Below are 57,267 nucleotides of genomic sequence, written 5' to 3'. Positions count from 1 at the left end.
GCCGTGCCCCTGCGACAGTTGCCCCGCGGCCGCGACCAGCACTGCTGCCAAGGACGCGGGCAGGGCGATGTCCTCCCCGCTGGACAACCGGAGGCTCGCCTGCGAGAGGTTCGAACCCGCGCGGCTGATCTCGGCCGCGCGTTCACGATCCTCGGAGTTCGGCTCGATCCGGGTGGCCTCTCCCAGCACGCTCGAACGCGCCATCTCAGCTCCCTCGCGCCGACGATATCCGAAACAACTGTAACCTGCGGCGGCACTGACGCCCAGTCCCGGCCCGCGTGCCCGCGCCGAGGCGAAGCGGCTGCTCCGCGCGGGGCGAGGGCGGCTCAGGCCGATAGGCGATGATCATGATCGCGTCCGGCGTCATTGCTGTATCGGCAGATCGGCCGCTGTGGTTACCGCTCCCACGGCGAGGGGTCCGAGGTGCCGCGCCGGTGGGGGCGGGATCGAGGGTCAGTGGGCGGGGGCGGGGGCCTCCTTCTTCTCGGGCCGTGGCTGGTCGGGGGCCGGAGGGCGGGCCGGGAGGAGGAAGGACAGGCCGATCGCGGCCACGCAGATGGCGGTGGCCACCCAGAAGGCGGCCCGGAACGCGCCGTCCGGGTTCGAGCCGTTGCGGGCGCCGGACAGGACGACCGCCATGATCGCGGTGCCGAAGGAGCCGCCGAGTTGCTGGGCGATGCGGGTGATCATGCTGGCCTGGGGGATGCGGTCGTGGTCGAGGCCGAGGTAGGCGACGGTCATCACCGGGATCAGCACGGCGCCCAGGCCGAGGCCGCGGACGAACAGGACCGTGGCCAGCCAGAGGGTGCCGGTGCCGGCGTCGGCGAAGGCGAACGGGAGGGTGCCGAGGGCGACGACCGTGAAGCCGCCCGCCGCCACCCAGCGGGCGCCGATCGCGTCGGTCAGCTTGCCGGCCAGGGTGCGCAGCACCAGGGAGCCGACGCCCTGGGGGATGAGGAAGAGCGCGGCGTCGAGCACGCTCAGGCCGCGGTCCTCCTGGAGGAAGAGGGGCAGCAGCAGCATCGCGCCGTAGAGCACCGCGCCGCTGAAGGCCAGCATCGTCGTCGCGGAGCGCAGGGAGCCGGCGGCGAGCAGCCGGACGTCGACGATCGCCCGGTCGCCGCGGCGCAGCGCGTAGCCGGTGAACCCGGCGAGGAGGAGTATGCCGGCGACGGCCGGGACGAGCACGTCGGCGCGGCCGGCGCCGCCGCCCTTGGCCACGTTCGAGAGGCCGAGCAGGACCGCGGCCAGGCCCGGCGCGAGCAGGAGCAGGCCGGTCACGTCCAGCCTCGCCCGCCCCCGGGGCCCCGGGGCGCCCGGGCGGGGGTCGACGGGCAGCATGCGGGCGGCGACGGCGAGGCCGGCGAGGCAGAGCGGGACGTTGACGAGGAAGAGCCACGGCCAGGTGAGGTTGTGCAGGATCACGCCGCCGAGCACCGGGCCCAGGATCGGCCCGAGGGCGACCGGGAGGCTGACCAGCGCGACCACCCGGCCCAGGGATCGCCCGCCGGCCGCCTGCACCACCAGGGACTGCATCAGCGGCAGCATCAGGCCGCCGCCGAGGCCCTGGACCACCCGGAACGCGATCAGGCTGGGCGCGTCCCAGGCGCAGGCACACAGCACCGAGCCGGCCAGGAAGACGGTCAGCGCGAGCAGCCAGAGCCGCTTGCCGCCGAGCCGGGCCTGCGCCCAGCCGGCCAGGGGGACCGCGACGGCCAGGGCCAGCAGGTAGGCGGTGGTCACCCACTGGATCTCGTCGACCGGGGCGTGCAGGTCGGTGGTCAGGTCGCGCAGGGCGATGGCCACGATCGTGCTGTCGAAGATCGGTGCCAGGCCGCCGATGATCAGGGCCCATGCCGTACGGGAGACGGTTCTGTCGTCCATCCCGCACCTCCTTTAGATACGCCAATGTTTCTTATGACGACGGTATAAGATACAGGCGTGAGTCTTCAAGAGGGGCGGGCCACCCGTCGGCGCGGCGCCGAGCTGGAGGAGGCGATCCTGGACGCGGCGTGGGAGCAGCTGTGCGAGGGCGGCTATCCGCGCTTCACCGTCGAGGCGGTCGCCGAGCGGGCCGGGACCAGCCGCCCGGTGCTCTACCGGCGCTGGCCGGGCCGGGGCGAGCTGCTGATGGCGGCGATCCAGCACGTCGGCGAGCGCAACACGCCGGCGGTGCCCGACACGGGGAGCCTGCGCGGCGACATGTACGCGCTGCTCACCGCGGTCAACGAGGCGCGGGCCGGGCTGATCGCGCTGGTCAGCGCGCACCTCGGCGCCTATTTCGAGGAGACCGGCACCAGCCTGGCCGACGTACGGGAGAGGTACCTGGAGGGTCGGCCGACCGCCACGGACCGGATCCTCCAGCGCGCGGCCGAGCGCGGCGAGGCCCCGGCCGACCTGCCGAAACGCGTCCGCGACACGGCGTTCGACCTGTTCCGCGGCGAGGCGCTGCTCACCCTCCGGCCGCTGTCCGAGGAGAGCATCAGGCAGATCGTCGACGAGGTGTTCCTGCCCCTCGTCCGGGCGTACCGGTAGGGGCCCGGCCGTGGCGGCGACCGGGCCCGGAACCGGCGGGCATCCTCAGGCGCCGCCCTCCGACAGGGTGACCGTGCTCGGCTTGAAGCCGGCGCCCGTGACGTCGACGCCCGCGGCCTTGGCCTGATCCAGCGCCTTCCGGACGTAGTCGTTGGTGTAGGCGACGCCCTCGGGCTGCTTGGTGAGGACGGTGTCGCCGGTCTGGTTCTTCGTGGTCATGGAGAGGTCGACGGTCTGCTTCCAGTCGGCCTCGTCGATCAGCCCGATGCCGGCCTTCGACGGCCAGATGAGCTTGTTGACCTCGTTCATCTGCCAGAGCTGGTGGCTCTTGCCGAGCTTGGAACCCTTCGCCACCACCATGTCGCGGCACTGCTCCGGGTTGTCGCGGCAGTACGCCCAGCCCTTGATCGTGCCGGCCAGGAACTTCACCGTCTGCTGCTGGTACGCCGGGTCGCCGAGCTTCTCCGTGTTCGCCCACACCGCGTCCTGGAGCATCGCGGACCCGTTCGTCTTCCAGTCGATGACCGTGAAGTCGTCGGCGGTGTAGAGCTTGCCGGTGGCCGGGTTCTTCGCCTCGAGCAGCTGGGCGTACTCGTTGTAGCTCATCGCCTGGGCCGCGTCGATCTCCTTCTTCAGCAGCGCCTGCATGTCGAACTGCTGCTGCACCAGGGTGACGTCCCTGCCGGGGTCGAGGCCGGCCTTGGTCATGCCGGCGAACAGCTCGAACTCGTTGCCGAAGCCCCAGTTGCCGACCTTCTTGCCCTTGAAGTCGGCCGGCCCGGCGATGCCACTGTTCTTCCAGGCCACCTGGTACGTGCCGGAGCGCGCGAAGATCTGGCCGACGTCGGTGATCTTCGCGCCCTGTTCGCGGGAGGCGAGCGCCTTGGGCACCCAGGCGACGGCGTAGTCGGCCTTGCCCTGGGCGAGCACGGTCTGCGGGACGATGTCGACGCCGCCCTCCAGCAGCTGGACGTCGAGGCCCTGCTCGGAGTAGAAGCCCCGGTCCACCGCGGCGATGTAGCCGGCGAACTGGGCCTGGTAGAACCATTGCAGCTGGAGCTTGATCGGGGTGACGCCGCCGGAGGCGGCCGGGGTGGCGGGGGTGTCGGCCGTGCCGCACGCCGCGAGGGTCAGCACGGCGGCGGCGAGGGTGGCCAGCAAGGGACGACGCACACGAACTCCTACGAGAGAAGGCGGGCTTTCCAGGGCATCGCGAGACGCTCCAGCAGGAGCGTGGTGAGGTAGAAGATCAGTCCGAGCAGGCAGGCGCCGACCACGAAGGCCCAGGCACGGGGGTACGCGGTGAACGCGGCCGCGGAGGTGATCCGCGACCCGAGCCCGTTCTGCAGGCCGCCGAAGTACTCGGCGACCACCGCGGCGATCACGGCCAGCGAGGACGCCTGTCGCAGGCCGGTGAAGACGAAGGGCAGCGCGCCGGGCAGCCGGACGAGCCGGGTGAACGTCCAGCCCTTCGCCGCGTAGCTGGTCATCAGCTCGCGGTGGGTGGGGTCCACCTCGCGCAGCCCGCGCAGCGTGTTGACGAAGACCGGGAAGAACACGATGATGCCCGCGACCAGGCGGCGCGGCAGGTTCGAGGTGGACTCGAACATGTTGTTGAGGATCGGGGCCAGCGCGATGATCGGCAGCGCGTTGAGCACCGCCGCCACCGGCAGGGACACGTCGGCCAGCAGCCGGAACCGGCTCGCCGCCATGGCGGCCAGGATGCCGGCCGCCGCGCCCCACAGCAGGCCGATCAGGGCGTTGAGGCCGCTGGCCGCCGCGGCGGAGAGGATGTTGTCGCGCTGGGCGACCAGCTCGTGCCCGATCGCCGACGGCGCGGGCAGGATGAACGGCGCGATCCGGCCGAGCGAGACGGTCAGCTCCCACGCGACGAGGGCGAGCACGCCGACGATCACCGGCGGCAGGACGCGTCTCACGGCGTACCGCGCAGGGTCTTGCGGACGAGGGTCACGTGGGAGAAGAAGTCGGGGGACTGGCGGACGGCCTCGTCGCGCGCCGGCAGGTCGATGCCGACGGTGCCGGTGATCCGGCCGGGGCGCGGCGACATCACCACGACCCGGTCGGAGAGGAACACCGCCTCGGGGATGGAGTGGGTGACGAAGACGGTGCTGGTGCCGGTCTGCGCGCAGATCGCGAGCAGTTCGGTCTGCAGGCGTTCGCGGGTCATCTCGTCGAGGGCGCCGAACGGCTCGTCCATGAGCAGCAGCGGCGGATGCACGGCCAGCGCGCGGGCGATCGCCACCCGCTGCTGCATGCCGCCGGACAGCTGCGCGGGATAGTGCCCGGCGAAGTCGGCGAGCCCGACCAGCTCCAGCATCTCGGCGGCCCGCTCGCGGCGTTCGGCCTTCGACTGCCCGCGCAGCTCCAGCGGCAGTTCGACGTTGCGCTGCACCGTACGCCACTCGAAGAGCCCGGCCTGCTGGAAGGCGATCCCGTAGGCCTGCTCCAGCCGGGCCTGACGGGCCGGCTTGCCGGACACCTCGACCGTGCCGGTGGTGGGTGCGAGCAGGTCGGCGATCAGCCGCAGCAGGGTGCTCTTGCCGCAGCCGGACGGGCCGATGAGCGAGACGAACTCGCCGGCCGCGACCGTCAGGTCCACGTCGGACAGGGCGGTCACCTCGTCGGGGCGGCCCCGGTTGAAGACCTGGGTGACACCGGAGACGGATACAGCAGTCACATCGTCACCACCGGGACTCGGCGCCGGTGCCGCATCAGCGGCAGCTCGAGCAGGCTGACCAGGGCCGCCACGACGAGACCCAGCAGGGCCGCGCCGAGCATGGCGGTGTAGACCTTCGCGGGGTCGCTGGTGGCCTCCCGCGAGTACTCGATGACCAGGCGGCCGATGCCTCCGCGCGTACCCGTGGAGATCTCACCGACCACCGCGCCCACGACGGCGGCCGCGCCGGCCAGCCGCAGCGCCGGGAACAGGTAGGGCAGCGCCGCCGGCAGGCGGAGCTTGATCAGCGTGCGCCACCAGCCGGCGGCGTAGCTGCGCATCAGCTCCACCCCGCTCGCCTGCGGCGACTGGAGGCCGCGCAGCATGCCGACGGCCACCGGGAAGAAGCTCAGGTACGCGGCGATCACCGCGACCGTCATCCAGTCCTGCCACGGGTACGGCCCGAACGACAGGTTCCCGCTCCACCCGGCGATCAGCGGCGCGAGCGCCACCAGCGGCACGGTCTGCGACAGGATCACGTACGGCAGCAGTCCCCGCTCGACGAGCCGGAACCGCTGCATCGCGACCGCCAGCAGCAGCCCGACGACCGCGCCGGCGGCGAACCCGGCCACGGTGATGCCCAGCGTGAACAGGCACGCGCCGAGCACCACCTGCCAGACCGGCCGGCCGCCGGTGAGTTCCGGACGGCCGAGCCGGCGCAGCATGTCCCAGACGTGCGGCATGGACAGGTCGTCGGCGCGCGGCAGGACCCGGGTGCCGAACAGCACGGTCCCGTCCGGGTCGCCGACCGCCTTGTAGCCCTCCCACAGGGCCACGAACACCACCACCGCGGCGAGGACGCTGAGGACGCGTCTCATGAGACCGCCGGAATCACGCTTTTTCCGTACGCCTCGAGCGTCGCTTCCTTGTCGTCGTGTTGCAGGTAGAGCGCGAACTGGTCGACGCCCAGCTCGCGCAGCCGGCCGAGCCGGGCCAGGTGGTTCTCGACCGGCCCGAGGATGCAGAAGCGGTCCACCACCTCGTCCGGCACGAACGTGGTGTGCTCGTTGCCGGCCCGCCCGTGCTGGGCGTAGTCGTACCCCTGCCGGCCCTGGATGTAGTCGGTGAGCACCTGCGGCACCGCGCCGCCGGTGCCGTAGCGGGCCACGATGTCGGCGACGTGGTTGCCGACCATCCCGCCGAACCAGCGGGTCTGGTCCCGCTGGTGGGCGAGGTCGTCGCCGACGTACGCCGGTGCCGCCACGCAGAACCGGATCGCCGCCGGGTCGCGGCCCGCCCGCTCGGCGGCCTCCCGGACCGCCCCGATCATCCAGGCCGCGATGTCCGGGTCGGCGAGCTGCAGGATGTAGCCGTCACCGACCTCGCCGGTCAGGGCCAGGGCCCGGGGACCGTACGCGGCCACCCACACGTCGAGCCGGCTGTGCGGCGCCCAGGCGAACTCGAGCTCGCGGCCGCGTACGGTCACCTTCTCGCCGTTGGCGAGCCCCCGGATGATCCCGACGCTCTCGCGCAGCTCGCCGAGGGTGTTCGGGGCCAGCCCGAGCACCCGCAGCGCGGAGTCGCCGCGGCCGATGCCGCAGATGGTGCGGTTGCCGTACATCTCGTTGAGGGTGGCGAACTGCGACGCGATGACCGTCCAGTCGCGGGTGCCCGGGTTGGTCACCATCGGGCCGACGACCACCCGCCGGGTCTCGCTGAGGATCTTGCTGTAGATGACGAACGGCTCCTGCCACAGCACGTGCGAGTCGAACGTCCACACGTGGCTGTAGCCCAGTTCCTCCGCGCGCTTCGCCAGCTCGACGACCTCCGCGGAGGGCGGGTCGCACTGCAGGACGACGCCGATGTCCATCCGGCTCACCGCACCTTCGGGAAGCCCAGGTCGACCTCCGAGGTGGCCGGGTCGGGCCAGCGCGAGGTGACGACCTTGCTGCGGGTGTAGAACTGGAGTCCCTCGGGGCCGTACATGTGCAGGTCGCCGAAGAGCGAGGACTTCCAGCCGCCGAAGCTGTAGTAGGCGACCGGCACCGGCACCGGCACGTTGACGCCGACCATCCCGCACACCACGTCGTACTGGAACTGCCGGGCGGCGCCGCCGTCGCGGGTGAAGATGGCCGTACCGTTGCCGTATTCGTTGCTGTTGACCAGCTCCAGGGCCTGCTCGTAGGTGTCGACCCGGACCACCGACAGCACTGGCCCGAAGATCTCGTCGGTGTAGAGCGGCGAGTCGGCCGTCACCCTGTCGACCAGCGACGCGCCGAGGAAGAAGCCGGGCCCGTCGCTGATCGGCGCCGCCCGGCCGTCGACCACGATCTCGGCCGGTCCGGGGTCGGCGAGGTAGCCGGCCACCCGGTCGCGGTGCTCGCGGCTGATCAGCGGGCCCATCTCGGCGGACGGGTCGCTCGCCGGGCCGACCGCGATCCGGCCGATCCGCTCCCGGATCGCCTCGACCAGCGGGTCCGCGCTCGCCCCGACGGCCACCACGACCGACACGGCCATGCAGCGCTCGCCCGCGGAGCCGTACCCGGCGCTGACCGCCGCGTCCGCCGCCGAGCCGATGTCCGCGTCCGGCAGCACGACCATGTGGTTCTTGGCACCGCCGAGCGCCTGCACCCGCTTGCCGTGCTCGGTGGCGGTCCGGTAGATGCTCTTCGCCACCGGCGTCGACCCGACGAAGGACACGGCCTGCACATCGGGATGTACCAACAATACGTCGACGGCCTCGCGGTCGCCCTGGACGACGTTGAACGCGCCGTCCGGCAGCCCGGCCTGGCGCAGCAGGTCGGCCAGCATCAGCGACACCGACGGGTCCTTCTCGCTCGGCTTGAGCACGAAGGTGTTGCCGCTGACCAGGGCGTTGCAGAACATCCACATCGGCACCATGGCCGGGAAGTTGAACGGCGTGATGCCGGCGACCACCCCGAGCGGCTGGCGGATCGAGTAGACGTCCACGCCGGTCGAGGCCTGTTCGCTGTAGCCGCCCTTGAGCAGGTGCGGCGCGCCCGCGGCGAACTCGACGTTCTCCAGCCCGCGGGCCAGCTCGCCGGCCGCGTCCGCCACGGTCTTGCCGTGCTCGGCGCTGACCAGCGACGCGATCTCCTTGCGGTTGGCGTCGACCAGCTCGCGGAAGCGGAACATCACCTCGGCGCGGCGGGACAGCGACGCCGCCCGCCAGCCCGGGAACGCCCGCTTCGCCGACGCCACGGCACGCTCGGTCTCGGCGGCGGTCGCGGCCACCACGTACGCCTGCTGCTCGCCGGTCGCCGGGTCCCAGACCGGGAGCCGCCGGCCGCTGGTGCCGTCCACGGCCGTACCGTCGAGCCAGTGCTTGATCTCTCGCATGTGTGCCCCTAAACCAGGTAGTCGGAGAGGCCGCGGGGCACGTAGCGGCCGTGGCCGGCGCGTCCCTCGTACTCGCCGCCCCGCACGATGACCGTGCCGCGGGAGATGACGGTGTCGACCCGGCCGGCGATCTCCCAGCCCTCCCAGGCGGAGTAGTCCATGTTCATGTGGTGCGTGTCCACGCCGATCCGGGTCCGCCCGGCCGGGTCGTACAGCACGATGTCGGCGTCGGAACCGGGCGCGATCACGCCCTTGCGCGGGTACATCCCGAACATCCGGGCCGGGGTGGTGGCGATCGTCTCGACCCAGCGGCCGAGCGAGAGCTTGCCGTCGACGACGCCCTGATAGAGCAGGTCGACGCGGTGCTCGACGCCGCCGATGCCGTTCGGGATCTTCGAGAAGTCGCCGACGCCCATCTCCTTCTGGTCCTTCATGCAGAAGGGGCAGTGGTCGGTGGAGACCATGGCGAGGTCGTTGGTGCGCAGGCCGCGCCACAGGTCCGCGCGGTGGCTCTCGTGCTTGCTGCGCAGCGGCGTGGAGCAGACCCACTTGGCGCCCTCGAAGCCGGGCGCGCCGAGCTGGTCCTCCAGCGTCAGGTAGAGGTACTGCGGGCAGGTCTCGGCGAACACGTTGCGGCCCAGGTCGCGGGCGGCGGCCACCTGCTCCAGCGCCTTGGAGGCGGACAGGTGCACGATGTAGAGCGGGCAGTCCGCGGCCACGCTCGCCAGCCAGATCGCCCGGCTCGTCGCCTCGGCCTCCAGCTCCTGGGGCCGGGTCACGCCGTGGTGGTACGGGTCCGTCTCGCCGCGCTCGAGGGCCTGCTTGACCAGGACGTCGATGGCCGGGCCGTTCTCCGCGTGCATCATGATCATGGCGCCGTTGTCCCGCGCCCGCTGCATGGCCCGCAGGATCTGCCCGTCGTCGCTGTAGAACACCCCCGGGTACGCCATGAACAGCTTGAAGCTGGTGATGCCCTCGTCGGCGACGAGCTGGTCCATGGCCTTGAGCGACTCGTCGTCCACGCCGCCGAGGATCATGTGGAAGCCGTAGTCGATGTGGCAGGTGCCGGCCGTCTTGGCGTGCCAGGCGGCCAGCCCGTCCTGCACCACCTCGCCGTACCGCTGGATCGCGAAGTCGATGATCGTGGTGGTGCCGCCGAACGCGGCGGCGCGCGTACCCGTGTCGAAGGTGTCGCTCGCCTCGGTGCCGCCGAACGGCATCTGCATGTGGGTGTGCGCGTCGATGGCGCCGGGGATGACGTATTTACCGGTGGCGTCGATCGTCTCGATCTCCTGCGGCCCGGTGCCGGGGGCGAACAGCGCGACGATCCGCTCGCCGTCGACCAGGACGTCCGCCGGGTTCGGGCCGGTGGTGGAGACGACCGTGCCCCCCTTGATCAGATAGCTCACGGCTGCACCAGCCCGTCGTAGCTCTCCGGCCGGCGGTCGCGGTAGAACTGCCATCGGTTGCGGACCGTCTCGATGAGGCTCAGGTCCAGGTCGCGGACGATCAGCTCCGGCTCGTGGGTGTCGCCGACGTCGCCGACGAACTTGCCCTCCGGGTCCACGAAGTACGACTGGCCGTAGAAGTCGTCGTCGCCCAGCGGCTCGATGCCGACCCGGTTGATCGCCCCGATGAAGTACTCGTTGGCCACCGCGCTGGCCGGCTGCTCCAGCTGCCACAGGTACGACGACAGCCCGCGGCTCGTGGCCGACGGATTGAACACGATCTGCGCGCCGTTCAGGCCCAGCGTGCGCCACCCCTCGGGGAAGTGCCGGTCGTAGCAGATGTAGACGCCGACCTTGCCGACCGCGGTGTCGAAGACCGGGTAGCCGAGGTTGCCGGGGCGGAAGTAGAACTTCTCCCAGAAGCCGTTGACCTGCGGGATGTGGTGCTTGCGGTACTTGCCCAGGTACGAGCCGTCGGCGTCGACCACCGCGGCGGTGTTGTAGAGGACGCCGGGCTGCTCCTGCTCGTACATCGGCAGGACCATGACCAGGTTCAGCTCGGCGGCCAGCGCCTGGAAGCGCTCGGTGGTGGGGCCGGGGACGGACTCGGCGTACTCGTAGTAGGCGGCGTCCTGGACCTGGCAGAAGTACGGCCCGTAGAACAGCTCCTGGAAGCAGATCACCTGGGCGCCCCGGGCGGCGGCGTCGCGGGCGTAGTCCTCGTGGGCCTTGATCATCGATTCCTTGTCGCCCGTCCAGGTGGTCTGGACGAGCGCGGCGCGAACGACTCTGCTCATGCTCGCTGCCCCTCTCTGGTGGCCGTATCGGCGGTGGTGGCGTACGTCACGGTTTAGATTGTGATCGCTCTGGCACCGCCTGTCATCGACCCTGCGCTTTGCTTGACATCCCGGGTCGATGTCGTAGGACACTAATGACACAGCTCAGGGCGGACAATTGCCCTGCTGTTACCAAATGTTTCGGAGAAGTAATTTGCTTCCAGTCATCGCCGGCGCTGTCGAGGACCGCAGTGCGCGGGGGATCGCCGCGGCCGTGAGCCGGCTCGTCACCGCCGGTGAGCTGCCCACGGGCGCGCGGCTGCCGACCGTGCGCGACGTCGCGCGCGAGCTCGGGGTCAGCCCGACGACCGTCAGCGAGGCGTGGCGCAGCCTGGCCCGGGCCGGCGCGATCCAGACCCGCGGGCGCTCCGGCTCGTACGTCGCCGCCCCCGTGCTGCCCCGCCGCCGCCTGCGGTACGCCCAGCTCGGCGCCGGCCTCGGCCCGGTCGCCCACGACTACTCCACCGGCGTCCCCGACTACGACCTGCTGCCCAGCATGACCGGGGCGCTGCGGCGGATCGGCGACGCGCGGCTCACCACCAGCTACCTCGAGGCCGCCGTGCTGCCGCCGCTGGAGACGGTGCTGCGGCAGCGGTGGCCGTACCCGCCGGAGCAGCTGACCGTGGTCGACGGCGCCCTCGACGCCCTGGACCGCATCACCGCGACGCTCGTCCGGCTCGGCGACCACGTGCTCGTCGAGAACCCCGCCTTCCCGCCGGTCCTCGACCTGCTCGACGCGGTCGGCGCCACGGTCGTCGGCGTGCCGATGGACGAGCACGGCCTCCGGCCCGGCGAGCTGGGTGCGGCGCTCAAGGCGTACGACCCGGTCGCGGTGTTCCTGCAGCCGCGGGCGCACAACCCGACCGGCGCCGGCCTCAGCGCCCGGCGGGTGTCCGAACTGGCCGACGTGCTGGCCGGATATCCGCAGGTCACCATCGTCGAGGACGACCACGCGGGCGACATCGCCACCGCGCCGCCGGTGAGCCTCGGCACCCGCCTGCCGGACCGGACCGTGCACGTCGCCGGGTTCTCCAAGAGCCACGGACCGGACCTGCGGCTGGCCGCCCTCGGCGGGCCGGCCGGGGTGATCACCGCCGTGGCCGACCGGCGCCTGCTCGGGCCCGGCTGGTCCAGCCGCCTGCTCCAGGCGGTCCTGCTCGACCTGCTCACCTCGCCGGAGGCCGAGGCGCAGGTCGCCGCCGCGCGCGACGAGTACGCCCGCCGCCGCGCCGTCATGCTGGCCGAGCTCGCCGCCCGGGACGTGCCCGCCACCGCCGCGGACGGCATCAACCTGTGGATGACCGTCGAGGACCAGCAGATGGCGATGCTGGCCCTCGCCGCGCACGGCATCGCCGTCGCACCCGGCGCGCCCTTCGCCGTGACCCCGCTCGGCGCCGACCACGTACGGATCACCGCCGGCCTGATCCGCGACGGCCACGCCGACCTCGCCGACATCCTCGCCGCCGCGGCCCGGGCCGGTGCCCGCGGCAGCGGATCCCGTAGCCGCCCGCACCCGCGGGGCTGGCGCTGACGCACGGAGGCCCCACATGACCGACGACCTGCTCGCGCGGCACCAGGCGGTGCTGCCCTCCTGGGTGACCACCTACTACGGCGACGAGGCGATCGAGCTGGTCGCCGGCTCCGGCCGCCGGGTCACCGACAGCACCGGGAAGACCTACCTGGACTTCTTCGGCGGCGTGCTCACCACGATGCTCGGCTACGACGTGGCCGAGGTCCGCGAGGCGGTCGAGCGGCAGCTCGCCACCGGCATCGTGCACAGCTCCACCCTGTACCTGATCCGGCAGCAGGTGGAGCTGGCCGAGAAGATCGCCCGGGTCTCCGGCATCCCGGACGCCCGGGTCTTCTTCGCCAACTCCGGCACCGAGGCCAACGAGGCGGCGCTGCTGTTCGCCACCAACCACCGCCGGTCCAACCAGATCCTGGCGGTCCGCAACAGCTACCACGGCCGGTCCTTCGCAGCGATGGCGATCACCGGGCACCGCAGCTGGTCGGCGAGCGGCCTGAGCCCGCTGCAGGTCAGCTGGCTGCACTCCGGCGAGCGGCTGCGCGGCCGGATGGCGGGCCTGTCCGATGCCGAACACGTCGAGGCCGCGGTCGAGGACCTGCGCGAGGTGCTCGCCACCACCACGGCCGGCGACGTGGCCGCGCTCATCGCCGAGCCGATCCAGGGCGTCGGCGGCTTCGTGCACGCCCCGGACGGGCTGCTCGGCGCGCTCAAGAAGGAGCTCGACAACCACGGCATCCTGCTCATCGCCGACGAGGTGCAGACCGGCTGGGGGCGTACGGGCGACCACTTCTGGGGCTATCAGGCGCACGACGTGCAGCCGGACCTGATCACCTTTGCCAAGGGCATCGGCAACGGCTTCGCCCTGGCCGGCGTGGTCGGCCGGGCCGAGCTGGTCAACGCGGTCCCGGCGACGAGCTTCTCCACGTTCGGCGGCAACCCGATCTCGACGGCGGCCGGCAACGCGGTCCTCGACTACGTCCTCGACCACGACCTCCAGCACCACGCGAAGCGGGTCGGCACGATCCTGCTCGACGGGCTGCGCGCCGAGGCCGGCGGGGCGGGCATCGTCGGCGAGATCCGCGGGCGTGGCCTGATGCTGGCGGTCGAGTTCGTCCGCCCCGGCTCGACCCAGCCGGACGCCGCCGCGACCCTGCGGGTGTTCGACGAGTGCCGCCGGGGCGGGCTGCTGGTCGGCAAGGGCGGCCTGTACGGCAACGTGATCCGGATGGGGCCGCCGCTCACCCTGACCGAGGACGAGGCCCGCGAGGGGCTGGCGATCCTCGCCGCCGCCGTCCGCAAGGTCGACGCCGAGGCCTTCTGAGCACGTCCGGGGCTCAGCCGGTCGCCCGGCCGAGCTCCGGGCCGGCGGTGAGGTCCGCGGCCGGCGACGCGGCGAACGGGTGTGGCCGGCCGATCGCGTACCCCTGCGCGAAGTCCACGCCGAGGTCGCGCAGCAGCTCGACGGTGGCCGGGTCCTCGGCCGCCTCGGCGGCCGTGCGGACGCCCAGGGCCCGCGACATGCCGGCGAGGGAGCTGACGATCGCCCGGTCGGCGGGCGACCCGGACAGGCCGGCGACGAAGCCGCCGTCGATCTTCAGCAGGCCGATCGGCAGCGCCCGCAGCACGCCCAGCGACGAGTAGCCGGTGCCGAAGTCGTCCAGCGCCAGCTCGCAGCCCACCGCGGTGACGGCCGCCGCGAACTCGGCCGCGGCGGTCCCGTTGGTGATCACCAGCGACTCGGTGATCTCGAACGTGATCCGCCGCGGATCGACGTCGTGCCGGCGCAGGGCGTCCAGCACGTACGCCGCCGTGCCCGGGTGCGACAGCGTACGGCCGGAGATGTTGATCTGGAACTGCGAGGTCTGCGGTCCCTGGCCGATCAGGGCGAGGCTCCGGTCGATCACCCAGCGGTCCACCGTCACGATGCCGTCGCCCCGCTCGGCCGCGGCGAGGAAGGCGGCCGGCAGCTCCGGGGCGGTACGCCCGGGACGGCGCACGCGCAGCAGGATCTCGTGCCGGGTGACCTCGTGCAGCGCCAGGTCGAGGATCGGCTGGGCGTACAGGCAGAGCTGCCCGCCCCGGACGGCGGCGTCGATCCGGTCGCGGACCGCCCGCTCGCGCCGCGCGGCCGGCCGGGGACCCGGCAGGCTGTGCAGCGGCACGCGCCGCCGGTGCGCCTCCGCGGCGGCCCACTCGCCGTCGAGCAGCACGTCGTGGCCGCTGGGCCGGTCCGGGCCGGCGAGCGGCACGAGCCCGGCCGAGGCGCGCAGCCGGGCGCCGCCCACGGTGACGGTGCCGAGCCGGCGCTGGAGCTCCGCCGCGGCCGGGGCGGCGGCCGCGGGATCGCGGAAGAGCACCGCGAACTCGAACATGCCGAGCGACCCGCGGGCGTCCCCGGCGCCGCCGAGGACGGGAGTCACGGCCCGTTCCAGGGCCCCGGCCTCAGGTTCGGCGCCGCCGACCGGCTCGAGCGACATGACCAGCACCGCGCCGGTGCCGGCGTGGGCGGCCAGGTCCACCGCGTCGGCGAAACCGGCGCGCGTCATCAGCGCCGGCGGGGCGTCCGCGGCGGGCGGGCGGTGCGGTGCCATGCGCTCGCGGCGGCGGCGCCGGTCGTGCTCCTGGCGGTCCAGCTCGCGGCGGGTGATGTCGTGCACCGTCGCGACGATGCCGGTCGGCGTCAGGCCGTCGTCGCTGAGCAGCTCGACGAGGCAGTGGGCGTACCGCAGGGCGCCGTCGGGGCGCACCACCCGGACCGTCAGCTCCACCGGCACCCGGTCGCGCCAGCCGCGCCGCACGGCCGCCTCCGCCTCCGCGAAGTCCTCCGGGTGCACCCCCGCGGCCAGCACGTCCACGGTGATGACCGGCGTGACGGCCGGATAGCCGAACGTCTGGGACATCGCGTCGGACCAGGTCAGCCGCCCGGTCGCGCGGTCCCAGCGGAGCCAGCCGGCCCGCGCCGACTGCGCCGCCCGGGTGATCCGGCCGGCCTCGTCGGCCTGCGGCCCCAGCACGTCGCCGGCGTCCAGGTCACCGAGCGGGTCGCGGCCGTCCGCCGCCGTTCGCGCGTACGCGTCCAGCACCTGCCGCGCGGCCCGGCGGGTGCGGGCCCGGTCCAGATGCGACGGGGTACGGGCGGACGCGAGCGCGATGACGTCGTCGAGGTTCATCGCCGCCGCCTGCCCGCGGGCGTGGTGAAGCCGTCCGCCTCGGCCAGGTGCTTGAGCTTGCGCCGCGCCTCCACCTTGTACTCCCGGACGGTGTTGTGCGAGATGCCGAGCGTCAGGGCGATCGCCCGGTCGGCCATGCCGTCGAGCGACAGGCTGAAGACCTCGCCCATCCGCGGCGGCAGCAGCTGGATCCAGCTCGCCAGCAGGTCCTCGGCCTCGGCCGGATCGGCGGGCGCGGGCACCTCGGGCATGCCGATGTCGTCGAAGAAGAGCGCCGGCGTGCGGCCGCGGCGCTTCTGCTCGTCGCGCAGCATGTTGCGGGCCACCGCCATGGCCCACGCCCGCGGATCCGTGTAGTGCTGGACGTCCGCCCACTTCGCCCGGACCGCGAGGAACGCCTCCTGGGTGACGTCCTCGACCATGCCCCGGTCCGCCTCGAGCCGGTGCAGGTAGCGCTCCACCGCCGCGTGGTGCCGGGTGAAGAAGCCGCTGAAGGTGGCGTCGAGCGCGGCCTCCCGCAGCGTTTCCGCGGTCTCGTCGCCGTCGGCCGCGGCGGAGCCCACCACCCTCACGCCGCTTCCCCGGCGGCCGCGCGCCCGGGGCCGTGCAGCTCGACGACCCGGTGGCCGTCCTCGTCGCGCTCGTCGATGCGTACGCTGCCCGGCCGCCCGGCGAGCTGGGTCAGTCCGGCCGCGCGGGCCGCCGCCCGCGCCGATCTCTCGCGGGCGAGCTGCAATCTCGTGCGGTGCAGGATCCAGGCCCGGGTGAGGCCGCTGACACCGAGACCCCCGACCACCGTCACCACTGCGCTGAGCAGCTCTGCGCTGATGTGCTCCACCGGTTCTCCGCTCGTGCAGAAGGGCCCGTCCCTCGGGGCCTCCGCTCACTACTCTCTGTGCGGGCCGCGGATGTGGGGGAGCGGTATCGTGCCAGGTTCGGACGGAGATCGCCGTTACGTCGCTGACCAGGCGGAGGGTGGCCGATCATCCATGACAGACGGACCGTTCGGCGGACCCCGGTGATCAGCGCCCTTCGTTACACAGGGTGTTTGGAAAGTAGCCTTCTGCTGGCGGCGTGTGGCGCCGATCACAGCGGCGGGGTTAGAGTCGCGGGACCCGGGAGGGCGGTGCGCACGATGGCGGCAGTCAAGACCGTACGAACCGGCGCGAGCGTGGGCGACTTCCTCGCCGCCGTGCCCGATCCGGTACGCCGGGCCGACGCCCGGACGCTGTGCGCGCTGATGGCCGAGGCCACCGGGGTGCCACCGGAGATGTGGGGCGACAGCATCGTCGGCTTCGGCCGCTACCACTACCGGTACGCCTCCGGCCAGGAGGGCGACTGGCCGCCGGTGGGCCTGTCACCCCGCCGGACCGCGCTGACCGTCTACCTGTCCGCGGGCTACGACGAGGACCTGCTGACCCGGCTGGGCCCGCACCGCACCGGACGCTCCTGCCTGCACCTGCGCCGCCTCGCCGACATCGACCGGGACGTGCTCCGGACGCTGATCGGCGACGGCTTCCACAAGCTCCACGGGAAGACGCTCACCGCCGACTAGGGTTCGTCTGTGGCAGCAGTCGAAACCTCCATTCTGGTCAGAGCCCTGTCCCTCGGTGCCAAGCCCGTGACCGAGCGCCTCAAGCGCAAGGAGGCCGTCGTCGGCATCCTGCACCAGCTCCGGCTCGCGCCCGAGCGCCCGCCGGCGGACTTCGACGGCGTCTACACGTACGCGATCGTGCAGTTCTGTTACGGCAAGCCGGAACCGGTCGTCAGGCTCTTCCAGAACGAGTACGTCCGCGCCGCCTTCCGCCGCACCTTCGAGTCCGGCGACGAGAGCCACCTCCGGCGCGAGGTCGACGAGATCTTGCAGTGGAACGAGGAGACCGGCGGGCTCGGCCGCATCGACTACAACCTCGCCCTGGAGGTGACCGGCTTCCGGGCGGTCTTCGACGAGCTTGTCGACAAGACCCGCACCGCGGCCGGGGCACGGCTCGAACGCGGCGTCACCGACATCCAGCAGACGCTCCACGACCTCGTCGAGCGCCTCGACCGGATGGAGAGCCCCGAGGAGATCGTCCGTTACCTGGTGCGCGACGATTCCCCCGCCGCCGTCCTCGCCGCCGAGCTGCGCGAGTGGTTCGCCGCCGTCGAGTACGAGATCGCCGAGGAGGTGGAGAGCGGCCCCGGCGAGTTCGTCTGGCGGGTGCGCGTGCCGGCCCGGCGCGGCTACGACTGGGTCGTGGTGCTGGGCATCGGCGGCGAGCTGAGCGCGCCCGACGTCGCCCGGGCGGCCGAGCTGGTCCGCACCCACCGGGCCGGCGAGGGCTGGGTCGTCGCGCCGCAGCGGATCAGCCGGGCGGCCCGCGCCGCCGACGAGGAACTGCCCGAGATCTACTGCTACACGCTGGACGAGCTGATCGACGAGCGGGCCGACTTCGAGCCGTACCTGCGCTGGCTCGAGGAGGAGGTCCGGTCGCACCGCATCGAGGAGCGGTACATCCCGCTGTCCTGCGCCAAGGAGGACATCGACCGGCGGTCCGGGAAGGTCGGCGGCACCAGCGTCTACGGGTGGGCGGACGGCGGGCTCGACGCGTACGTCAGCCGCTGGATGGAGGACGACTCCAAGGAGCACCTGTCCGTGCTGGGCGAGTTCGGCATGGGCAAGAGCTGGTTCTGCCTGCACTACGCGTGGACCCTCGCGCAGGAGTGGCGCGCCGCCAAGGCGGCCGGGCGCAAGCGGCCACGCCTGCCGCTGGTCGTCCCGCTGCGCGACTACGCCAAGGCCGTGACGGTCGAGTCGCTGTTCTCCGAGTTCTTCTTCCGCAAGCACGAGATCCTGCCCAACGGCTACCGCGTGTTCGAGACGCTCAACCGGCTCGGGCGGCTGCTGCTGATCTTCGACGGCTTCGACGAGATGGCGGCCCGCGTCGACCGGCAGGCGATGGTCAACAACTTCTGGGAGCTGGCGCGGGCCGTCGTGCCGGGCTCCAAGGTGCTGCTGACCTGCCGCTCCGAGCACTTCCCGGAGGCGCAGCAGGGCCGCGACGTGCTGGGCGCCCGCCTCGCCGCCTCCACCTCCGCGCTCAGCGGCGAGCCGCCCCAGTTCGAGGTCGTCGAGCTCCAGCCGTTCGACGACGAGCAGATCGACCTGCTGTTGTCCCGGCTCACCGACGAGCCGACGCGCGCCGGCGTCCTCGGCAACGGCGAGCTCATGGACCTCATGCGCCGGCCGGTGATGTCCGAACTGGTCCTCGACGCCCTCCCGGCCATCGAGCAGGGCGCGAAGGTGGACATCTCCCGCGTCTACCTCTACGCCGTGCACCGCAAGATCGAGGCCGACATCAAGGCGGAGCGCACCTTCACCTCCCTGGCGGACAAGGTGTTCTTCCTCTGCGAGCTGTCGTCGCACATGCTCACCGAGTCGGTGATGACGATCAACTACCGGGAGATCCCGGACCGGATCCGCGCCTGCTTCAAGGACGTCGTCCGCGAGCAGAAGGACCTGGACCACTGGCACTACGACATGATGGGCCAGACCATGCTGGTCCGCGACGCCGACGGCAACTACACGCCGGCGCACCGGTCGCTGCTGGAGTTCTTCGTGGCGTACAAGATCGCCGCCGAGCTCGGGGTGATGGACGGCGACTTCCTCGCCCTGATCGGCTCCACCGACCCGGCCGGGCCCGCGTCCTTCCCCTGGTCCGGCCTGACCGCGGCCACGCCGGCGGAGCGGGCCGCCGCCGGCGGGTGGGTGGCGGAGCCGCTGGAGGCCGTCGCGGCGACGCTGCGGGACGCGGCGATCGACGGGGCCGTCATCGATCTCTGGCTGCCCATGATGGTGCCGGGCACCCTCGGCGACATCGTCGCCGTGCTCCAGGAGACCCGCCGGCTCGAGCCGGACGTCCTCGGCCACACCGGCGCCAGCCTGCTGGCGATCATCGGGGCCGCCGACCGCCGTGCCCTGCGCGGCAGGAACCTCGACGGCGTGTTCCTCGACGGGGCGGTCCTCGACCACAGCGGCACCGGGATGGACCTTACCGGCGCCTCGCTGCGGGGCGCCCGCCTGCGCAACGCCGACCTGGAGGACGTCGTGCTGGCCGGCGCGGACCTCACCGGAGCCGACCTGACCGGCGCGACCTACCTGGGCTTCGAACGGTGCGCCGTCCAGCACGTCCGGACCACCCCGGCGGGGGACGTCCTGCTCGTCGACCGCGAGGACCGGCTCTACCGCTGGACCGTGGGCGAGCCGCCCGCCCTGCTCGTGGAGCGTCAGGCCATCGACGACGAGGAGATCTCGACCCTGCCCGACGGGCGGCTCGTGGTCAGCACCAACCAGTTCGACGACGGCCTGGGGGTCCGGTGCCTGCTCGTCGACCCGCGCACCGGCGGGCACCGGGTGTTCCACCTGCCCGGCGGCGGCTGGGCGACCGGAGTCCTGCTCGGTGACCGGCCGGTGATCCTCGCCCGCAGCTTCTCCGACGAGGACACGGTCGTCGAGGCCCTGGACCCCGAGGCGCTCACCCCGATCGCCGAGGTGCGCCTGCCCGGCATCCGCTACGCCTCGTTCTCCGCCGACGGGTCCGGCCGGGTGATGGGCCTGCTGACGACGGCCTCGCAGACCACCGCGGACTCGCTCGTGGAGCTGACGACGGCCGCCGACGGCACGCTGACCCTCGTGCCCGTCCCGATCGACGGGCTCGAGGCGGACGAGAACGGCTGGGAGCTCTTCTGGTTCCGGCCGGGCGGCCTGGCCCTGGTCCGGTACGGCACCGACGAGATGATCCTGTCGACGCTGGACCTCGCGGCGGGGACGCAGCGCGACATCCGCTTTCCGCCGGAGCGGGTGTCCGGGCGCATCCCCGACTACCCGTTCAGCCGGCGGCGGAGCTGCTCCATCGACGAGGCGGCCAGCGTGGCGGCCGTCGTCGTGGACGACCGGGTGCACGTCCTCGAACTCGCCGCCGATCCGATGCGGACCCGGTTCGTGGTCGACGACCTGCCGATGGTGAGCGGGTTCGCGATCGTGCCGGGGACGGACCTGCTGGTGGTCGCGTCGGCGTACGGGCGGGTGGGCGCGTACGACATGCGGACCGGCGAGCGGGTCGACGGGTTCTCGCTCAGCCGCCGGGTGCGCGGCGCCGTCCTCGCCGACGTGGTCGGAGTGCCGCCGGAGGTCCTCGCCGAGCTGGAGCGCAACGGCGCGATTCTTAAGAGTTCCTTAGGCGGCGCCGCCGCGTGATCCGACGTGGGAGCGGTTCCGTACTGATCGCCGAGGTCCTCTGACAGGAAGGCTCAGGCGAAGATGCAATTCTCCCGTAGTTCCGCCCGTCGCTGGCAGATCGCCGGCGTCGCCGCGGTCGCCGTGGCCCTGACCGGTGTCGGGCTCGGCGTGGCCTCGGCCGGTGAGAGCGCCACACCCACGGTCAGCTGTCCCGGCGTGGCCGGCTCGCTGGGCGCCGTCCCCGCCCGCGCCCAGGCCGAGATCGAGCGCAACCTGGCGCTGCTGAACACGCAGATCGCGGAGGCGAACAGGCGCCTGGTGACGAGCGCGGGTGAGGGCGGCGCGAACTTCGCACAGAACGCGATCCTCACGCCGCTGAAGGACAAGCGGGTCGCCACCATCAACCGGATGGCGACCGCGATCGGCCGCAGCGCGCCGAAGCCGAACCTCAACGTCCAGTCGCTCGCGGCCTGCTCGCTGAACCGCAAGGGCGGCGGCACCGCGGCCCCCGAACCGACCAAGGTGAATCCCGCCCCGGCACCCGGCACGCCCGGCGGCGGCGCGCTGCGCACCGTGTCCTGCCCGGCCGTCGCCGGCTCGCTGGGCGGCGTGCCGGCCCAGGCGCGGGCCGAGATCGAGCGCAACCTGGCCCTGCTGAACACGCAGATCGCGGAGGCGAACAGGCGCCTGGCGACCAGCGTGGGCGAGGGCGGCGCCAACTTCGTGCAGAACGCGATCCTGCGCCCGCTGAAGGACAAGCGGGTCGCCACCATCAACCGGATGGCCACGGCGATCGGCCGCAACGCGGCGAAGCCGGTCCTCGCCGTCGACTCCCTCGCCACCTGCACCCTCAACGAGAACGGCGGCGGCGTCGCGGCCCCCGAGCCGACCGCCGCACCGGGCGGCAACGCGGGCAACGGCAACGGCAACGCGGGCAACGGCAACGGCAATGCCGGTAACGGCAACGGCAATGCCGGTGACGGCGCCGCGCCGACCGTCGACTGCCCGGGCGTCTCCGGCCTCCCGTCGATCCCGGCGCAGGCCCGCGACGAGGTCGTCCGCAACCTCGAGCTGCTCGACACCCAGATCGCCGAGGCCAACACCCGCCTGGCGAACAGCGTGGGCGAGGGCGGTCCGAACTTCATCCAGAACGCGGTCCTCGGCCCGCTGGAGGACAAGCGCGTCGCGGTGCTCAACCGCATCGAGACCGCCATCGGCCGGAACGCGGCCAAGCCGGAGGGCCTGGAGCGCTTCGCGCCCTGCGGCCTGAACGACTGACGAACGCCCCCGAACGGGAGCGCTGCCGGATCCCGGCAGCGCTCCCGTCGTCCTTCACCGGTGCGCAAAATGCGGTCGCCGCCGTCGGTGGCGACACCTACCATCGGCCACCATGGACCCGAGCTGGACCGGCGGCGTGACCCGGATGGCGGTGCTGACGGGGGCCGGCATCTCGACCGACTCCGGCATCCCCGACTACCGCGGCCCGGAAGGCCTGTGGACGCGGAACCCCACGCTGGTCAAGGCCTTCACGTACGGGTCCTTCATGGCGGATGCCGAGGTGCGCGCCGCGCTGTGGCGCTCGTACGCGGACCACCCGGCCTGGACCGCCGAGCCGAACACCGCCCACCGCGCCCTCGCCACCCTCGAGCGCGGCGGTCCGGCGGTGCGGATCCTCACCCAGAACGTCGACGGGCTGCACCAGCGGGCCGGGTCCAGCCCCCGCAAGGTGCTCGAACTGCACGGCTCGATCCGCGAGACCGTATGCACCGGATGCGGCGCCCGCACACCCACCCGCACCGGCGGCGCCCGCACGCCCACCCGCACCGGGGGCGCCTGCACGCCGGCCCGTACCGGCGGCGACCCCGGCGACCGCCGCTGCCCGGACTGTGGCGGCGTGCTCAAACCGGCCGTGGTGATGTTCGGCGAGCACCTCGACGCCGCCACCGTGGGCCTCGCCGAGCGGATCGCCTCGCACAGCGACCTGATGCTGGTGATCGGCAGCTCCCTCCAGGTCGAACCGGTCGCGTCGCTGTGCGCCACGGCCGTCAACGGCGGGGCCCGCCTGGTGATCGTCAACCGCGACCCGACCCCGTACGACGACCTGGCGACCGCGGTGCTCCGCGAGCCGATCGCCACGGCGGTGCCCCGCATCTGCACCGCCCTGACGACCGTCCCCGCCTGACGTCCCTATGATGCGCGCATGGAAGACACGGGGCAGCTGACCTTTCAGACCCGGACGAACCCGAAGCTGGTGAAGGCGTCGCTACGGCGTGGCCTTCTTCCGATCGTCACGGTGATCGTCGCCGCCGTGCTGGTCGCCTCCGCCCTGCTGTACCGGGCCGGCGATCCGGGTGGCCGGTCGCTGTCCCTTCTCGGCGGCGGCGTTTTCGCCGCGCTGTACCTGCTGATCGCCGGACCGCAGCTGGCGGTGGCGCGGGCTGCCCACAAGATCGGCGGGCCGGTCGCCTTCCGGATCGATGCCGTGGGGGTGCACACCGCCCACGCCTTCTCGACGAGCACGCTGCCCTGGTCGGCGATCGGTGCGGTGCGCCGGGTGCGTGGCCAGATTTTGCTCTCGCACGGCGGGTTGTCCGGCGGCAGACTCCGGAGGTTGAGCATCCCGACGACCGATCTGACCGCGGCCGAGCAGACTCGACTGCTGGCGGTCCTGCGTTCGCGCGGCGCGGCGCTGATGGATGCGGCCGCCGCCTGAGATGGTGGCCGGCCGCCCGGGGCGGGTCCGGGCGGCCGGTGGTCAGCGGAGTTGGAGGGGTACGACGTCCGGGGCGCCCAGGCGGGTCGCGTCGGCTGTTTCGTCGTCGGGTTGTTCCTGGGAGGCGCGTTCGGCTTCGACGCGGAGGCGGTAGTGCTCCACCTCGCGTTCGCGTTGGTCGTCGGTCCAGCCGAGGACGTCGCCCATCAGGGCGGCCGCGGTGGGGGCCGCGCCCACGCCCCGGTCGAAGGTCTCGATCGAGATGCGGGTGCGGCGGGTCAGGACGTCCTCGAGGTGGCGGGCTCCCTCGTGGCCGGCCGCGTACGTGATCTCCGCGCGCAGGTGGTCCTCGGCGCCCTCCAGGGGGCGGCCGAGGTCCGGGTCGGCGCGGATCAGGTCCAGGAGTTCGTGGACCAGGCTGCCGTAGCGGTGGAGCAGGTGCTCGACCCGGGCCACGTGCAGGCCCGACTCGCCGGCCAGGACCCGGCGGCGGTTCCACAGGGCCTGGTAGCCCTCCGCGCCGAGCAGCGGCACCCGGTCGGTGCACGAGCGGGCCACCGAGCGGCCCAGGCCGTGGACCGCCGCGTCGACCGCGTCCTTCGCCATGACGCGGTAGGTGGTGTATTTGCCGCCCGCCACCACCACGAGGCCCGGGACCGGGCTCGCCACGGTGTGCTCGCGGGACAGCTGCGAGGTCGACTCCGACTCGCCGGAGAGCAGCGGGCGCAGGCCGGCGTACACGCCCTGCACGTCGGTGCGGTCCAGGGGCGTGGCCAGCACCCGGTTGACCTGGTCGAGCAGGTAGTCGATGTCGGTGCTGGACGCCGCCGGGTGCGCCTTGTCCAGGGTCCAGTCGGTGTCGGTGGTGCCGATGATCCAGTGCCGGCCCCACGGGATGACGAAGAGCACGCTGGTCGGCGTACGCGTGATCAGGCCCGTGGTGGACCGGATCCGGTCCCGCGGCACCACCAGGTGGATCCCCTTGCTGGCGCGGACGTGGAACTGGCCCCGCTCGCCGACCAGCGCCTGGGTGTCGTCGGTCCATACGCCGGTCGCGTTGACCACCTGCTGGGCGCGGACCTCGAAGGTGCGGTCGTGCTCCAGGTCGTGCACCCGTACGCCGGTGACCCGCTCACCCTCGCGCAGGAAGCCGACGACCTCCGCGCGGGACGCGACGTGGGCGCCGTACGCGGCTGCCGTCCGGGCCAGGAACATGGTGTGCCGGGCGTCGTCGAGCTGCGCGTCGTAGTACAGCAGCGCGCCGACCAGGGAATCCTTCTTCAGCCCCGGGAAGGCCCGGAGCGCGCCGCGCCGGGACAGGTTGCGGTGCCGGGGCAGGCCGCCGTGGGTGGTCGCCATCAGGTCGTACAGCTGGACGCCGGTGCCCGCGTACAGCCGCTCCCAGACGCGGTGCTGCAACGGGTAGAGGAACGGCACCGGGCGGGTCAGATGCGGCGCGAGGCGTTGCAGGATCAGGCCGCGTTCCCGCAGCGCCTCGCGGACCAGGGCGAAGTCCAGCATCTCCAGGTAGCGCAGCCCGCCGTGGATCAGCTTGCTGGAGCGGCTGGAGGTGCCGGACGCGAAGTCGCGGGCCTCGACGAGCCCGACGGACAGGCCGCGGGTGACGGCGTCGAGGGCGCAACCCGCGCCCACCACGCCACCACCCACGACCAGCACGTCCAGCTCACCGTCGGCCATCGCCTCGAGGGCGGCCACCCGGCCGGCGGGGGAGAGGGCGGTGTGGTCAGTCAACGTCTACCCAATCGAGAGTGCGCTCGACGGCCTTCTTCCAGCGGCCGTACCCTTCCTCGCGTTGCCCGGCGGACCACTCCGGCTGCCAGCGCTGCGATTCGTTCCAGTTGTCGCGCAGCTCGTCGGTCGACTTCCAGAAGCCGACGGCGAGGCCCGCGGCGTACGCGGCGCCCAGCGCGGTCGTCTCGGCCACCACCGGCCGGCTCACCGCGACGCCCAGCACGTCCGCCTGGATCTGCATGCACAGGTTGTTGACGGTGATCCCGCCGTCGACCTTGAGCACGTCCAGGGTCACGCCGGAGTCCTGCGCCATCGCCTCGACCACGTCGCGGGTCTGATAGCAGATCGACTCGAGGGTGGCCCGGGCCAGGTGCGCGGAGGTGTTGAAGCGGGACAGCCCGACGATCGCGCCGCGGGCGTCGGAACGCCAGTACGGCGCGAACAGGCCCGAGAACGCCGGGACGAAGTAGACGCCGCCGCTGTCGGGGACCTGCGCGGCCAGCGTCTCGCTCTGGGCCGCGTCGTTGATCACGTGGAGCTGGTCGCGCAGCCACTGCACGGCCGAACCGGTGACCGCGATCGAACCCTCGAGGGCGTAGACCGGTGCCTGGTCGCCGAACTTGTAGCAGACCGTGGTCAGCAGGCCGTGCTCCGACCGTACGAGCTCGGTGCCGGTGTTGAGCAGCATGAAGTTGCCCGTACCGTAGGTGTTCTTGGCCTCGCCGACGTTGAAGCAGACCTGGCCCACCGTGGCGGCCTGCTGGTCGCCGAGGTCGCCGGTGAGCGGGACCTCGCCGCCGAGCGTGCCGGGCCAGCGGGCCACGCCGTAGGTGTTCGGGTCGGACGACGGGCGGATCTCCGGCAGCATCCGCCGCGGGATGCCGAAGAAGCCGAGCAGCTCGTCGTCCCAGTCCAGGGTCTCGAGGTTCATCAGCATCGTGCGGCTGGCGTTGGTGACGTCGGTGACGTGGTTGCCGCCCTCGACGCCGCCGGTCATGTTCCACAGCAGCCAGCTGTCGGTGTTGCCGAAGATGGCGTCGCCGCGCTCGGCGGCCTCGCGCACCCCGTCGACGTTGTCCAGGATCCACTGGATCTTGCCGCCGGAGAAGTACGTGGCCGGCGGCAGCCCGGCCTTGCGCCGGATCACGTCGCCGCGCCCGTCGCGGTCCAGCGCCGAGGCGATCCGGTCGGTACGCGTGTCCTGCCAGACGATCGCGTTGTAGTACGGCCGCCCGCTGCGCCGGTCCCACACCACCGCCGTCTCGCGCTGGTTGGTGACGCCCAGCGCGGCCAGGTCGGAGGCCTGGAGCTTGGCCTTCTGCATGGCCGTACGCACGACCGAGACCGTCCGCTCCCAGATCTCCACCGGGTTGTGTTCCACCCAGCCGGCCTGCGGCAGGATCTGTTCGTGCTCCAGCTGATGGCGGGCCACCTCGTTGCCGCCATGATCGAAGATCATGAAGCGGGTGCTGGTGGTGCCCTGATCCACTGCGCCGACGAAGTCAGCCACGTCGTGCCTCCACGGTCTCGGGGGTGTCCTGGGCCGGGATGCGGCCCGGCTCCGGTGCGTCTTCCTTCGGCAGGAAGCGCCCGACCAGCGCCTGGTACAGCCCGGCACCGAGCAGGCCGCCGAGCACCGGCGCCACGATCGGTATCCAGAAATACAGGTAACCGGTCTGATCGCGGAACGCCCCGCCGTAACCGGTGAAGAAGCTCGCCAGGCGGGGGCCGAAGTCGCGGGCCGGGTTGATGGCGTATCCGGCGTTGGTGCCCCACGCCATGCCGATGGCCACCACGATCAGGCCGATGACGAACGGCGCGAGGTTGGCCGCCGGGGGAGTGCCGGCCGCGTCGGTGATGGCCAGGATGAGGAAGAGCAGGATGGCCGTACCGATGATCTGGTCGCGGAAGGCGCCCCACTCATCGACCGGGAGTGTCCCGTTTCCCGGCAGGGTGGAAAAGACGCCCTGGGTCTTGATGGTCAGGTTCGGGTCCGCCTGGTGCAGGACCTCGGTGTAGTTCCATCGCACGAGCAGGGCGGCGACGAACGCACCGAGGAACTGGGCGAGGCAGTAGGGCGCCACCTTGCGCCACTCGAAGCCCTTGAAGGCCGCGAGCGCGATGGTGACCGCGGGATTGAGGTGGGCGCCGCTGATGCGTCCGGCGACGTAGACGCCGAGCATCACGCCCAGCCCCCAGGCCCAGGCGATGCTGTCGTGGTCGCCGATGCCGCCGCCCGCCACCTGGGCGACGACACCCACGCCGAAGAGGATGAGGATCATCGTCCCGGCGAACTCCGCGGCAAGCTCGCCCGCCAGCGCCGGGACTTTCCGTTGTGCTGCCATGACGCGACGCTATGGACGGCGCCGGGGCCGGACAATGAACGGCGTTCGGCATTGTCGAACGCTCTCAGGTCGCCGGGGGTCACGAGCTGGCATAGAGTCCGTAACGTGCCTGGAACAGTCCAGTCCATCGAGCGGGCGGCCGCGATCCTGCGGATGCTCGCCGGTGGCCCGGGGCGGCTCGGGCTCGCGGAGATCGCCCGGTCCCTCGACCTCGCGAAGGGGACCGTGCACGGGATCCTGCGCACGCTGCAGCACGTCGGCTTCGTGGAGCAGGACCGGGGGTCGGGCCACTACCAGCTCGGCGCGGCCCTGCTGCACCTCGGCACCAGCTATCTGGACATCAACGAGCTGCGGTCCCGCTCGATCAACTGGGCGGACCCGCTGGCGGCGCGCTCCGGCGAGGCCGTCCGGATCGGCACCGTCCTCGAGGGACGGGTGCTGGTCGTGCACCACGTCTTCCGGCCTGACGACACCTTCCAGACCCTCGACATCGGCACGCTGCTGCCGCTGCACGCCACCGCGCTCGGCAAGGTGCTGCTCGCGTACCGGGCGGAGCGGCCGGCCGCGGACCTCGACCGCTACACCCACCGCACCGTCGTCGCCGCCAAGGAGCTCGCCGCCGAGCTGGAGAGGGTCCGCGAGGCGGGCTGGGGTGCGGACGTGGAGGAGTACACCGTCGGCGAGGCCGCCGTCGCCGCACCGATCCGCGGGTACGGCGGGCTCGTGGTCGGCGCGATCGGCGTCTCCGGCCTCGTCGAACGCATCTGCGACAGCAGGTACCGGCCGCAGCCGAAACTGGTCGGCTACGTCCGGGACGCCGCCCGGGCGGTCTCCCGGGACCTCGGAGCCGCCCGGCGCTGAACCTCAAGGGGGAGGGACCTCATGACCGAGCGCTACGTCGTCGCGATCGACCAGGGCACCACGTCGACGCGGTGCATCGTGTTCGACCGCCGCGGCCAGCTCGTGTCCCTCGCCCAGCAGGAGCACAAGCAGTTCTACCCGAAGCCGGGCTGGGTCGAGCACGACGCCGCCGAGATCTGGCGCAACGTGGAACGGCTCGCCCCGCAGGCCCTGCGCCGGGCCGGCATCACCCTCGACCAGGTCGCCGCGGTCGGCATCGCCAACCAGCGGGAGACCACGGTGCTCTGGGACCGGCGTACGGGCGCCCCGATCGGCCGCGCCCTGGTCTGGCAGGACACCCGCACCGACTCGCTGGTGAACCGGCTGCTCACCCGGCCCGGCGCGGACGTGGTCCAGCAACGCGCGGCGCTGCCGCTGTCCACGTACTTCGCCGGGCCGCGGCTGCGCTGGATGCTCGACCACACGCCGGGCCTGCAGGAACGCGCGGAACGCGGCGAGGTCCTCTTCGGCACGATGGAAACCTGGCTGATCTGGAACCTGACCGGCGGCCTGCACGTCACCGACGTCACCAACGCCAGCCGCACCAACCTGCTCGACGTGCACACCCTCGACTGGTCGCCGGAGTCGCTGCGCTTCTTCGGCATCCCCCGGGCCATGCTGCCCGAGGTCAGACCGTCGGTGGCGGTCTTCGGGACGGCGGCGGCGGCCTTTCCGGGGGTACGGATCGGAGCGGCGCTCGGCGATCAGCAGGCGGCGCTCTTCGGCCAGACCTGCTTCATCCCGGGCGAGGCCAAGTGCACGTACGGCACCGGGAGCTTCCTGCTGCTCAACACCGGCACGGAGCTCGTACGCTCGGACAACGGCCTGCTCAGCACGGTCGCGTACCAGGTCGGCGGCGCGCCGGCCCACTTCGCGCTGGAGGGCTCGATCGCCATCACCGGCTCGCTCGTCCAGTGGTTCCGCGACCAGCTGGAGCTGATCGCGTCGGCGCCGGAGATCGAGACCCTGGCGCGTACGGTCGCGGACAACGGCGGCTGCTACATCGTCCCGGCCTTCTCCGGCCTGTACGCCCCGCACTGGCGCTCCGAGGCCCGCGGCGTGATCGTGGGCCTGACCTCGTACATCACGAAGGGGCACCTGGCCCGCGCGGTGCTGGAGGCGACCGCCTGGCAGACCCGCGAGGTGGTCGACGCGATGAACGCCGACTCCGGCCTGACCCTGCGCACGCTGAAGGTCGACGGCGGCATGACGGCCGACAACCTCCTGATGCAGTCCGTCGCCGACGTGCTCGACGTGCCGGTGGTCCGCCCCCTGGCGGCCGAGACGGTGTCACTGGGCGCGGCGTACGCGGCCGGCCTCGCGGTCGGCTACTGGCCGGACCTGGAGGACCTGCGCCGCAACTGGCACCGGGCCGGCCAGTGGCTCCCGGCGATGGACCCGGCCCGCCGCGAGACCGAGTACGGCAACTGGCGGCGCGCGGTGGAACGCACCTTCGATTGGATCCAGCCCGCGTAGCCGCCCGCCGCCCGGCCGCCCGGCGGCCTCCTGCTCACTAGACTTCGTGCCCATGCTCACCATGCAGGACGCGCTCGCCCGGCTCACGGCGTACTGGAGCGGTCAGGGGTGTCTGGTCGTGCAGCCGATGAACACCGAGGTCGGCGCCGGCACCCTCAACCCCGCGACCTTCCTGCGGGTGCTCGGGCCGGAGCCGTGGCGGGTGGTGTATCCGGAGCCGTCCGTACGGCCGGACGACTCGCGCTACGGCGAGAACCCGAACCGGCTGCAGACCCATACCCAGCTTCAGGTGATCCTCAAGCCCGACCCCGGCAACCCGCAGGAGCTGTACCTGGGCAGCCTGTCCGCGCTCGGCATCGACGTGGCCGCGCACGACGTGCGGTTCGTCGAGGACAACTGGGCGTCGCCCGCCCTCGGCGCGTGGGGGCTGGGCTGGGAGGTCTGGCTCGACGGGCTGGAGATCACCCAGTTCACCTACTTCCAGCAGGCCGGCGGGCTCGAGCTCGAGCCGGTGTCGGTGGAGATCACGTACGGCATCGAGCGCATCATCATGGCGTTGCAGGGCGTCACCCACTTCAAGGACATCGAGTACGCCCCCGGCGTCAGCTACGGCGAGGTCCACGGCCAGGCCGAGTACGAGATGTCCCGCTACTACCTCGACGACGCGGACGTCGCCACCAACCGCCGCCTGCTCGAGCTGTACGCCGCCGAGGCGCAGCGGCTGATCGGCGAGGGCCTGCCGGTGCCCGCCCACACGTACGTGCTCAAATGCTCGCAGGCGTTCAACGTGCTCGACGCCCGCGGCGCGGTCTCCACCGCCGACCGGGCCGCCGAGTTCGCCCGGATGCGCCGCCTCGCCGGCGACGTGGCCCGGCTCTGGGTCGCCCGCCGCGAGGAACTCGGCCACCCGCTGGGCGTCGCCGAACCGCTGCCCGAGCTCGCCGCGCCGGTCGCCGCCGCGCCGGTCGCCGCCGCGCCGGTCGCCGCCGCGCCGGTCGCCGCCGCCGGGCCGGTCTCCGCCGGACCGGTTTCCGCTGCCGGGCCCGGCGGGTCGCCCCGGACGCTGGTTCTCGAGATCGGCACCGAGGAGATGCCGCCGTCCGAGGCGCGGGCCGCCCGCGAGCAGGTGCGGCGCGCGCTCACCGAACTGCTCGGCCAGACCCGGCTCGGCCACGGCGACGTCCGGGTGTACGCCACGCCGCGCCGCCTGATCGCGGTCGTCGGACAGGTCGCGGCGCGCGAGGACGACCACACGCACACCGTGAAGGGTCCGCGGACCACGGCGCCGGAGCAGGCCCGGGCGGGGTTCGCGCGGGCTCAGGGCGTACCCGTGGACGATCTTGAAGTGGTGGACGGGATCTTCGTCGTGCGCCGGCACGTGGCGGGCGGCGCGGCACCCGCCGTGCTGGCCGGCGTGCTCGCGAAGGTCGTCGCCGGGCTGCGCTCGGCCCGGAACATGCGCTGGAACGACCCCCGGCTCGCCTTCACCCGCCCGGTCCGCTGGCTGGTCGCGCTCCTGGGCGACGACGTGGTGCCGGTCGCGGTGGGCGCCCTCCGCGCGGGCCGCGAGACCCGGCTCCTGCGGACGGCCGCGACGCCGGTGCTGCCCGTCGCCTCCGCCGAGACGTTCATGGAGACCGTCGCGATCAACGGCATCCTCGCCGACCCCGACGACCGGCGCGAGCTGATCGTCTCCGGCGCGCAGGATCTCGTGTACGGCGAGGGCCGCGTCGCCGACGACGCCCTGGTCGACGAGATCACGTACCTGGTGGAGCAGCCCACCCCGCTGCTCGGGCGCTTCGACGAGAGCTACCTGGACCTGCCCGCCCCGGTGCTGACCACGGTGATGCGCAAACACCAGCGCTACCTTCCCGTACGCGACGACGACGGCAACCTGCTCCCCCTGTTCGTCGCCGTGGCCAACGGCCCGGTCGACGTCGAACTGGTCCGGGCCGGCAACGAGGCGGTGCTGCGCGCCCGCTACGAGGACGCGGCGTTCTTCTACCGCGCCGACCGCGCCACCCCGCTGCCGGTGATGCGCGAGCGGCTCGCCCGCCTCACCTTCACCGACCGGCTCGGCAGCATGGCCGACCGCGCGGGCCGCATCGACGCCCTCACCGCCCTGCTCGCCCCGGCAGCGGGCGTCACCGGCCCCGACGCGGACATCGCCGCCCGCGCCGCGGCACTCGTCAAGGCCGACCTGGGCTCCCAGCTCGTCACCGAGATGACCAGCCTCGCCGGGGTGATGGCCCGCGACTACGCCCGGCACGCCGGCGAGAACCCGGCCGTGGCCCAGGCCCTGTACGAGGCGGAACTGCCCCGCCACGCCGGCGACGAACTGCCGGAGTCCGTACCCGGTGCCCTCCTGTCCCTGGCCGACCGCCTCGACCTGGTCGCCGGCCTGGCGGCAACGGTCGGCCTGCCCACCGGCAGCAGCGACCCGTACGCCGTCCGCCGCGCGATCCTCGGCCTGCTCGCCGTCCACCGCGCCCACCCGGACCTGTCCGGAATCGACCTCTTCACCGCCCTCGACCGCGCCGCGGCGCTGCAACCGGTCGAGGTGCCCCCGGCCGTCCTCGCCGCCGCCCGCGACTTCCTCACCCGCCGCCTCGAACAGGTCCTGACCGAGGAGGGCCACCCGGTGGACCGGGTCCGCGCCGTCCTGCCCCAGGCGGCCCGCCCGTCGATCGCGGACCGGCTGCTGGCCCAGCTCGGCCGCCTGGTCACGGACCCGGACTTCCGCGCCCTGGCGGAAGCCCTCCAGCGAGCCCGCCGCATCGTCCCGGACGGCACCCCCGCCACCTACGACCCGTCCCACCTCAAGGAACCGGCGGAGCTCGCCCTCCACGACGCGGTGTCCACCCTGGCCCCGCCCGGGCCGGACCTGACCGCCTTCACGGCCGCGGCGGCCCGGATCGCCCCCGCGACCACGACGTTCTTCGACTCGGTCTACGTGATGGCCGACGATCCGGTCGTCCGAGCGGCCCGCCTCGGCCTGCTGGCCACGGTCCGCGACCTGGGCGAAGGCCTGCTCGACTGGCGCGAACTACGCCTCTGACCCGCGAAAACGCTGCTTATCGGAATTCGGTTCGGCGGTGCGTGTTTCGAATCACCTGGACGGTGATTGCTTCGGCACCGGTGGCGGGGGTGAGGGCAGAGACTTCGGCTGGCATCGACTTTCGGCTCGGGCATCGATGGGCCCTGCAACGACATCCATCGAATACACGACCTCACCGCCGGCCGTGTGCACCTCAGCTGCCGGCGGCATCATATCGGCGGGGCAGCCGTTCGCCGGTGGCGCTGCGGGGCCCGTCACAGGTGTCGGTGAGTGCATTTGTGGGGCGATGACAAACCCGGCCGAGGCTATTGCGGCTGCTGCGAAGGCGAGGGTCGGCACGGCATTCGGACGCCTTGTGCTCACTGATCGCCTCCGGCGTGTCCTGGGAATTTCCGAGTATATCGCCGGCGTAAGGCGGTGAAGCGTGCTCACGTGCTGATGCCGTTCGCACTGAATGCCGTGTTCCGCGCTACCCGTCCCGGACGTGCGCGCCTCCTTCGGGGGTGCCCGGCCACCGTCCGGGTGGATGGTGGCCGGGTCCTGTCGGTCAGTTCGCCGGGGTTTCTCCGATCGCGGTCAGGGTCGCCCGGCCCAGGGTGTGGCTTGCCATGGTGAAGCCGAGGTACGCCGGGGTTCCGTCCGCCGGGACGCCGAGGTCTTCCGTGTCGAGGGCGTACACGGTGATGACGTAGCGGTGCTCGCCGTGGCCGGCGGGCGGGGCCGCGCCCACGAAGCGGGACAGGCGGGCGTCGTTGGGCAGTTGGAAGGCGCCCTCCGGGAGGCCGGTGCCGGTGGCGTCGCCGGCGTTCTCCGGGAGGGAGGTCGTCGTGGCCGGGAGGCCGGCGACCGCCCAGTGCCAGAAGCCGGAGCCGGTCGGGGCGTCCGGGTCGTAGACGGTGACGGCATAGCTTCTCGTGCCTTCGGGGGCGCCGGTCCAGGTGAGCTGGGGGGAGACGTCCTTGCCTCCGGGTACGCCGAACAGGCCGGAATACTGCGCGGCGCCGAGGGGTGCGCCGTCGGTGAGGGTGGTGCTGGTGACCGTGAAGGTGGCCGCCTCGGGGAGGCGGGCGTACGGGTCGTTCATGACGGTTCCTTCCCAGACGGAGTGTCGCCATCGACGATAACACTGATAATCGATTATCTGTCAAATAGTCTATGATGGCGGTCATGAAGCAGATGCTGTCCGGGCAGGTGTACGCCGACCTTCGCGAGGCGATTCTGCGCGGCGACTTCGCCCCGGGGGCGGCGCTCAAGCCGCAGGAGCTGGCCGGCCGCCATGGCGTCAGCCTTGCCGTGGTGCGGGAGGCGCTCGTGCGGCTGGTCGGGGACGGGCTCGCCGACCGGCTCACCAACCGGGGGTTTGCCGTGCCGAGCCGGTCCGATCAGCGGTGGCAGGACCTCGCGGAGGCCCGGCGTACGGTCGAACCCGCCATGCTGCGCATGGCGATCGCCCGCGGTGACCTCGACTGGGAGGCCCGGGTGCGGGCCGCCCATCATCGGCTGAGCCGTACGCCGGTGCTCGACGATCGCGGGGTACGGCCGGAGTGGTCACGGGCGCACCACGACTTCCACCGCGCGCTGCTGGACGGCTGCGGGAACCAGGTGCTGCTGGAGACGTTCGAGCGGCTGTGGCTGGCCAGCGAACTCACCCGCCACTGGCCGGCCGAACGCGGTCCCGAGCGTGACCACCTCGGCGAGCACCGGGATCTCGAGCAGGCCGCGCTGGCCCGGGACGCGGACACGGCCGCCGCGCTGCTCGACCGGCACGTGTCGCTGACCGTGGAGATTCTGCGGGCTACCCGAGCGTGAGGGTGGCGCGGGTGAGGGTCTCGCCGTCGTCGGCGTACTGGGCGTGCAGGTGGAAGCCGTCGAGCGCCCACTTGTCCCAGGGGCCGTAGTCGCCCAGGTAGCGGTCGCGGTACGGGTCACCCGACCCGCCCGGGTGGCCCAGGGACGCCCACAGCCCGGCCCGGCGCGGCACCCGGCCGGCGCCGCCCGGGATCTCCCCGGTGTAGGGCGCGAAGTCGTCGTCGCCGTGGAAGTGCAGGAACACCGTGGTGATCATGCCGTGCAGGTCGGCGGCGAGCTCCACCCCGGACTCGCGGGCGAGGTACACGCGCGACGGCCCGGTGCCGGCGGGCGGGACGAGGCCGTACTCCCGGAGGATGTCCTGCACCCGGGCCTCGAGGACGGTACGGCCGAGCAGCACGCTCGGGTCCGTGCGCGCCGGCACGACCGGCGGGCCGCTCACAGGCGCGGGGGAAGCGGGCGCCTGTGGCGGTGTGGCGGGCGCGTCAGGAGGGGTGGCGGGCGGCAGGCCGACCGGGTGGGGGTTGGCGCGGCGGGCCGCGCCGAAGAGCGGCTCGTTGGAGCCCTGCCGGGTCCGGTACCGGTCGCCGGGGCGGGACGGTTGCCGATGCTGCTCGGCGCGACGCTCGAGAAATCCCATGGTGTCTCTCCACGCAGGCTTTTCACAGTGAGCGTTCGGATCACCACCCTAAGCCGCCCACGAAACACGCCTCAAGGGATGAACGGACAGGTATCTCTGACCGATGTCATTCCCCGGAACGGGCGTCCGTACACGTGCCGACCGGCCTCGCCGCCGCTGCGGTGATCCTTTCGGGCGGCGTTTCCCGGGCGGTCACGGCGACTTCGCCGGGGCGTCGCGGTGATCGCCTGGACTCCTGCCGGGGGAAGTCCGGCGACCGTCGCCGGCCGGGCCCGTGGAGGAATCGTGGCGGATCGCCGACAGGTGTTGCGGATCGGCGCGCTGGCGGCCGGGGCACCCGCCGTGCTCGGCGCGACCGGCGCCCCCGCGCAGGCGTCGCCCGGCGGGCGGTCGTCGCTGGTCATCGGGCACCGGGGCGCGTCCGGCTACCGCCCCGAGCACACGCTGGCGTCGTACGAGCTGGCCGCGCGGATGGGTGCCGACTACCTCGAGCCGGACCTGGTCGCGACGAAGGACCACGTGCTCGTCGCCCGGCACGAGCCCGAGATCGGCGGCACCACCGACGTGGCGTCGCGGCCGGAGTTCGCGGCGCGGCGGCGCACCGTGGTGCTCGACGGGGTGAGCGTCACCGGGTGGTTCACCCACGATTTCACCCTCGCCGAGCTCAAGACGCTGCGGGCCACCGAGCGGATCCCTCAGGTACGCCAGCACAACACCCTCTACGACGGACGGTTCGAGGTGCCGACGTTCGAGGAGATCCTGCGGTTGCGCGAGCGGCTGTCGCACGAGCTGGACCGCGAGATCGGCGTGTACCCGGAGACCAAGCACCCGACGTACTTCCGTGGTCTCGGGCTCGAGCTGGAGACGCCGCTGGTGAAAGCGCTGCGCGGGCACCGGCTGGACCGCCGTGACGCCAAGGTGTTCGTGCAGTCGTTCGAGGCGGGCAACCTCCGCGCCCTGCACGACGATCACCGGCTGCGCGTGCCGCTGGTGTTCCTGACCGGTGCGACCGGCGGGCCGTTCGGCGACCCCCGGTCCTACGCCGACTACCTGACGCCGTCCGGCCTGAGGCAGCTCGCCCGGTACGCCGCCGCGATCGGGCCGGACAAGGGCCAGATCATCCCGCGCCGCCCCGACGACACGCTCGGCACGCCGACCCGCCTCGTCGCCGACGCGCACGCCGCCGGGCTGAAGGTCATGCCGTACACGTTCCGCGCCGAGAACCAGTTCCTGCCGGCGGACCACCGGGTGGGCGCCGATCCGGCCGGGTACGGGCGCGCGATCGACGAGCAGATCGCCTTCCTGCGTACGGGAATCGACGGTCTCTTCACCGACCAGGCCGACATCGGCGTCCTGGCCCGGCAACTCGCCCACGTCCCGGCCTGAGGGCGGGGGTCAGCGGCGCAGGTGGGTGCGGACGTCGGGCCAGGCGGCGAGCGTGGCGCGGACGGCCGGGTCCCGCTCGTCGGTCAGCGCCCGGCGGTGGGCGTCCCGCAGCACGTCGTCGATCAGCACCGGACGGCCGCGGTCGCTGGACGTGACGGCGGCCTCGACCATGGCGAGGCTGAGCACGTTCTCGTGGATCTCGCCCATCGGCGCGACGCCCGTCCGCAGTGCGCGGGCGAAGGCGTCCAGCGCCGCGGCGATCCCCTCCGGGCCGGGAGCGGGCGGCGGGCCGGGCGGGTCGGTGTCGCCGTCCCAGGAGGCGGTGCCGTGCTCGCCGGTGATGCGCCACGTGCCGTTCCACGAGGTGTCGGCCCCGGGCGCGCACCAGCTGCCGTGGTAGACGTACCGGGCGCCGCCGGTCATCTCGAAGGTGGCCGCCGCGCAGGCGTCGCCGTCGTACCAGCTCCAGGCGGGGTTCCAGGTGCGGCAGGAGACCTCGACCGGGTCGGCGGCCAGCAGGTAGCGGGCCGCGTCGAAGGCGTGGATGGCCATGTCGACGAGCAGCGGCTGGGCCATCCGCTCGCGGAAGCCGCCGAAGCGTGGGGCCCGGAAGAAGTCCGTGGCGGCGAAGGCGAGGGTGCCGAGCCCGGCCGCCGTCTCGCGCAGCCGGGCCAGCCGCGGGTTCCACCGCCGGGACTGGCTGACCATGAACAGCTTCCCGGCCACCTCCGACGCCGCGGCCAGCGACAACGCGCGGGCGACCGTGTCCGCGGCCGGCTTCTCGCCGAGGACGGGCAGGCCGGCCGCCAGGGCGGCGGCGGTCACCGGATGGTGGGCCGCGGGGACGGTCACGTCGATCACCGCCTCGGCGCCGGTGCGCTCCGCGACCGTCACCACGTCCGTGCCCACGGGTACGCCGGGAGCCGCGGCCCGCGCCGCGTCCAGGTCGAGGTCCACCACGCCGGCGAGCTCCACGGCCGGGTCGGCGGCGACGGCGGCCAGCCAGGCCCGGCCCATCGCGCCCGCCCCGGCCTGGACGACGCGCAGCGGCACTAGAACTCCCCGGTCTCGTGCCGGCGCAGGGCCGGCAGCGTGCGCTCCGGGCGTACGGGGCGGGCCCAGCGGACCCCGTTGGCGATGATCCGGCGGACGTCCGGGTGGTGGTACGTCGGATAGTCCTGGTCGCCGGGGCGGAAGTAGAACACCCGGCCGTGCCCGCGCCGCCAGGTGCAGCCGCTGCGGAACACCTCGCCGCCGCTGAACGAGCTGATCAGGACGAGCTCGTCCGGGGGCGGGACGTCGAAGAACTCGCCGTACATCTCGTCCTCGTCGATGACCACGGGCTGCGGCACGCCCGCCGTGATCGGATGGGCCGGGTCGACGGTCCAGATCAGCTCGCGGTCGTGGGCGTTGCGCCAGCGCAGGGTGCACGTCGTGCCCATCAAGCCGGTGAACACCTTCGACAGGTGGCCGGAGTGCAGGACGATCAGCCCCATACCGGACAGCACGTGGCGGCGTACGCGCTCGGCGACCTCGTCCGCGACCTCGCCGTGCGCCGCGTGGCCCCACCAGGTCAGCACGTCGGTGGCGGCGAGGACGTCCTCGGTCAGCCCGTGCTCCGGCTCGTCGAGCGTGGCCGTACGCACGACGCAGTCCAGATGTTCGCGGATCCCGGCCGCGACGGCGGCGTGCATGCCCTCCGGGTAGATCCGGCGGACGTGCTCCTCGCGCTGCTCGTGGCGGTTCTCGCCCCAGACGGTCACCCGGATCGGCTCCATCGGACCTCCCTAGCGGTCTGCGGTGAGCTTAACGGTCAGCCGGCCGGGAGGACCCCGCCGCCGGAGCGCTTGGCGCGGTACATGGCCGCGTCGGCGTTGCGCATGAGGCCGGCCATGTCGTCGGCGTCGGCCGGGAACAGGGCGATGCCGATGCTGGCGCCGACGGTCACCCGGCGGCCCTCGATGTCGTACGGCCTGCTCAGCCGGGCGTGGATGCGCCCGGCGATGGCCGCCGCCGACTCGCCGTCGGGGTTGCGGGTCAGCAGGACGGCGAATTCGTCCCCGCCCAGGCGCGCGACCACGTCGTGATCGCGCAGCGCGGTCTGCAGCCGCAGCCCGACCGTCTGGAGCAGGGCGTCGCCGGCGTGGTGGCCGACGGTGTCGTTCACCCGCTTGAAGCCGTCGAGGTCGAGCAGCAGCAGGGCGATCCGCCCGCCGGTCGCCGTCGCGATCTCCACCTCGCGCTCCGCCCGCTCCATCAGGTGCGAGCGGTTCGGCAGCCCGGTGAGCGCGTCGTGGTACGCCTGCCGGGTCAGCTCGGCGACGTGCTGCTGCTCGGCCTGGCGCAGCCGGGCGCCGTCGACGATGAGGGCGCCCTCCATCGCCACCTGCCGGGCGAGGGCGTGGTCGCGGCCGGTCCACTCGCGGGGCCGGGAGTCGCCGCAGAGCACGACGCCGACCGGGCCGGACGCCGACATCAGCGGCATGGCCAGGAACGAGCGCAGCCGCAGGGTCTCGACGAAACCGCCGGGGCGGACGTCGCTGGTGCGCGCGTCCGGCACCAGGACCGGCCCGTCGATCTCCTGCATGATCTTCCAGACCGGCGAGTCCTGGGCGGACCGGCCGACGAGGTTGCGGCGCAGCTCCTCGCCCATCTCGTCGGTGAGGCCGACGCCGACGGCGTACCGGATGGTGCCGTCCGGGCCGACCAGGTGCACGGCGGCCCGCTCGGTGCGGAACGCCTCGCCGGTGGCCTTGGCGAGGAGCTGGCCGGCGGCCTCCACGGAGGTGGCGGTCGCGCCCTCCTCGAACAGCTTGCGGATGGTGGCGGTGGCGTGCGCGGTGTACTGCCGGTGCACCTCAGCCGCGAGGACCTGCAACGTCGCGGCGACCTGGAGGGCGGTGCCGGCCGCGGTCTCCGGGCGCAGGCGGTCGAGGTCGGTGCCGGTGAGCACGAGGACGCCGACGGTCTGGCCGCCGATGCGCAGCCGTACGGCCGTACGGTCGCCCGCCCGCACCGGGGGAGCGCCGGCCGAGACGCGGAACACCCGCCCGGCGACGCGCAGGTCGTCGGCGGCGGCGGGGCCCCGGGTGGCGGCGGGGCGCAGGCTGCCGTCGTCGGGGTCGAGGGTGAACACCGTGGCCGCGGTCATGCCGCACGACCCGCTCAGCCGCCGGTCGACGATGGCGAGGATGTGGTCCAGCGAGGGGATGTCGCGGGCCATGACCTCGACCAGGTCGGCCAGGAGCTGGGCCTGCTCGTCGAGGGCGGGCAGCAGCGCACCGGCGATGAGATCGCCACCGGAGGCACGCGTCGCGCTGCGCAGGGTCACGGACGCAAGATTCGGCAGGCCGGCGACGCGCCTGAGCATCCCGGGGGGACGTGGTACGCGACACGACGGATTACCGTTCGGTGGTCCGGGTATGCGCGCCGGGCACCGCCGCGAGAGGGAGTACGGACATGAGGGTGTGCGTCGTCGGAACCGGCTACGTGGGTCTCACCACCGGTGTCAGCCTGGCGTTTCTCGGCCACGACGTCACCTGCGTCGACCTCGACCGGGCGAAGGTCGACCTGCTCAGCGGCGGCCGCTCGCCGATCTACGAGCCGCATATGGACGCGCTGCTCGCCGACGCCGCGGACCGCCTGACGTTCACCACCGACTACGCCGAGGCGGTGCCGGATGCCGACGTCGTGTTCATCGCCGTGCAGACCCCGTCGCTCCCGGACGGCAACCCGGACCTGCGCTACCTGCGGTCGGCGGCGGAGAGTGTCGGCCGTCACATCAGCGGCGAGTTCACCGTGGTGGTGAACAAGTCCACGGTGCCGATCGGGAGCAGCAACTGGGTGGACTCGATCCTGCGGGAGTCGTTCGAGCGTACGCACGAGCGGCGCAGCGACGGCGAGTTCTCGGTCGCGTCGAACCCGGAATTCCTGCGCCAGGGTGCCGCGATCCAGGACACCCTCTACCCCGACCGGGTCGTGGTCGGCTCGGACAACCCGCGCAGCCTCGACGTGCTGAACCGCCTCTACCGCACGCTGCTGAACCAGACCTTCACCCCGCCGACGTACCTGCCGCGCCCGGCCGGCCTCGGCGCCGTGCCGATGGTCTCCACCGACCTGGCCTCGGCGGAGCTGATCAAGTACGCGGCCAACGCCTTCCTGGCCCTCAAGATCAGCTTCGCGAACGAGATCGGGCAGCTCGCCGGCCGGGTCGGCGCCGACATCAGCCAGGTCACCCGGGGCATCGGCCTGGACACCCGGATCGGGCCGCGGTTCCTGCAGCCCGGCATCGGCTGGGGCGGCTCGTGCTTCGGCAAGGACACCGCCGCCCTGATCGCCACCGGCGCCGAGTACCACCACGAGATGCCGATCGTGACCGCCGCCCGGACGGTCAACCAGCTGCAGCGCCGCCTCGTGGTGGACCGCCTGCTGGAGGAGCTGCGCATCCTCAAGGGCCGCCGGATCGGGCTGCTCGGGCTGGCCTTCAAGCCCGACACCGACGACCTGCGCGACGCCCCGGCCCTGGACATCGCCCGGATGCTGGCCGAGCGCGGCGCCCGGATCCGGCTGCACGACCCGGTCGCCGCCGAGCGGTTCCGCCTGGAGCAGCCGGAGCTCGCCGAGCACCTGACCGGGGACGTCGAGGACGTGTTCGACGACAGCGACGCGGTGGTGCTCGTCACCGAGTGGAAGCAGTATCTCGACCTCGACTGGGGCAAGCTCGCGTCGCTCATGCGTACCCCCGTCATCCTGGACGGCCGGCACACGCTGGACCGCGACCGGCTCACGAAGCTGGGTTACCGGTACCTGTCGGTCGGCGGACGCTGAAAAGCGGGTCGCCGATGCGCACAACTTCCTGACATCCGCCTGCGAACGTGCACGGTCATGCGCACTCTTCCCCTCGCCGCCGCGGCGGCCCTGCTCGTTCTGCTCAGCGGTTGCGGCGACAAACAGGAGATGCCCCGGCCGGTGTCGTTCGAGGTGGTCAGCTCCACCACCCCGCCCCCGCCGCCCTCACGCTAGGGCGCGCCACGCGCGGACGAGAGCGGCGTCGACCGGCGCGTCCCAGCGGCCGCCGGGCCGGACCGCGCTGCCGGTGTGGAACGCGTCGACCCCGGCGTCGAGCAGCGGCGCCACGTGCCCGGGGCGCAGCCCGCCCCCGGCCAGCACCCGCGGCCGGTGACCCGCCTCGGCGACCAGCGTGGCCAGCCCGGCGCCGACGCCGTCCGGGCCGCCCGCGGTGAGCACGCAGTCGAGTCCCGGCAGGCCGCTCAGCGCCGCCCAGGCGGCGGCGCGGTCGGCCGCATGGTCGATCGCCCGGTGGAATGTCCACCGGCAGCCCTCGATCACCGTCAGCACCGCCTCGACGGCCGCGAGGTCCACCGCGCCGGCGGCGTCGAGGAAGCCCAGCACGAACTCGTCCGCGCCGGCCTCGCGCAGCGCCGCGGCGGCCCGGACGAGCCCTTCCGCGTCGCCGAGCGCGTACCCGTCCTGGCCGCGGAGCATCACCCGGACCGGCAGGCCGGCCTCGCGGACCGCGGCGTAGGTGGCGATCGCCGGGGTGAGGCCCTGGCGGCGCATGTCGGTGACCAGTTCGACCCGGTCGGCCCCGCCCTCGCGCGCGGCCACCGCGTCGGCGGGGGTCAGAGCGATGACTTCCAAGATCGATATCGGCACCGGCGCATCGTCCCATACCCGGCTGAACGGCATGGGGCGTCGCTGCGCGTCCATGTTGGAAAGTGTCTGAGCATCGAAGTTCTTCGGCGGAAATCTTGACGTTACCTGAGCAACCTTGTTGAAATGTGTGAACTCATGGGCGGTCCACTCAGGCGCTCCCGAATCCCGTCCTCCACGGTGGAGTGCTGCCCGGCGCTGCCCGCGTCACTTCCGCTCCGAAGGGACCACGCGTGAACCTAGCCCGGACCCGCCGACGGCAGGCCCTCGCTGCCGCCGCCACCCTACTGGCCGTCGGCGCCGCGGTGCCCGCCAGCGCGGCGCCCGCACCCACCCCCGCCGCCCCGGCAGCGGCCCCGAAGCTCACCGGAGCCGTGGCCGCGCAGGCCGGCACCACCTGGCACAAGGGAATCCCGCCGATCGCCACCCCGTGGACGGACGCGGTCGGCCCGGACAACGCCCTGCCCGAGTACCCGCGCCCGCAGCTCGTCCGCGACAGGTGGCAGAACCTCAACGGCGTGTGGGAGTTCGCCAAGGCCGAGGTGGGTCAGGCCGTGCCCGCCGGGCAGTCGCTGGGCGAGCGGGTGCTGGTGCCGTACCCGATCGAGTCCGCGCTCTCCGGCATCCAGCGCCACGAGGACCGGATGTGGTACCGGCGCACCTTCACCGTCCCGTCGTCCTGGAAGATCGGCTCGGGGCAGCGCCTCCAGCTGCACTTCGGCGCCGTCGACTACGACGCCAAGGTCTTCGTCAACGGCAAGCAGGTCGCCACCCACCGCGGCGGCTACGACGGCTTCGACGTCGACGTGACCGACGCCCTGACCGGCACCGGCCCGCAGGAACTCATCGTCTGGGCCGAGGACCTCACCGACGCGACCGGCCAGCCCATCGGCAAGCAGCGCCGCCAGAGCGACCGCGGCATCTTCTACCAGGGCAGCTCCGGCATCTGGCGGACGGTGTGGATGGAGCCCGTGGCGGCCTCCAGCATCACCGACCTGGGCCTCACCCCCGATCTCAGGACCTCGTCGCTCAAGCTCACCGCCAACGCGGTCAAGGGCGAGGGCCTGACCGTACGGGCCGTCGCGCGCAGCCGCGGCAAGGTGGTCGGCCGGGCCACCGGAGCCACGGGTACGGAGATCCGCGTGCCCGTCCTCAAGCCGCACCTGTGGACCCCGGACGACCCGTTCCTCTACGACCTCGAGGTCACGCTGCTCGCCGGCAACCGGGTCGTCGACACCGTCGAGTCCTACTTCGGCATGCGCGAGATCGGCACCGCCAAGGGCGCCGACGGCAAGCTCCGGATCGCCCTCAACGGCAAGATCCTGTTCAACATGTCGACCCTGGACCAGGGCTTCTGGCCGGACGGCCTGAACACCGCGCCGACCGACGCCGGCCTCAAGTTCGACCTGCAGCAGCACAAGGTCATGGGCTTCAACGCGGTCCGCAAGCACATCAAGGTCGAGCCCGACCGCTGGTACTACTGGGCCGACAAGCTGGGCCTGCTGGTGTGGCAGGACATGCCGGCCGCCAACACCGGCCCGATCCCCGCCGACTGGCGCGCCCAGTACGAGGCCGAACTGCACGAGATGGTCCGCGAGCACCGCAGCTGGACCTCGATCATCGCCTGGGTGCCGTTCAACGAGGGCTGGGGCGAGTGGGACCGCACCGCCACCGGCCGCATCGCCGACGACGTCAAGCGGCAGGACCCGAGCCGGCTGGTCAACGCGCACAGCGGCGTGAACTGCTGCAACTCGAAGGGTGACTCGGGCAGGGGCGACATCATCGACTGGCACGAGTACAACAACGGCGGCCCCGCGGCGCCGTCGCCCGACGCCACCCGCGCCTCGATCGACGGCGAGCACGGCGGGTACGGCCTCAAGGTCTCCAACCACATGTGGTTCGGCGACGGGCAGGCGTACGAGATGACGCCGGACTCCGCGACCCTGACCCGCAAGTACGTGGACAACCAGCGCAAGGTCATCACCGCGGCGCAGTCCTGCGGCATCAGCGCGGCGATCTACACCCAGATCACCGACGTCGAGGCCGAGCTCAACGGCTTCTGGACGTACGACCGGCAGGTGGCCAAGATGGACCTCAAGCAGGTCCGGGCCATCAACCGGGAGATCATCGCCAAGGCCGACGGCACCCCGGGCAACACCCCGCAGCCGGCTCCCGGCACCCCGGGCCTCACCGGCGTCTCCTTCTACCCGCTCGACGGCACCGCCGAGGACGCGGCCGGCGACCACGACGGCACCCTCGTCGGCGGACCGGGCTACGTGGACGCCAAGAACGGCAAGGGCCTCGACCTCAACGGCTCGTCGCAGTTCGTGGACACCGGCGCGCCGATCCTGAACACGGCGTCGGACTACACCGCGTCGGCGTGGGTCAAGCTCGACAAGGCGGACGGGGCGTTCCAGACGATCGTCAGCCAGGACGGCGCCACCGTCAGCGACTTCTTCCTGCAGTATTCCGGCGCCGACCAGCGCTTCGCGATGAGCTTCGCGGGCGTACGGGCCCTCGGCCCGGTCAAGCCGGAGGCCGGCCGCTGGTACCACCTCACCGGCGTCCGCGACTCGGTCAAGGGTGAGCTGCGGCTCTACGTGGACGGCGAACCGGCCGGCCGCACCAGCGCCTGCCTGCCGCAGCCCGCGCCGACCGGCAACACGATCATCGGCCGCGGCAAGTACAACGGCAACCCCGTCGACTACCTCGACGGCACGGTGGACCAGGTGCACCTCTACGACCGGGCCCTGTCCGACACCGAGATCAAGCAGCTGTACGCCTCGGGCAACTGACACCCCCCGGAGAGCCGGGCGCGGGCACCTGCCGCGCCCGGCTCCCGCATGTCTACCGCCCCCAGCGTTCGGCGGGGCGGCAGTCCGGGCCGGGCCGGCCGTACAGCACGGCGCCGTCCGGGCCGGTGTAGCACGGCTCCGGCCGGTCCCCGCGGCGGAACAGCGGCAGCCACCCCAGCTGCCCGCCGCCGGCGTCGTAGCTGACCAGCGCGGCGTCCGGCCGCACGTCCGCCGCGCGGCTGACCAGCCCGAACGCGCCGTCGCGCAGCCGGGCCCCGGTCGTGCGGCCGGTGCCGTGGTCGAGCACCAGGCGGTGCACCCGGGTGCTCACCCGGCCCAGCACCGTCACGGCGCCGCCGTCGACGCCCGAGGAGGCACGACCACCGCCGCCGCGAGGGCCGGCAGCCACCGGCGCGACCGCCGCGGGCGACCGCGCGCGGCCCGCAGCAGCTCGCCGCGCATCCGGGCGGCGCGGCCGGGCGGAAGATCGCGGTCGGCGGGAAGGGTCATCGGCTCACTCATCGCTGCTCCCCAGCTTCGAACCCAGACGGGACCGGGCGCGGCTGCTACGGGCGCAGTTGCCCGCCACCACCAGCAGCCAGGGCAGGGCCGAGCCGTCGACGAGGCGAACCTTGTCGCGTTTGCGTCGTCACATCCCCTCATGACCGGCCGGGCACTAATTGTTGCGGCAACTTTTGACCGGGCCGAAGATGAGGTTCATCGATCATCATCGACCGGCTCGGGAGGCACCCGTCATGCTGTCCGCGCTAGACCGCAAGCATTCCGTGGCGCCGCCCGGCTTCAGCCGCTGGCTGATCCCGCCGGCCGCGCTCTCCGTCCACCTCTGCATCGGCCAGGTGTACGCCACCAGCGTCTACAAGAACTCCTTCATCGCGCACTTCGACGCCGGCCAGACCGCGGTCGGCATCATCTTCAGCATCGCCATCGTCATGCTCGGGCTGTCCGCGGCGGTCGGCGGCACCTGGGTCGAGGCCAACGGCCCGCGCAAGGCGATGTTCGTCTCGGCGTGCTTCTGGGCCGCGGGCTTCCTGGTCGCCGCGCTCGGGATCGGCACGAAGCAGCTCTGGCTCGTCTACCTGGGCTACGGCGTGCTCGGCGGGATCGGCCTGGGCATCGGCTACATCTCGCCGGTCTCCACGCTGATCAAGTGGTTCCCGGACCGTCCCGGGCTCGCCACCGGCCTGGCGATCATGGGCTTCGGCGGCGGCGCGCTGATCGCCAGCCCGCTGTCGCGGCAGCTGCTGTCGTTCTACGACGGGGGCTACGACCCGGACGTGTCCACCTCGGTGGCCTCCGGCGGGGCGCTCGTCGCGCTCTTCCTGACGCTGGGCATCGGCTACTTCGCCGTCATGATGTTCGGCGTGCTGAACATCCGCGTACCCGAGCAGGGGTGGGTGCCGGCGGGTTTCGACCCTGCTTCCGTACGCGAGAAGCCGCTGGTCACCACCGCGAGCGTCTCGGCCGCGAACGCCATCCGGACGCGCTCGTTCTGGCTGCTCTGGATCGTGCTGTTCTGCAACGTGACCGCCGGCATCGGCATCCTCGAACAGGCGAGCCCGATGATCCAGGACTTCTTCCGGGAGGACGGCGGGAAGTCCACCGTCGCGGTCGCCGCCGCGTCCGGCTTCGTCGGGCTGCTGTCGCTGTTCAACATGGCGGGCCGGTTCGTCTGGTCGTCGACCTCGGACCTCATCGGCCGCAAGCGCATCTACCTGGTCTATCTCGGCGTCGGCATGATCCTGTACGCACTGCTCGCCTCGGTCGGTCACGCCGCGGTCGCCCTGTTCGTCCTGCTCGCCGGCATCATCCTGTCGTTCTACGGTGGCGGGTTCGCGACCGTGCCGGCGTACCTGCGCGACCTGTTCGGCACGTACCAGGTCGGCGCCATCCACGGCCGGCTGCTGACCGCCTGGTCGGCCGCGGGCGTGGCCGGCCCGCTGATCGTCAACGGCTTCCTGGACGCCCAGGGCAAGCCGGGCACCCTCACGGCGTCGGCGTACCAGCCGGCCCTGTTCACGATGGTCGGGCTGCTGCTGGTCGGCTTCGTCGCCAACCTGCTCGTGCAGCCGGTGCCGGAGCGCTACCACGAGCGCGCCGGCGAGAAGGAGGCGGTGGCATGAAGACCTCGACGGTCCGGCTGGTGGTCTCCTGGGCCCTGGTGGCGATCCTGCTCGGGTACGGCGTCATCCAGACGGCCATCACCGCGGCGAAGCTGTTCCGGTAGCGGACGGGCGGGCGGCCCGGCGCACCAGCGCCGGGCCGCCCCCGGGTTGTGGTCAGGAGAGCGGGGGATAGGCGTTCGCCATGAGCTGGCGGAACTGGGCCGAGAACCAGGCACCCGAGATGGGGGCGCCGGACAGGGCTCCGGTGGGGTTGTTGCCGTTGCGGTCGTTGCCGCCGTACGTGGGGTCGCACATCCGGTCGAAGCCCTTGCCCTCGTTGTTGGGGATCTCGGTGCTCGAGCCGTCCGACTCGCCCGGCGGCTTGACCCAGACGTACGCGTCGATGCCGGCGGCGGGGGCCGCCTTCGGGCGTTCGCCGAGGCCCGCGCCGTCCTGGTTGCACCAGTTGCCGGCGTGCGCCCGGCGGTCGATGCGGGACTGGTTGACGAAGGTGTCGACGTTGGTGGAGGTGCTCGCCGCGGCGGGCCGGCCGGTGCCGCCCCAGCCGTTGCGGGACGTGTCGATCAGCATGCCGATGCCGGAGTCGAAGCCGACCTGGACCAGCTTCTGCCGGAACGCCTGGGCGAAGGTCAGCTCGTCGACGTAGTAGTTCCAGTCGACCCACTTGGACTGCCGCACCGAGGTGCCGTTCACGTTGGTGTTGATCGTGAAGTGCGGTTCGGTCAGCGCCGAGTAGTTGGCCGTGTTGGTGATGAAGCCGTGCACGTTGCGGACGTTGCCGGACGCCCGGGCCGCCTCGAGCATGATGTCCGCGCTCGGGCCGAAGTTGCTGTCCCAGCCGATCCAGCCGTGGTGCGCCGCGTCGACGTAGTTGTAGACGTTCGGGATGGCGCCGAGCTTGTTCAGCGCGTACCCGACGCCCTGCACGTAGCCGCCGTTCTGCTTCATCGTGGCGCAGGTGGCGAGGTTGGTGTTGGTCACCAGGTTGGGCAGCGAGTCGATCTCGACGATGTTGATGATGCGCAGGTTGCGGTACTTCGTGTCGCTCTCGATCGCGGCGATCGGGTCGATGTACTGCGCCTTGTACTTCGGCAGGTCGTTCACCCCGAGCTCACCGTTGGAGGCGAGCGCCGAGCAGTCACGGCCGGGCAGGTTGTAGATGACCAGCTGGATGTAGCCGGCGCCCTGGGCGAGCGCGGCGTCGAGGTGGTCGCGCAGGCCCATCGCCCCGTTCGAGCTGGAGTCCGGGGTGCCCTCGATGGCGGCGATCCGGTCCAGCCAGACGGCGGTCGGGTTGTTCGAGACGCGGCTGCCGCCGGGCTCGGCGTCGGCCTTGGCCTTCCACTCCGGGTTGACGTAGCCGCGGGCGCCCGCGTACGGGTTGTCGGCCTTCGTGCCGGGGGTCGTCGGGTCCGAGGGGGTCGGCTCCGACGGGGTGGGGCTCGACGGCGAGGACGGAGTCGTCGGTACCTGCCCGGTGCACTGGGTGCCGTTGAGGGTGAAGCTCGCCGGGGCCGCGTTCGTGCCCGAGTAGTCGGCGTTGAAGCCCAGCGTGGCCGTCGCGTTGGTGGCGAGGCTGTTCGCGTACGACGGGCTGGCCACGCTGACGCGCTGGCCGGACTGGGTGAAGGTGCCGTTCCAGCCCTGTGTGACGCGCTGGTTGCCGGCGAAGTCCCAGGCCAGCGTCCAGCCGCCGGTGATGGGGTCGCCGAGGTTGGTGACCGCGACGTTGCCGGTGAAGCCGGTGCTCCACTGGTTGACCGAGTAAGTGACGCGGCAGCCGGCCGCGGCACTGGCCTGGGAGGCGGCGACGGCGATGCCGGCGCCGGTGAGGAGGGTGACCGCGGCCGCGGCGGCCAGGCCGCGGGCGACGCTGTGGGGATGTGGTCTCATGCGCGAGCGCTCCTGGAGGACAAGGTTGCGCCCGGGGCAGGCGCAGCCGGAAGAGGCCGCCGGTCATTGAAGCCTGTCACTGAACCGGCGACGGCTTCAGAGTATGGGAGCGCTCCCACGACATCAATACGTCATCGCATCGAAACTTTCCGCTCCTTTTCGCCGGGCGGTGGCGCGCGCGCCGGACCCCCGCGCACGCCTCCGTCGGCGGTGCGCGCCGACGGGCCGCCCGCTGCTCGGTAGGCTGCCGCCACCCGCGCCGTCCGGTGGGGCGGCGGGGAGGATGCGACGGCCGCGCTGATCGCGGCCGGAACGGGGGGACGGCGATGCCCGAGATCGGTCTGCGCCTCATCCGCGACGAGGACCTGGACGCCATCTTCGACTTCATGCGCGACCCCGAGGCGGCCCGGATGGCCGCGTTCACCGCCCGCGACCCCGACGACCGGGCCGAGTTCGACGCGCACATGACGCGGCTGCGGACCAGCCCGGACATCACCGTGCGCGCGATCACCGTGGACGGCGAGCTCGCCGGGACGATCGGCTGGTTCGTGGTCGAGGGCGACACCGAGATCACCTACTGGCTCGGCCGGGAGTGGTGGGGGCGGGGCATCGCGTCGGAGGCCGTCCGCCAGCTCCTGCCCACCATCCCGGTCCGGCCCATCACGGCCCGCGCGGCCAGCGACAACGCCGGGTCGCTCGGGGTGCTGCGCAAGGCCGGCTTCCGCAAGGTCGGCACCGAGGTCGCGTACGCGACGGCACGCGGGCACGAGATCGAGGAGACCGTGCTGCGCCTCGACGGCCCGCGGGCCTAGGCTCATCCGATGGCGCTGATCGTCGTCCCCTATCACCAGGACGAGCGGCTGCCCGCCGCGCTGCTCCCGCTGCCCGCCGGGACGCCGGCGGTGGTCGTCGACCCCGAGCTGCCCGCGGGGGACCTGTGGGCCCGGCTGGCCGCGCTCGACGAGGCGGTGGCCCGGGCGGTGGCCGCCGCGCCGGACCCGGTGACCATGGTCTCGGGCGACTGCCTGGTGGCCGTGGCCGGCCTCGCCGGTGCCCAGCGCGCGGGCCGGGACCCGGCGCTCGTCTGGTTCGACGCGCACGGCGACGTGCACACGCTCGAGACCACCACCTCCGGCTATCCGGGCGGCCTGGCGCTGCGGCTGGCCCTCGGCGGCAACCCCGAGGTGCTGGCCGACCGGCTCGGCCTGCGCCCGGTGGCCGAGGAGCGGGTGGTGCTGGTCGGCGCCCGCGACCTCGACCCGCCCGAGGTGGCGTTCCTGGCCGGGAGCCGGGTACGCCGCACCACGGTCAGCGGCCTGTCCGCGGCGGACGCGCCGCCCGGCCCGCTGATCGTGCACGTCGACCTGGACGTGGTCGACGCCGCCGAGCTGCCCGGCCTGCTCTTCCCGGCGCCCGGTGGACCGCCGGCCGCCGAGGTGGTCGCCGCGGTGCGCCGGCTGCGCGCCACCGGCCGCGTGGTGCTGCTCGACATCGCGTGCCCGTGGCACCGCGTCGCCGACTCCTCCGCCCGCGCCGCGCTGCTCGAGGCGCTGATCGGATAGAAGAATGCCGGTGTCCCACCGCATCGGCGGGACACCGGCATCCGGCCCCTCGGTAAGGTCTCCGGCGTCCACTGTGTGGTAGCGCCTGACCCACCCTAGGGCTACGGTCAGCGACGGTGTCTTAAATGTTCCTGAAGTCTTCCGCAGATCCGGCTGAAGACCCTCATCGGCTCGGATGGAACCCGGTCGCCACCGAGTGTTTGGGCGTGCGGCTGCGCAGGCGGATCAGCAGCGCGACCCCCACGAACACCAGCACCGCGCCGACGATCAGACCCGGGATGAGCAGCGAGGGCGAACTGCCGTCGGCCGAGGCGGGCACCGCCGCCAGATCGTCCTCCGACGGCGCCGGCTCGGGCGTGGCGGTGGCCTCGTCGCCGGCCTCGCCGTACTCGGGATCGTCGGCCTCGTCCGCGCCGCCGGTCGGCGCCGTCGTGGGGGAGCCGGTCGGGGACCCGGTGGGGGATTCGGTCGCCGACGACTTCTGGCCGACCACCGGGCTCTGCCCGGACGCCTCCTGCAGCAGGGTCCCGCCGGCGCTGAACGCCTGCGGCTGGAACGTGACCCGGCCGGTGTCGGCGTCGTCGTCGAAGCTGATCCGGTAGCGGGCCGTCACCGTACGGCCACGGCACAGCTGGCCCGGGTCGAGCTGGACGTCGGTGATCCGGGCGACGTCGTCGTCCGTCTGCACCCGTACGGGAAAGGAGCCGTTCTCCTCCACCCGCTCGACCTCGGCCTCGTCCAGTTCGGGGCCCTGCACCCGCAGGATGAGCGACCACCGGACCTTCTGGCACCGGGCGCGGTCGGTGGACGCGACGACGGTCAGCGTCCGGCTCTCGGCCCCCGCCCCGAAGGTGGCCGGCAGTTCGGTGATGCGGACCTCGAAGCCGGGCTCGGCCGCGGTGGCCCGGCCGGACAGGACGAGGCTCGCCGCGGCGACGGCCAGGGCGGTCGTCGCCAGCACAGCACGATGCCGCACAGCGATCATCTCCTAACGCATAGTCATGGGAGAACCCGCAACGTCAGGTAGTTCGGCGCAGCGGGCCGAAAGGTTCACCGCCGGTGAAGGATCATCCGCCGCGGGACATTATTTTTGCCTTAGCCTCCGGTTTCGAACCGGTGTCTTCCCTGGTCAGAGCCGCTCGACGGGGGTGGGGTAGCAGGGTCGCGCAAACTTTGCCGCAAAGAAGTGCCCGAACGTTCATCCGAACCCGTCCCGCGCACGTAGATGGAGGAGGGCAGGGACCGGAGACGACACACCGTGAGGAAAGGAAGGACCACCGGACCGCCCGACAGTAACGAGCGCGGGGCATCCCCCACGGATGCCGGCGTCTGCGAACGCCCACGACGGACGCCTTGACCGCTGCGGAGAACGAGGAGCTATGGCCCGGACGAAGACGAAAGAACGATCCGCCACCCGTGTGGACGTCGAGATGGGTTCCACGGGTGGCCGTACGCCGCCCTCCAAGCTCACCGTCGCACTGTTCGCCACGTCGGTCCTCGCGGCGATCTGGGCCGTGATGATGCTCATCCCCGCGGGCCGTGTCGCCTACGTCTACATCTTCTACTACCTCGAGTACTACATGGGCGTGCTCGCGCTCGTGTCGCTCTCGATCACGATCATGATCGGCCTGGTCTCCACCGACCGGCTGGTCCTGTCGATCCGCCAGCGCCTGCTGCTCCAGTCGGCCCACCGCACCACCGGCGTGATGGCCGTCTCCGCCCTCGGCATCCACCTCTGGACGAAGTTCGCCGAGAGCCACATCCGGCTGATCGACATCTTCATCCCGTTCCTCTACCCCGGCTTCAACAAGGTCTTCGTCGGCTTCGGCACGCTGTCGGCCTGGATCATGGTCCTGGTGATGTGGACCGGCATCGCCCGTGCCCGGTTCATCGGCCGGGGCAAGCCGTGGATGTGGCGCGCCGTGCACAGCGTGTCCTACCTGATGTGGCCGATCGCCCTGCTGCACGGGCTCAACGCCGGCCGCCCCGCCGCCGTCTGGGTCATCGTCAGCTACGTCGTCTGCGTGCTGGGCGTGCTGATCGGTCTCGCCGTACGCATCGCGGTCAGCCTGAACCGCCGCAAGGACTTCGCCTCGCAGACCGGCACGGCCGGCGGCACCGGAGGCATGAAGCCGGTCGGCAAGCTCGCGCCCGCCGGCCCGATCGTCAAGGGCCGCGGCGGCCGCAAGCGCCGCGACGACGCGGTGGTCTCCGACCGCACCAACGCCGTCGACGCCTGGGTGCCCGCCGCGCCCGCCCGCCCGGTCTCGCCCGCCGTGGGGCCGGTCTCCCGCCCGGTCAGCCCGGCCGCGCCGGCACCGGTCAGCGCCGCCCCGGCGGCCCGCGAGGAGCGCCGCCCGCGCCGCTACGTCGACGACGAGGAACACGCCCGCCGGCACCGCGAGTACGACGACGCGCCCACCCAGCACTGGAAGTTCGAGGACGAGGACCTCATGCCCGCGCCGCGCTCCCGGCGCTACGAGGACGACGCCCCGCCGCGCCGCTACCAGGACGATCTGCCGGCGCCCCGGCAGCGCCGCCCCGCGGACCGGTTCGACGAGCGGTTCGACGAGCCCACCGGTGCGATGTCGCGCCGCGCCCTGGAGGACGGCCCGCGCCGCTACGCCGACGAGGACGAGATCCCGGCGCCGCGCGGACGCCGCCGGGCCGAGGAGGCGTACGAGGACGCGCCCCGGCCCCGGGCCCGCCGCTACGCGGACGAGGAGGACCTGCCGGCACCGCGGGCGCGCCGCGCCGCGGACGACGACCTGCCGCGTTCCCGGTACGCCGAGGACGACCTGCCCCGCCGGTACGCCGACGACGAGCCCCGCTCCCGCCGGTACGCCGACGACGACCGCTACGACGACGCCCCGCCGCGCCGCCGCGCCCCCCGGTACGCCGACGACGAGCCGCCGCGCCCGTCGCGGTCCTCCCGCTACGCCGAGGAGGACGAGGATGCGCCCCGGGCCCGGCGCGACCGGGGCGCCGACGTCGACCGCGCCGACTCGGGACGGCACAGCCGCAGCGAGTTCGTGGACCTCGCCGAGGACCCGAACTACCTGGAGCCCGACGAGACACCCACGCTCGTCGACATGGCGCAACGTCGCGCCCGCAGGGCGGCACAGCAGGAACCCGTGCGCACCGGAACGGGCCGGGGGGCCCGCAGGGGATCTCCGGGACGCGCGGCCGACGAGGTGGCTGACGACCGGTACTGGGCGCAGCTGCGAGGGGAAGCACAGTGACTGGTAGTAAGGTTCCGCCCGTCACCTCGATCGGGACGCCGCGGATCACCGCGGGTTTCGACGAGTACGGGCGGCTCGACCTGCTCGCGCACCAGGAGGTGCACGGCGGGTTCGCGGCCCTGTCGAGCGGCGAGCTGATCGGCCTCGCGGACCGCATCGAGCTGCGCGGGCGCGGCGGCGCCGGCTTCCCGTTCGCCCGCAAGCTGCGCGCGGTGCTCGACTCGTGCCGCCGCCAGGACCTGCCGCCGATCATCGTGGTCAACGCCACCGAGGGTGAGCCGCCGTCCTGGAAGGACAAGGCCGTCCTCACCCGCGGCCCGCACCTGATCCTCGACGGCGCTGCCCTCGCCGCTGCCGCGCTCGACGCCGAGGAGATCGTCATCGGCGTCGCGGACGACGGCATCGGGATGGAGTCGCTGGCCGAGGCGCTGGCCGAGCGCCGGATGCCGGTGCCCACCCGGATCGTCACCGTGCCGCACCGGTTCATCTCCGGCGAGGGCGGCGCCCTGGTCCGCGGCATCAACGGCGAGGCGCACATCCCGCCGGGGCGCAAGGTGCGCTCCAGCGACAACGGCGTGGCCGGCCTGCCCACCCTGCTGTCCAACGCGGAGACGTACTCGCAGCTGGCCATCGCCGCCCGGCTCGGCCCCTGGGAGTACAACTCGGTGGGCATCCCGGAGGAGCCCGGCACGGTCATGCTGACCGTCGGCGGCTCGTCGACCGCGCCCGCCGTCGTCGAGGCGCCCACCGGCACCCCGCTGATGGAGGTGCTGGAGATGTGCGGCGCCGACATCGGCCCCGGCCTGCTGGTCGGCGGCTACCACGGCAAATGGATCACCGCCGAGGCCGCCAAGACCGTCACCATCTCCCGCAAGGGCTTCGCCAAGGTCGGCGGCACGCTCGGCGCCGGCATGCTGATCCCGATCGGCTCGCAGACCTGCCCGCTGGGCGAGGTCGCCCAGGTCGTGCAGTACCTCGCCGGCGAGTCCGCCGGGCAGTGCGGGCCGTGCCGGCTCGGCCTGCCCGACCTGGCCCGCGCGGTGACGCTGGTGGCCCTGGGCGGCAGCGCGCTGGAGAACGTGCGCCAGGCGGCCGGTGTGGTCAAGGGCCGGGGGGCGTGCAGCCACCCGGACGGCACCTCCCGCTTCGCCCTGTCGGCGCTCGAGGTGTTCGCCCGCGACGTGGAGCTGCACGCCAACGGCGAGGGCTGCGGCAAGCAGGTGCGCGGCATCCTGCCGTTGCCGTACCACCAGGCGCAGGGGGCGCGGAAGCTGGCGCTGGACTGGTCGCGCTGCGACGGCCACGGGCTCTGCTCGGCCGTGGCTCCGGAGATCATCCGGCTGGACGCGAACGGCTTCCCGGCGTTCCCGCAGACCCCGCTGCCGCCGTGGCTGGAGAACGGGGCCCGCAAGGCGGTCAACGTCTGCCCGGCCCTGGCCCTGCGACTGACGGAGGCGGGCAAGAAGTGACGCTCAAGGTCCTGCTCGCCACGGCCGCGGCGGCCGCCGTCCTGGCCACGGCCGGGTGCGCCGCCGCGACCCCGGCGCCCTCCCCCGCTCCGGCGGCCGCTGCCGGGTCCGCCGGTCCGGCCGCCGTCCCGGCGACGCTGAAGTTCACGGGCAGGACCATCGACGGTACGGCATTCGACGCGGCCACCCTGGCGGGCAAGCCCACGATCCTGTGGTTCTGGGCGCCGTGGTGCGCCACCTGCGCCAGCGAGGCCATGTCGATCGGCGACATCCGCGAGGAGTACGGCGACCGCCTCAACATCCTCGGCATCGCGGGCATGGGCGGCAACAAGGCGATGCACGAGTTCGTGTCGGACCTCGAGGTGGGCTCGGTGCCGCACCTCGACGACGAGCCCGGCGCCATCTGGAGGAAGTTCGGGATCACCGAGCAGAGCACGTACGTCATCCTCGACCGCACCGGCAAGGTCGTCGTCTCCAGCTACCTCGACGATCTGCAGTTGACGTCGAAGGTCAAGGCGCTGGTGGCCTGACGCGTGGAGGCGCCGCCGCTGTTGCTCGCCCTCACCGCCGGGATGCTCGGTGCGGTCAACCCGTGCGGGTTCGCGCTGCTGCCGGCGTACCTGTCGGTCCTGGTCGCGGGCGACGAGGGGACCGCCGGGCCGCGGGCGGGTCTCGCCGCCGTCGGGCGCGCGCTGCGCTGCACGGGAGCGCTGACCCTGGGGTACGTGGCGGTCTTCGCCGGTTTCGGCCTGCTCCTGACCCCGGTCTCCGGCTGGCTCCAGCCCCGGCTGCCCTGGCTGACCGTGGTGCTCGGCGCCGGGCTGGCGATCCTCGGCGGCTGGTTGCTCAGCGGCCGGTCGCTGCCGGCGCCCGGCCGCCTGTCGCGCGCACCCCGGCTGACCGGCACCGCGGCGTCGATGGTGCTCTTCGGGATGGCGTACGCGGTGGCGTCGCTCGGCTGCGCGATCGGGCCGTTTCTCGCCCTGGTGGTCTCGAGTCTGCGCGCCGGGTCGGCGGCGGCCGGCCTGGCCCTCTTCCTCGCCTATGCCGCCGGAATGGGCCTGGTCATCGGGGTGACGGCCATTGCGGTCGCTTTGGTACGCGTTTCCGCAGTCGCCCGCTTACGCCGAGTTGCGGCGTATGTGCCCCGGGCGGGCGGCGCCGTCCTCATCATCGCCGGAGCGTATGTGGCCTACTACGGCTGGTATGAACTGCGCATTGTCAAGGATTTGAGGACTTCCGGGCAGGATCCGGTAGTGAATCTTGCCTCGAATGCCCAGCGCGAGTTGAGTGGGCTGGTCGGGCGGCTGGGCGCGGGCTGGTTCGTGCTCGTGCTGGCCGTCCTCGTGCTGGCAGCGCTCCTGCTGTCCCGCCGTCGCCGTACCTCAGTGGGGAGTTGATCGTGGACACCGCGTATCGCGTGAGTCCACTGCGCCGGGGTGACCCCGAGTGGCTGGGTGAATACCGGTTGTTGGGCCGGCTCGGTTCGGGCGGCATGGGGGTCGTCTACCTCGCCGAGAACGCCGACCGCATATACGTCGCGATCAAGCTGATTCATGCGTCGTTGGCGCATGATCCGGAGTTCCGGGCGCGTTTCCGGGGTGAGGTGGATCGGGCGCGGTTGGTGCCGTCGTTCTG

At 72.6% G+C, this 57,267-nt stretch carries 50 protein-coding genes and 1 pseudogene (1 of these 51 only partly in view); 25 read left to right on the top strand and 26 right to left on the bottom strand.

The window, feature by feature from the left end; genetic code table 11:
* Positions 1-204, bottom strand: partial view of a helix-turn-helix domain-containing protein gene (locus tag CLV70_RS24215; RefSeq protein WP_106128886.1) — the start only. The gene continues 246 nt to the left of window position 1, outside the view; 204 of the gene's 450 nt are visible here — the first part of the coding sequence; the start codon lies at positions 202-204; its stop codon lies beyond the left edge, outside the window.
* 249 nt (positions 205-453) lie between these two features.
* Positions 454-1,884, bottom strand: a complete 1,431-nt coding sequence (locus CLV70_RS24210) for an MDR family MFS transporter (protein ID WP_106128885.1) — start codon at positions 1,882-1,884, stop codon at positions 454-456.
* A 57-nt stretch (positions 1,885-1,941) separates the two neighbouring features.
* Between CLV70_RS24210 and CLV70_RS24205 the strand changes: the two genes are divergently transcribed.
* Positions 1,942-2,535, top strand: coding sequence for a TetR/AcrR family transcriptional regulator (locus CLV70_RS24205; protein WP_106128884.1), 594 nt, complete (start codon positions 1,942-1,944; stop codon positions 2,533-2,535).
* Positions 2,536-2,580: 45 nt separating this feature from the next.
* Here the strand turns inward: CLV70_RS24205 and CLV70_RS24200 are convergent, their stop codons facing one another.
* From CLV70_RS24200 to CLV70_RS24165, 8 genes are read right to left on the bottom strand one after another with little or no spacing between them, the layout of a single operon-like run.
* Positions 2,581-3,708, bottom strand: a complete 1,128-nt coding sequence (locus CLV70_RS24200) for an ABC transporter substrate-binding protein (RefSeq protein WP_106128883.1) — start codon at positions 3,706-3,708, stop codon at positions 2,581-2,583.
* An 8-nt stretch (positions 3,709-3,716) separates the two neighbouring features.
* Entirely contained in the window at positions 3,717-4,472 is a 756-nt protein-coding gene (locus CLV70_RS24195) for an ABC transporter permease (protein ID WP_106128882.1), read from the bottom strand.
* Positions 4,469-5,233: an ABC transporter ATP-binding protein gene (locus tag CLV70_RS24190; RefSeq protein WP_106128881.1), complete on the bottom strand. Its 765-nt coding sequence runs from the start codon at positions 5,231-5,233 to the stop codon at positions 4,469-4,471. Before CLV70_RS24190 ends, CLV70_RS24195 begins: the two co-directional genes overlap by 4 nt.
* Positions 5,230-6,090, bottom strand: a complete 861-nt coding sequence (locus CLV70_RS24185; RefSeq protein WP_106128880.1) for an ABC transporter permease — start codon at positions 6,088-6,090, stop codon at positions 5,230-5,232. The genes CLV70_RS24190 and CLV70_RS24185 overlap by 4 nt, the downstream gene beginning before the upstream one ends.
* Complete coding sequence (locus CLV70_RS24180; protein ID WP_106128879.1) at positions 6,087-7,082, bottom strand: TIGR03842 family LLM class F420-dependent oxidoreductase; 996 nt, start codon at positions 7,080-7,082, stop codon at positions 6,087-6,089. Before CLV70_RS24180 ends, CLV70_RS24185 begins: the two co-directional genes overlap by 4 nt.
* Positions 7,083-7,087: 5 nt before the next feature.
* Positions 7,088-8,572 carry a CoA-acylating methylmalonate-semialdehyde dehydrogenase gene (locus CLV70_RS24175; RefSeq protein WP_106128878.1) on the bottom strand — a complete coding sequence of 495 codons (1,485 nt, stop codon included), beginning with the start codon at positions 8,570-8,572 and terminating at the stop codon, positions 7,088-7,090.
* 8 nt (positions 8,573-8,580) lie between these two features.
* The gene (gene hydA, locus CLV70_RS24170) at positions 8,581-9,981 is read right to left on the bottom strand and encodes a dihydropyrimidinase (protein WP_106128877.1); all 1,401 of its coding nucleotides are present in this window, start codon (positions 9,979-9,981) and stop codon (positions 8,581-8,583) included.
* Complete coding sequence (locus CLV70_RS24165) at positions 9,978-10,817, bottom strand: nitrilase-related carbon-nitrogen hydrolase (RefSeq protein WP_106128876.1); 840 nt, start codon at positions 10,815-10,817, stop codon at positions 9,978-9,980. The genes hydA and CLV70_RS24165 overlap by 4 nt, the downstream gene beginning before the upstream one ends.
* A 193-nt stretch (positions 10,818-11,010) precedes the next feature.
* Here CLV70_RS24165 and CLV70_RS24160 point away from each other — a divergent pair, with 193 nt between their 5' ends.
* On the top strand, positions 11,011-12,387 hold the full coding sequence (locus CLV70_RS24160; RefSeq protein WP_106128875.1) for an aminotransferase-like domain-containing protein: 1,377 nt from the start codon (positions 11,011-11,013) through the stop codon (positions 12,385-12,387).
* 16 nt (positions 12,388-12,403) lie between these two features.
* Positions 12,404-13,705: an aspartate aminotransferase family protein gene (locus tag CLV70_RS24155; protein WP_106128874.1), complete on the top strand. Its 1,302-nt coding sequence runs from the start codon at positions 12,404-12,406 to the stop codon at positions 13,703-13,705.
* A 13-nt stretch (positions 13,706-13,718) separates the two neighbouring features.
* Here CLV70_RS24155 and CLV70_RS24150 read toward each other — a convergent pair whose 3' ends face one another.
* Genes CLV70_RS24150 through CLV70_RS39800 form a run of 3 tightly spaced genes read right to left on the bottom strand, consistent with a single transcriptional unit; the run spans position 13,719 to position 16,392 of the window.
* Positions 13,719-15,554: an EAL domain-containing protein gene (locus tag CLV70_RS24150; protein WP_106128873.1), complete on the bottom strand. Its 1,836-nt coding sequence runs from the start codon at positions 15,552-15,554 to the stop codon at positions 13,719-13,721.
* Positions 15,551-16,126 carry an RNA polymerase sigma factor gene (locus CLV70_RS39805; protein WP_158277814.1) on the bottom strand — a complete coding sequence of 192 codons (576 nt, stop codon included), beginning with the start codon at positions 16,124-16,126 and terminating at the stop codon, positions 15,551-15,553. The genes CLV70_RS24150 and CLV70_RS39805 overlap by 4 nt, the downstream gene beginning before the upstream one ends.
* A complete protein-coding gene (locus CLV70_RS39800; RefSeq protein ID WP_158277813.1) occupies positions 16,123-16,392 on the bottom strand; it encodes a hypothetical protein in 270 nt (89 codons plus the stop codon). Before CLV70_RS39800 ends, CLV70_RS39805 begins: the two co-directional genes overlap by 4 nt.
* A 297-nt stretch (positions 16,393-16,689) precedes the next feature.
* On the opposite strand from CLV70_RS39800, the gene CLV70_RS24140 reads away from it, so the two are divergent.
* From CLV70_RS24140 to CLV70_RS24120, 5 genes are all read left to right on the top strand, one after another.
* Positions 16,690-17,109 carry a DUF1801 domain-containing protein gene (locus CLV70_RS24140; RefSeq protein ID WP_106128871.1) on the top strand — a complete coding sequence of 140 codons (420 nt, stop codon included), beginning with the start codon at positions 16,690-16,692 and terminating at the stop codon, positions 17,107-17,109.
* Between the two features lie 9 nt (positions 17,110-17,118).
* Positions 17,119-20,790, top strand: a complete 3,672-nt coding sequence (locus CLV70_RS41785) for an NACHT domain-containing protein (RefSeq protein WP_146164138.1) — start codon at positions 17,119-17,121, stop codon at positions 20,788-20,790.
* 63 nt (positions 20,791-20,853) lie between these two features.
* Positions 20,854-22,050, top strand: coding sequence for a hypothetical protein (locus CLV70_RS24130; protein ID WP_106128869.1), 1,197 nt, complete (start codon positions 20,854-20,856; stop codon positions 22,048-22,050).
* Positions 22,051-22,162: 112 nt separating this feature from the next.
* Complete coding sequence (locus tag CLV70_RS24125; RefSeq protein ID WP_170148656.1) at positions 22,163-22,954, top strand: SIR2 family NAD-dependent protein deacylase; 792 nt, start codon at positions 22,163-22,165, stop codon at positions 22,952-22,954.
* Between the two features lie 18 nt (positions 22,955-22,972).
* Positions 22,973-23,485: a YcxB family protein gene (locus CLV70_RS24120; RefSeq protein WP_106128868.1), complete on the top strand. Its 513-nt coding sequence runs from the start codon at positions 22,973-22,975 to the stop codon at positions 23,483-23,485.
* Between the two features lie 42 nt (positions 23,486-23,527).
* Here the strand turns inward: CLV70_RS24120 and CLV70_RS24115 are convergent, their stop codons facing one another.
* From CLV70_RS24115 to CLV70_RS24105, 3 genes are read right to left on the bottom strand one after another with little or no spacing between them, the layout of a single operon-like run.
* A complete protein-coding gene (locus tag CLV70_RS24115; protein ID WP_106129043.1) occupies positions 23,528-25,183 on the bottom strand; it encodes a glycerol-3-phosphate dehydrogenase/oxidase in 1,656 nt (551 codons plus the stop codon).
* A gap of 46 nt (positions 25,184-25,229) precedes the next feature.
* Positions 25,230-26,747 carry a glycerol kinase GlpK gene (gene glpK, locus CLV70_RS24110; protein WP_106128867.1) on the bottom strand — a complete coding sequence of 506 codons (1,518 nt, stop codon included), beginning with the start codon at positions 26,745-26,747 and terminating at the stop codon, positions 25,230-25,232.
* Positions 26,740-27,582 (bottom strand): MIP/aquaporin family protein, encoded by an 843-nt coding sequence (locus tag CLV70_RS24105; RefSeq protein WP_106128866.1) that lies wholly within the window; start codon positions 27,580-27,582, stop codon positions 26,740-26,742. The genes glpK (CLV70_RS24110) and CLV70_RS24105 overlap by 8 nt, the downstream gene beginning before the upstream one ends.
* 105 nt (positions 27,583-27,687) lie before the next feature.
* Between CLV70_RS24105 and CLV70_RS24100 the strand changes: the two genes are divergently transcribed.
* Genes CLV70_RS24100 through CLV70_RS24090 form a run of 3 tightly spaced genes read left to right on the top strand, consistent with a single transcriptional unit; the run spans position 27,688 to position 33,016 of the window.
* Positions 27,688-28,443 carry an IclR family transcriptional regulator gene (locus CLV70_RS24100; RefSeq protein ID WP_106128865.1) on the top strand — a complete coding sequence of 252 codons (756 nt, stop codon included), beginning with the start codon at positions 27,688-27,690 and terminating at the stop codon, positions 28,441-28,443.
* 21 nt (positions 28,444-28,464) lie between these two features.
* Entirely contained in the window at positions 28,465-29,958 is a 1,494-nt protein-coding gene (glpK, locus tag CLV70_RS24095; RefSeq protein WP_106128864.1) for a glycerol kinase GlpK, read from the top strand.
* A 52-nt stretch (positions 29,959-30,010) separates the two neighbouring features.
* Positions 30,011-33,016 (top strand): glycine--tRNA ligase, encoded by a 3,006-nt coding sequence (locus CLV70_RS24090; protein ID WP_106128863.1) that lies wholly within the window; start codon positions 30,011-30,013, stop codon positions 33,014-33,016.
* Between the two features lie 547 nt (positions 33,017-33,563).
* On the opposite strand, the gene CLV70_RS24085 is transcribed toward CLV70_RS24090, so the two are convergent.
* Entirely contained in the window at positions 33,564-34,100 is a 537-nt protein-coding gene (locus CLV70_RS24085; protein WP_106128862.1) for a YbhB/YbcL family Raf kinase inhibitor-like protein, read from the bottom strand.
* Between the two features lie 83 nt (positions 34,101-34,183).
* Between CLV70_RS24085 and CLV70_RS24080 the strand changes: the two genes are divergently transcribed.
* Positions 34,184-34,825 (top strand): GntR family transcriptional regulator, encoded by a 642-nt coding sequence (locus tag CLV70_RS24080; RefSeq protein WP_211303863.1) that lies wholly within the window; start codon positions 34,184-34,186, stop codon positions 34,823-34,825.
* On the opposite strand, the gene CLV70_RS24075 is transcribed toward CLV70_RS24080, so the two are convergent.
* Positions 34,812-35,465, bottom strand: a complete 654-nt coding sequence (locus CLV70_RS24075) for a hypothetical protein (protein WP_106128860.1) — start codon at positions 35,463-35,465, stop codon at positions 34,812-34,814. The genes CLV70_RS24080 and CLV70_RS24075 overlap by 14 nt on opposite strands.
* Before the next feature lie 285 nt (positions 35,466-35,750).
* Here CLV70_RS24075 and CLV70_RS24070 point away from each other — a divergent pair, with 285 nt between their 5' ends.
* On the top strand, positions 35,751-36,851 hold the full coding sequence (locus tag CLV70_RS24070; RefSeq protein WP_106128859.1) for a glycerophosphodiester phosphodiesterase: 1,101 nt from the start codon (positions 35,751-35,753) through the stop codon (positions 36,849-36,851).
* A 9-nt stretch (positions 36,852-36,860) separates the two neighbouring features.
* On the opposite strand, the gene CLV70_RS24065 is transcribed toward CLV70_RS24070, so the two are convergent.
* Genes CLV70_RS24065 through CLV70_RS24055 form a run of 3 tightly spaced genes read right to left on the bottom strand, consistent with a single transcriptional unit; the run spans position 36,861 to position 40,182 of the window.
* Complete coding sequence (locus CLV70_RS24065) at positions 36,861-37,904, bottom strand: Gfo/Idh/MocA family protein (protein WP_211303862.1); 1,044 nt, start codon at positions 37,902-37,904, stop codon at positions 36,861-36,863.
* On the bottom strand, positions 37,904-38,629 hold the full coding sequence (locus tag CLV70_RS24060) for a ThuA domain-containing protein (RefSeq protein WP_106128858.1): 726 nt from the start codon (positions 38,627-38,629) through the stop codon (positions 37,904-37,906). Before CLV70_RS24060 ends, CLV70_RS24065 begins: the two co-directional genes overlap by 1 nt.
* 35 nt (positions 38,630-38,664) lie before the next feature.
* On the bottom strand, positions 38,665-40,182 hold the full coding sequence (locus CLV70_RS24055) for a sensor domain-containing diguanylate cyclase (RefSeq protein WP_245908426.1): 1,518 nt from the start codon (positions 40,180-40,182) through the stop codon (positions 38,665-38,667).
* 128 nt (positions 40,183-40,310) lie between these two features.
* On the opposite strand from CLV70_RS24055, the gene CLV70_RS24050 reads away from it, so the two are divergent.
* Both CLV70_RS24050 and CLV70_RS39795 read left to right on the top strand, forming a co-directional pair.
* Complete coding sequence (locus CLV70_RS24050; protein WP_106128857.1) at positions 40,311-41,678, top strand: UDP-glucose dehydrogenase family protein; 1,368 nt, start codon at positions 40,311-40,313, stop codon at positions 41,676-41,678.
* A 57-nt stretch (positions 41,679-41,735) separates the two neighbouring features.
* A complete protein-coding gene (locus CLV70_RS39795) occupies positions 41,736-41,873 on the top strand; it encodes a hypothetical protein (protein ID WP_158277812.1) in 138 nt (45 codons plus the stop codon).
* Here the strand turns inward: CLV70_RS39795 and CLV70_RS24045 are convergent.
* On the bottom strand, positions 41,865-42,527 hold the full coding sequence (locus CLV70_RS24045; protein WP_245908425.1) for a copper homeostasis protein CutC: 663 nt from the start codon (positions 42,525-42,527) through the stop codon (positions 41,865-41,867). The genes CLV70_RS39795 and CLV70_RS24045 overlap by 9 nt on opposite strands.
* A gap of 230 nt (positions 42,528-42,757) precedes the next feature.
* On the opposite strand from CLV70_RS24045, the gene CLV70_RS24040 reads away from it, so the two are divergent.
* Entirely contained in the window at positions 42,758-45,319 is a 2,562-nt protein-coding gene (locus CLV70_RS24040) for a LamG-like jellyroll fold domain-containing protein (RefSeq protein ID WP_211303860.1), read from the top strand.
* A gap of 52 nt (positions 45,320-45,371) precedes the next feature.
* On the opposite strand, the gene CLV70_RS24035 is transcribed toward CLV70_RS24040, so the two are convergent.
* A complete protein-coding gene (locus CLV70_RS24035; protein ID WP_106128855.1) occupies positions 45,372-45,668 on the bottom strand; it encodes a hypothetical protein in 297 nt (98 codons plus the stop codon).
* Positions 45,665-45,841 carry a hypothetical protein gene (locus CLV70_RS39790; protein WP_158277811.1) on the bottom strand — a complete coding sequence of 59 codons (177 nt, stop codon included), beginning with the start codon at positions 45,839-45,841 and terminating at the stop codon, positions 45,665-45,667. The genes CLV70_RS24035 and CLV70_RS39790 overlap by 4 nt, the downstream gene beginning before the upstream one ends.
* Positions 45,842-46,074: 233 nt before the next feature.
* Between CLV70_RS39790 and CLV70_RS24025 the strand changes: the two genes are divergently transcribed.
* Together CLV70_RS24025 and CLV70_RS42140 are read left to right on the top strand one after the other, a co-directional pair.
* Positions 46,075-47,460 carry an OFA family MFS transporter gene (locus CLV70_RS24025; RefSeq protein ID WP_106128854.1) on the top strand — a complete coding sequence of 462 codons (1,386 nt, stop codon included), beginning with the start codon at positions 46,075-46,077 and terminating at the stop codon, positions 47,458-47,460.
* The gene (locus CLV70_RS42140; protein ID WP_425440212.1) at positions 47,457-47,564 is read left to right on the top strand and encodes an MFS transporter small subunit; all 108 of its coding nucleotides are present in this window, start codon (positions 47,457-47,459) and stop codon (positions 47,562-47,564) included. Before CLV70_RS24025 ends, CLV70_RS42140 begins: the two co-directional genes overlap by 4 nt.
* 52 nt (positions 47,565-47,616) lie before the next feature.
* Here the strand turns inward: CLV70_RS42140 and CLV70_RS24020 are convergent, their stop codons facing one another.
* Entirely contained in the window at positions 47,617-49,356 is a 1,740-nt protein-coding gene (locus tag CLV70_RS24020) for a glycoside hydrolase family 6 protein (RefSeq protein ID WP_106128853.1), read from the bottom strand.
* Between the two features lie 326 nt (positions 49,357-49,682).
* Here CLV70_RS24020 and CLV70_RS24015 point away from each other — a divergent pair, with 326 nt between their 5' ends.
* Entirely contained in the window at positions 49,683-50,168 is a 486-nt protein-coding gene (locus CLV70_RS24015) for a GNAT family N-acetyltransferase (RefSeq protein ID WP_106128852.1), read from the top strand.
* 9 nt (positions 50,169-50,177) lie between these two features.
* Positions 50,178-50,918, top strand: a complete 741-nt coding sequence (locus CLV70_RS24010) for an arginase family protein (RefSeq protein ID WP_106128851.1) — start codon at positions 50,178-50,180, stop codon at positions 50,916-50,918.
* A gap of 163 nt (positions 50,919-51,081) precedes the next feature.
* On the opposite strand, the gene CLV70_RS24005 is transcribed toward CLV70_RS24010, so the two are convergent.
* Positions 51,082-51,894: a hypothetical protein gene (locus CLV70_RS24005; protein ID WP_146164137.1), complete on the bottom strand. Its 813-nt coding sequence runs from the start codon at positions 51,892-51,894 to the stop codon at positions 51,082-51,084.
* Positions 51,895-52,348: 454 nt separating this feature from the next.
* Here CLV70_RS24005 and CLV70_RS24000 point away from each other — a divergent pair, with 454 nt between their 5' ends.
* The 5 genes and pseudogenes from CLV70_RS24000 to CLV70_RS23980 form a co-directional block, all read left to right on the top strand.
* Positions 52,349-54,160 carry a ferric reductase-like transmembrane domain-containing protein gene (locus CLV70_RS24000; protein ID WP_245908424.1) on the top strand — a complete coding sequence of 604 codons (1,812 nt, stop codon included), beginning with the start codon at positions 52,349-52,351 and terminating at the stop codon, positions 54,158-54,160.
* Positions 54,157-55,629 carry an NADH-quinone oxidoreductase subunit NuoF family protein gene (locus tag CLV70_RS23995; RefSeq protein ID WP_106128848.1) on the top strand — a complete coding sequence of 491 codons (1,473 nt, stop codon included), beginning with the start codon at positions 54,157-54,159 and terminating at the stop codon, positions 55,627-55,629. Before CLV70_RS24000 ends, CLV70_RS23995 begins: the two co-directional genes overlap by 4 nt.
* Positions 55,626-56,159, top strand: a complete 534-nt coding sequence (locus CLV70_RS23990) for a redoxin domain-containing protein (RefSeq protein ID WP_245908423.1) — start codon at positions 55,626-55,628, stop codon at positions 56,157-56,159. The genes CLV70_RS23995 and CLV70_RS23990 overlap by 4 nt, the downstream gene beginning before the upstream one ends.
* 3 nt (positions 56,160-56,162) lie before the next feature.
* Positions 56,163-57,029, top strand: a complete 867-nt coding sequence (locus tag CLV70_RS23985; protein WP_425440211.1) for a cytochrome c biogenesis CcdA family protein — start codon at positions 56,163-56,165, stop codon at positions 57,027-57,029.
* Positions 57,030-57,031: 2 nt separating this feature from the next.
* A pseudogene (locus tag CLV70_RS23980) lies at positions 57,032-57,267 on the top strand (serine/threonine protein kinase); the annotation flags it as partial.

This window comes from Pseudosporangium ferrugineum (assembly GCF_003002065.1).
Classification (GTDB): Bacteria; Actinomycetota; Actinomycetes; order Mycobacteriales; family Micromonosporaceae; genus Actinoplanes; species Actinoplanes ferrugineus_A.
Note: the sequence above shows the minus strand (reverse complement) of the source record. Positions and strands in the feature narration are given on the sequence as shown.

Excerpts from the sequence above, each read along its gene's own strand:
- CLV70_RS24210 (WP_106128885.1), bottom strand. The coding sequence starts at position 1,884 with ATGGACGACAGAACCGTCTCCCGTACGGCATGGGCCCTGATCATCGGC.
- CLV70_RS24185 (WP_106128880.1), bottom strand. The coding sequence starts at position 6,090 with ATGAGACGCGTCCTCAGCGTCCTCGCCGCGGTGGTGGTGTTCGTGGCC.
- CLV70_RS24180 (WP_106128879.1), bottom strand. The coding sequence starts at position 7,082 with ATGGACATCGGCGTCGTCCTGCAGTGCGACCCGCCCTCCGCGGAGGTC.
- CLV70_RS24175 (WP_106128878.1), bottom strand. The coding sequence starts at position 8,572 with ATGCGAGAGATCAAGCACTGGCTCGACGGTACGGCCGTGGACGGCACC.
- CLV70_RS24165 (WP_106128876.1), bottom strand. The coding sequence starts at position 10,817 with ATGAGCAGAGTCGTTCGCGCCGCGCTCGTCCAGACCACCTGGACGGGC.
- CLV70_RS24155 (WP_106128874.1), top strand. The coding sequence starts at position 12,404 with ATGACCGACGACCTGCTCGCGCGGCACCAGGCGGTGCTGCCCTCCTGG.
- CLV70_RS24150 (WP_106128873.1), bottom strand. The coding sequence starts at position 15,554 with ATGAACCTCGACGACGTCATCGCGCTCGCGTCCGCCCGTACCCCGTCG.
- CLV70_RS24140 (WP_106128871.1), top strand. The coding sequence starts at position 16,690 with ATGGCGGCAGTCAAGACCGTACGAACCGGCGCGAGCGTGGGCGACTTC.
- CLV70_RS24130 (WP_106128869.1), top strand. The coding sequence starts at position 20,854 with ATGCAATTCTCCCGTAGTTCCGCCCGTCGCTGGCAGATCGCCGGCGTC.
- CLV70_RS24125 (WP_170148656.1), top strand. The coding sequence starts at position 22,163 with ATGGACCCGAGCTGGACCGGCGGCGTGACCCGGATGGCGGTGCTGACG.
- CLV70_RS24120 (WP_106128868.1), top strand. The coding sequence starts at position 22,973 with ATGGAAGACACGGGGCAGCTGACCTTTCAGACCCGGACGAACCCGAAG.
- CLV70_RS24115 (WP_106129043.1), bottom strand. The coding sequence starts at position 25,183 with ATGGCCGACGGTGAGCTGGACGTGCTGGTCGTGGGTGGTGGCGTGGTG.
- CLV70_RS24105 (WP_106128866.1), bottom strand. The coding sequence starts at position 27,582 with ATGGCAGCACAACGGAAAGTCCCGGCGCTGGCGGGCGAGCTTGCCGCG.
- glpK (WP_106128864.1), top strand. The coding sequence starts at position 28,465 with ATGACCGAGCGCTACGTCGTCGCGATCGACCAGGGCACCACGTCGACG.
- CLV70_RS24090 (WP_106128863.1), top strand. The coding sequence starts at position 30,011 with ATGCTCACCATGCAGGACGCGCTCGCCCGGCTCACGGCGTACTGGAGC.
- CLV70_RS24085 (WP_106128862.1), bottom strand. The coding sequence starts at position 34,100 with ATGAACGACCCGTACGCCCGCCTCCCCGAGGCGGCCACCTTCACGGTC.
- CLV70_RS24080 (WP_211303863.1), top strand. The coding sequence starts at position 34,184 with ATGAAGCAGATGCTGTCCGGGCAGGTGTACGCCGACCTTCGCGAGGCG.
- CLV70_RS24075 (WP_106128860.1), bottom strand. The coding sequence starts at position 35,465 with ATGGGATTTCTCGAGCGTCGCGCCGAGCAGCATCGGCAACCGTCCCGC.
- CLV70_RS24060 (WP_106128858.1), bottom strand. The coding sequence starts at position 38,629 with ATGGAGCCGATCCGGGTGACCGTCTGGGGCGAGAACCGCCACGAGCAG.
- CLV70_RS24050 (WP_106128857.1), top strand. The coding sequence starts at position 40,311 with ATGAGGGTGTGCGTCGTCGGAACCGGCTACGTGGGTCTCACCACCGGT.
- CLV70_RS39795 (WP_158277812.1), top strand. The coding sequence starts at position 41,736 with ATGCGCACTCTTCCCCTCGCCGCCGCGGCGGCCCTGCTCGTTCTGCTC.
- CLV70_RS39790 (WP_158277811.1), bottom strand. The coding sequence starts at position 45,841 with ATGAGTGAGCCGATGACCCTTCCCGCCGACCGCGATCTTCCGCCCGGC.
- CLV70_RS24025 (WP_106128854.1), top strand. The coding sequence starts at position 46,075 with ATGCTGTCCGCGCTAGACCGCAAGCATTCCGTGGCGCCGCCCGGCTTC.
- CLV70_RS42140 (WP_425440212.1), top strand. The coding sequence starts at position 47,457 with ATGAAGACCTCGACGGTCCGGCTGGTGGTCTCCTGGGCCCTGGTGGCG.
- CLV70_RS24020 (WP_106128853.1), bottom strand. The coding sequence starts at position 49,356 with ATGAGACCACATCCCCACAGCGTCGCCCGCGGCCTGGCCGCCGCGGCC.
- CLV70_RS24015 (WP_106128852.1), top strand. The coding sequence starts at position 49,683 with ATGCCCGAGATCGGTCTGCGCCTCATCCGCGACGAGGACCTGGACGCC.
- CLV70_RS24010 (WP_106128851.1), top strand. The coding sequence starts at position 50,178 with ATGGCGCTGATCGTCGTCCCCTATCACCAGGACGAGCGGCTGCCCGCC.
- CLV70_RS24000 (WP_245908424.1), top strand. The coding sequence starts at position 52,349 with ATGGGTTCCACGGGTGGCCGTACGCCGCCCTCCAAGCTCACCGTCGCA.